We start from the raw sequence: 45732 nt of genomic DNA, 5'->3' as shown, positions 1-45732 counted from the left end.
CCCTACCGCTCCTCGGCCGAACGAACCCAGGCCGTCGCAGCCTGGACCGACGCCTACAACCTCGATCGCCCACACTCCGGCATCGCAGGCCTCACACCCTGGCAGCGTGTGAACAACCTTCTTGGAAACGACATCTAGGCGTCGGCCAGCGCCCGCTTGCCGACCATCCGCTCCAGGCGGCCGTTGATGATCTCTTCGGCCTCGCGGACGATGCGGTGGATGAGCTCGGCGCAGGTGGGAATGTCGTGGATCAGGCCCTGGACCTGGCCCGCCGACCAGATGCCGTGGTTCTGGTCGCCGTCCTCGAAGACCACGCGGCCGCGCACGCCGGCCACCAGCTCGCGCACCTGCTCGAAGGTCGCGCCTTCCTTTTCCATGGCCACCACCTGGTCGGAGACGTCGTTCTTCGCCACGCGGCTGGTGTTGCGCATGGTGCGGAAGATCAGGTTGGTGGCGCGCTCGTCGTTATCGACGATCTGCTGCTTGATCTGCTCGTGGATCGGGCTCTCGACGGTGGCCATGAAGCGGGTGCCCATGTTGATGCCGTCGGCGCCCAGGGCCAGCGCCGCCACCAGGCCGCGCGCGTCGCCGAAGCCGCCGGAGGCGATCATCGGGATCTTCACCTTGTCGGCCGCCGCCGGGATCAGGATCAGCCCGCCCACGTCGTCCTCGCCCGGATGGCCGGCGCATTCCAGGCCGTCGATGGAGATGCCGTCGACACCCATCCGCTCGGCCGAGAGCGCGTGGCGCACCGAGGTGCACTTATGCAGCACCTTGATGCCGTGTTTCCTGAACTCGTCGACGTGTTCCTGCGGCTTGTTGCCGGCGGTCTCGACGATCTTCACCCCGGCCTCGATGATCGCCTGGCGGTATTCGGCGTAGGGCGGGGGCTTGATGGCCGGCAGGATGGTCAGGTTCACGCCGAACGGCTTGTCGGTCAGGCTCCGGCAGCGGGCGATCTCCTCGGTCAGCTTCTCCGGCGTCGGCTGGGTGAGCGCGGTGATGAAGCCCAGGCCCCCGCCGTTGGCGACCGCGGCCACCAGCTCGGCGCGGCCGACCCACTGCATGCCGCCCTGCACCACGGGATGCTCGATCCCGAAGGTCTCGGTGAACCGCGTCTTGAGCGCCATGGATCGCCCCTCCAAACAGTTGTTTGGACAACACTCAACCCGCAGACGCGACGTCAGGCAATAGGCGTCGAGACCCGGGGTTCAGCGGCGCTTGGGCTGGAACAGCTCGACGAGGTTGCCGGAGGGGTCCAGCACCAGGGCCTGGTCGCCGCCGACGCCTGTGATCAGGTCGCCGCGGAAGCGCCGGCCCGCGGCCTTCAGGCGCGCCATCGAAGCCGGCAGGTCGTCCACCACCAGCTGCAGGCGGTTCCAGCCGCCGGGGGTCGGCGCCATGCCGTCCACGCTCTGGCCCCCGCCACCGGCGGCGCTCGGCGAGCTCAGGTAGAGAGAGACCCCGTCGCGGGAGAGCGCCGCGAAGCTCGGGGCCGGATGCATGTCCAGCTGAAAGCCGAGGTCGTCGCGGTAGAAGCCGATCGCCGCCTCCACGTCATCGACGATATAGCGAAACGCGATCCCGACCATGTGGCGTCTCCCGAGTGGCGGGCTACTGCAGGCCCGCCCGGCCGATGGCGTAGAAGCGCTGGGCGCGTTGCTTGCGCAGTTCGTCCGGCGTCAGGCCGTCCAGCGCCGCCAGCTCCTCCTCCACCGCGTCGCCGACCGCCTTCATGGCCGCTTCCGGGTCGGAGTGGGCGCCGCCGGGCGGTTCGGGAATGATCCGGTCGACGATCTTCATCGCCAGCAGGTCCTGGGCGGTGATCTTCATCGCCTTGGCCGCCTCTTCGGGCGTGCGCGCGCCGCGCCAGAGGATGGAGTTGCAGCCCTCCGGCGGGATCACCGAATAGACCGCGTGCTCGAGGATCAGCACGCGCGAGCCGCAGGCGATGCCCAGCGCCCCGCCCGAGCCGCCCTCGCCGGTGACGATGGCCACCATGGGCACGCCCAGCAGCAGGCTCATCTCGGTCGACCGCGCGATCGCCTCGGCCACCCCGCGCTCCTCCGAGGCGATGCCCGGATAGGCCGCGGTGGTGTCGACGAAGCTCACCACCGGCAGCTTGAACCGCTCGGCCAGCTCCATGAGCCGGATCGCCTTGCGGTAGCCCTCGGGCCGGGCGTAGCCGAAGTTGTGCTTCACGCGGGTGACGGTGTCGCGGCCCTTCTCGTTGCCCATGACCACCACCGGACGGCCCCGGAAGTGGCCCAGGCCGCCCATGATCGCCTGGTCGTCGGCGAAGGTGCGATCGCCCTTCAGCTCCACGAACTCGTCGATCAGGCCGGCCGCATAGTCCACGAAGTGCGGCCGGTCGGGATGGCGGGCCACCTGCACCTTCTGCCAGGCGTCGAGATGGGAATAGGCCTCGCGGCGCATGTCCTGGGCGCGGGCGCGCAGGGCCTCGATCTCGGCGTCGAAATTCCCCTGGCCCGAGGTTTCCGACAGCTTGGACAGTTCCTCGATCTTGGTCTCGATGTCGGCGATCGGCCGCTCGAATTCGAGGTAGTGCGCGGCCATCCGAAACCTGAGTCCTCTGCCGTGGAAGCGGAGCCGGAAACTAGGCGGGATGGCGCCGCGTCACAAGAGCGCGGGCCCGAGGGCCACGGTTCCCATCATCAACCGCGGCCGTGGCAACCGTCGGCGCCCTGAGGGGTTCCACCCGCCGGGATGCGCAGCCTTAAGGCGCCGACACCGCCTTGCGCGTCCGAGGAGAAACCGGAGACCCGAGATGACCACTTACCTCAAGACCGCCGCGAAGGTCGGCATGGCCTCGGTCCTGGCGCTGTCCACAGCGCTTTCGACCGCCCCCGCCTTCGCCCAGCAGCCGCAGTACCCGCCGCAGGACTACCAGCGCGACCCGCAGAACGGGCCGCCGCCCGGGCCGTCCTACCAGCCGGCCCCTGGGTACCAGCAGCAACAGCAGCAGTACCAACAGGACCAGCAGAACTATCAGGCGCGCAAGGACGCCTACGACGCGCGGAAAGACGCCTATGACGCGCGGCGCGACGCCTATGAGGTGAGCCGCGCCGACTACCAGGCCGCCCGTCGCGCCTATGACCACCGCCGCGCCGCCTGGGAACGCGCCCGCGCCGACTATGACGCCCGCTACGGCTACGGCGCCTACATCCGCGTCTACGGCCCGGCGCCGGTTTGGGACGTCGCCCGCTATGGCCCCTATGACGGGCCGGTCTATGCCGACCGCTACGGCCGCGCGAGCGCCTATGTCGCCCCGCCGCCGGTCGCCGTGGCCTGCCGCAACGACCACTCCGGCGCCACCGCCGGCGCGATCCTTGGCGCGATCGCCGGCGCGGCGCTCGGCTCGAACCTGTCGGCGGCCGGCCGGCACACCGAGAACTCCGTCCTGGGCGGCGTGATCGGCGGCGGCGTCGGCGCGGCCATCGGCAATGCGCATGACAAGTACAAGTGCGACAGCCGCGGCCCCTATTTCTCGTACAACGACACCATCGCCTATCGCGAGGACCCGGGGTTCCGCAGCGGCCGCTACGACTATGCCTACTACGAGCGGATGCACTGCCGTCTGGCGGCGGCGCCGGTGGACCGCGACGGCCGCGACTATCGCTATGTGCGCGTCTGCCCCGACGCCGACGGCCGCTACCGGGTCACCGGCTAGAGCTGCAGCCTAAGCCTCCTTGGCGCGCGTGCGCGTGGCCTAAGCCTCCTTGGCGCGCTTGCGCGTGGCCTAAGCCTCCTTGGCGCGCTTGCGCGCCAGGGGGTGCTTGCTGGCCACCACCTCGGCCAGCCGGTCGGAGGCGACGTGGGTGTAGATCTGCGTCGTGCCGATGTCGGCGTGGCCGAGCAGGGTCTGCACGACCCGCAGGTCCGCGCCGCCTTCCAGCAGGTGGGTGGCGAAGGCGTGGCGCAACACGTGCGGACTGACGCGGGCCGGGTCGATGCCCGCGTCGGCGGCGGCCTCGTCCAGAAGCTGGGCGAAGCGGCGCGGCGTCAGCCGCCCGCCCTTGCCGCGTGACGGGAAGAGCCAGGGGTTGGCCCCCAAGCCTGTTTTTGGGTCGCCCTTGGGCAGGAAACCCGGGCGGACTTCCAGATAGGCCTTCACCGCCGCGCGGGCGGCGGCGTTCAGCGGCGCGAGGCGCTCCTTGCCGCCCTTGCCCTTGACGATGAGATAGGCCGGGTCGCGCGCCAGGGCCGCCAGGGTCAGGCTGGTGAGCTCGGAGATGCGCAGGCCCGAGGCGTAGGCCAGCTCCACCATGCAGGCCAGCCGCAAGCCCCCCGCGCCATCTGCCCCGTCCTGCCCGTCGCGGGCGGCGGCGGCGGCGATCAGCCGGTCGACCTCGGCGCGGCTCAGCACCTTCGGCAGCGACCGGCCCTTCTTCGGCGCCTCCACGCGGCGCGAGGGATCGTCGGCCCGCCAGCCTTCGCCCAGCACGAAGCGGTAGAACTGGCGCACGGCGGCCCGGCGCCGCGAGGCGGTGGCGGGGGAAAGGCCGCGCACGCCGAGATCGGTGAAATAGGCCTCGATGTCGCCGGCCGCGGCGCTGGAAAGGTCGCCGCCGCGCCCGGCCAGGAAGCCCGCGGCGTCGGCGAGGTCGCGGGCGTAGGCGGTGAGCGTGTTCCTGGCCGCCGCGCGCTCGACCGACATCATCTCCAGGAAGGCCTCGGCCCAGGCCGGGCCCCGATGACCGTCCCCGGGCCCGCTCATTTCAGGCTCAGCAGCCCTTCGAGGGCGAAGGCGCGGGCTTCCGGCTCCAGTCCGACCAGGTGCAGGGCGCGCACGATGCGGATGCGGTCGCCGATGGCCGGACCGGCCGGGCCGGCGTCGGCGCAGGCCCACAGCGCGAGCAGCGCCGCCTCGCCCGCCAGCTTGCGGTCGGCGGCGGCGTCGAGGGCGATATTGCGGCCCACCGGGGCGCGGCCTTCCGGCACGGCCCAGTCCTCCAGCTGGTCGCTGGCGTTGGCGGCGGAAAGGTCGCCCAGGGCCATGATCAGCAGCGCCGCCGAGGCCGCGCGGTTCGGCGCCTTGGGCGTATTGGCGATGCCGTTCATCACCGACATGAACGCCCCGTAGGTCACCGGCTTGCCGTCGACGATCTGCTGGACCGCCGGGGCGATGTCGGGACCGAAGGCGGCGGGATCGAAGGTCGGCGGCTCGGGATCGCCCTTGGAGAGGGCCGCGGCCACCTCCGGCGCGGGCTTGCCGGCGTCGACGTCGAGGCCGAGGCTGCGGGAGAGCGCCAGGTCCAGGCCGTTGCGCAGGCTGGCCGCGCCGGGGTTGCCGACGCCGGAGATCTTGGCGCTCATCAGCCGGCCGAAGACCGGGTCGCGCGCCTGGGTCTGGGCGAGGTCGAAGGTGAGCTGGGCCTGGTCGGTGTGGCCGGCGAGCGCCTGGCAATAGGTGCGCAGGCGCAGCCAGTAGACATCGTCGCGGCCGGACCCCAGGCCCTGGGCCACGGTGCAGGCGCGCGCGTCGTCGCCGGCCAGCAGCGCGCTTTCCGCCGCCGCGTGGGCGAGGTCGGCGTTGCGGTCGATGCCCGGGGCGCGCGAGAGGATGGCGGCGGCCGCGCGCGGATCGCCTTGGACGAGCAGCGCCTCGGCGCGGGCGGCGACCACGCCGGGGTCGTCGCCGATCCCGGCCGGGCCGGGCGCGCCGGTGGCCAGCACGCGCCGGGCCAGCGCCGCGCCGGCCGGCGACAGCGTCTTGGTCGCCAGCAGCGGCAGCACGGCCTTGACCGTCTTGGCCGAGGCGCCGCGCCACAGCGTCGCCGGCAGGCCGGTGTCGCGCCCCGGGGTGGTGAAGGCGTCGGGGGCGGCCAGCGTCGTCACCTCCACGCCCGGCGGCCGCGGCGCGGTCTGGGCGGGCGGCGGCGGGGCCGGCGGCGTCTCGGAGGGCGCGGTGGCGATCGGCGGCGGCGGTTGGGCGGCGTCCTGCGCGCGGCCGGCGCCCGCCGACGCCAGGGCCAGGGCCAGGGCCAGGATCGGGGCGACCACCATCAGGGCGAGGCGCAGGGAGCGACGCAAGATCTGAGTCATCGGGCCGATCATAGCGAGCGCGCGAAGTTGGCGCGAGGGCGCGCCCTCGTGTAGACCCCCCGTGGTCATCTGAGGCCGTCCATGGACCGCTATGCACCGCTGCGCCGCCGCACCATCGCCCTCGTCGGCCTGATGGGCGTGGGAAAGTCGAGCGTGGGCAAGCGCCTGGCCGGCGCGCTCAACCTGCCGTTCCGCGACACCGACGCCGAGGTGGAGGCCGCGGCCGGCCGCTCGATCTCCGACATCTTCGCCGACCTGGGCGAGTCCGCTTTCCGCGAGGGCGAGCGCCGGGTGATCGCGCGCCTGCTGGACCAGGAGCCGCATGTGCTGGCCACCGGCGGCGGCGCCTTCATGAACGAGCAGACCCGCGCCTTGATCAAGTCGCAGGCGATCTCGGTGTGGCTGAAGGCCGACCTGGACGTGCTGGCCCGGCGCGTGTCGCGCAAGGACACCCGCCCGCTGCTGGTCGGCAAGGACCCGCTAGAGGTGCTGCAGGTCCAGGCCGCCGCCCGCTACCCCGCCTATGGCGAGGCCGACGTGGTGGTGGAGACCGGCGACGCGGCCCATCAGGTCACCGTCGAACAGGTGCTCGCCGCGCTCAGCGCCCACTTGGCCCAATCCGCATCCCCCGTCCCGGCGCCGGGAGTTCCGAGCCCATGAGCCGAGCGATTCTGGTGGGGCTGGGCCCGCGCAGCTATCAGGTGCGGGTGGGCAGCGGCCTGATCGACGCGGCCGGCGAGGCCATCGCGCCCCTGATGAAGCGCCGCCGCACCGCCATCGTCAGCGACGAGACCGTCTGGGGCCTGCATGGCGCGCGGCTGATGGGCGCGCTGACCCGGGCCGGGATCGCCGCCACGCCGATCGTCGTGCCGCCGGGCGAGCAGACCAAGAGCTTCGAGGGCCTGGCCGAGATCACCGACCGGCTGCTGGCGCTGGAGCTCGACCGCGGCGACGTGATCGTGGCGTTCGGCGGCGGCGTGGTGGGCGACCTCGCCGGCTTCGCCGCGGCGATCTACAAGCGCGGCATCGACTTCGTGCAGATCCCCACGACCCTGCTGGCCCAGGTGGATTCCTCAGTGGGCGGCAAGACAGCCATAGACACCCCGCGCGGCAAGAACCTGGTGGGCGCCTTCCATCAGCCCCGGCTGGTGCTGGCCGACCTCGATGTGTTGTCGAGCCTGCCCGAGCGCGAGATGCGCTGCGGCTACGCCGAGGTGATCAAATATGGCCTGCTGGGCGACTTCGGCTTCTTCGAGTGGCTGGAGGCCAACGGCGCCGCGGTGCTGGCGCGCGAGCCGCAGGCCCTGGCCCACGCGGTGGCGCGTTGCGTGGCGATGAAAGCCGAGATCGTCGAGCAGGACGAGACCGAGCAGGGCCGCCGCGCGCTGCTCAACCTCGGCCATACCTTCGGCCACGCCCTGGAGGCCGAGACCGGCTACGGCACGGCCCTGCTGCACGGCGAGGGCGTGGCGGCCGGCATGGGGCTGGCCTTCCGCTTCTCCGCCGCCCAGGGCCTGTGCGAGGCGCAGGAGGCGGCGCGCGCGTCCGCCGCCATCGCCGCGGCCGGCCTGCCCACCCGGCTCGCCGAGATCAGCGCCGAGCCGTTCGCCGCCGAGCGGCTGGTTCGCCACATGGCCCAGGACAAGAAGGCGCAGGCCGGGCGGCTGACCTTCATCCTGGCGCGCCGGCTGGGCGAGGCCTTCGTGGCGAAGGACGTCGACGCCGAGGCCGTCGCCGCCTTCCTGAAGAGCGAGGGAGCCGTCTGATGGCCGCGCTGATGGCGCTGGCGCCCATCGTGTTCGGCCTGTTGGCCGCCTCGGCGCTGTTCTCCGCCGCCGAGACGGCGATGACCGGCGCCAGCCGCGCGCGCATGCACCAGCTGGAGCGCGACGGCGACCGCGCCGCGCACCGCGTCAACCGCCTGCTGGGCGACCGCGAGATGATGATCGGCGCGGTCCTGCTGGGAAACAACATCTTCAACATCCTGGCCACCGAGCTGGCGAGTTCGGTGTTCGCCAAGGTGATCCCCGGCGCCTGGGGCGTGGCGGCCGCCACGGCGGTGATGACGGTGCTGATCCTGGTCTTCGCCGAGATCCTGCCCAAGACGCTGGCGATCCTGCGCTCCGACGACATCGCCCGCCTGCTGGCCTTCCCCACCTATCTGGTGGTGCGGCTGTTCGGGCCGATCATCTTCGGCGTGCAGTACGTGATCCGCGGCACGCTGAAGCTGTTCGGGGTGCACCTGGGCATGGAGATGGACGTGCTGGCCGCCCACGAGGAGATCCGCGGCGCCGTCGAATACCACCACGCCGAGGGCCTGGTGGAGAGCCACGACCGCTGGATGCTGGGCGGGGTGCTGGACCTGGCCGAGATGGACGTCGGCGAGGTGATGGTCCACCGCAACGCCATCGCCACCATCGACGCCGACCAGACCCCGGCCCAGATCGTCGACGACATCCTGCAGAGCGGCCACAGCCGCGTGCCGCTCTATCGCGACGAGCCGGAGAACATCGTGGGCGTGCTGCACAACAAGGACCTGCTGGCCGCCATCGCCGAGGCGGGCGGGCGGATCGAGGCGGTGGACATGGCCGCCATCATCCGCGAGCCCTGGTTCATCCCCGAGACCACCAGCCTGAAGGATCAGCTCGCCGCCTTCCTGAAGCGGCGCATCCACTTCGCCCTGGTGGTGGACGAGTACGGCGCCCTGCAGGGCCTGGTGACCCTGGAGGACATCCTCGAGGAGATCGTGGGCGAGATCGAGGACGAGCACGACGTCGCCATGGCCGGGCTGCGCCCCGCCGACGACGGCTCGGTGCTGGTGGACGGATCTCTGACGATCCGAGACCTGAACCGCGCGATGAACTGGGACCTGCCGGACGACGAGGCGGTGACGGTGGCCGGCCTGTTGATCCACGAAGCGCGGCGGATTCCCGAGTCCGGCCAGAGCTTCCATTTCCATCACCACCGGATCTCGGTCTTGGAGCGCAAGGCCAACCGGATAACCCGCCTGCAGATCTGGCCGCGCGACGAACGCCAGGACGACTAGGCCTTAGCGCATGTGGTTTGCCAGGAGCGCGATACGCGTCATGATGGCGCCCGTGCAATTGGGGGACGAAGTGCGCGGCGGCGGCGTCCCCGCATCGCTGCGAGCGGGCGCCGGGAGATCTTCCGAATGAGCGAGCTAGCCGATCTGAAGGGCCTGCGCGTCCTGGTGGTCGAGGACGAGATGATGGTCTCGATGCTGATCGAGGACATGCTGAGCGATCTCGGCTGCACCGTGGTGGGCCCCGCCTCGCGCCTGGACGAGGCGATCGACCTGGTGAAGAGCTCGACCATCGACTGCGCGGTGCTGGACGTGAACCTGGGCGGCCAGCCGATCTTCCCGGTGGCCGACCTGCTGCGCGAGAAGGGCGCCCCTTTCGCCTTCGCCACCGGCTATGGGGATGCGGGCCTGCGCGAGGCGGACCGGGGCACGCCGGTCCTGCAGAAGCCCTTCCGCGAAGGCGACCTGGCCCGCGTGCTGGGCGAACTGCGCGCCAGGGTCGGTTAGAGACGGTCGGCTAGAGGGGGTCGGCTAGAGGTAGCTGAGCGCCGAACTCCAGCTTGTCGCCAGCAGGGTCAGCGCCCCCGCCAGCGTGGCCAATGGCAGTATCAGTTTCACGTCCCGTCTCCTGAAATCTCGAAAGCCTCGCTTTCAAGACACCCGAGATAGGTACGATCCGACACGGCGTTAGACGCGGGCGGCGAAGAACTGTCGTTCCCTTCTGGAACAAGTCCCCGAAAACCAGGAGACCAAGGACGGGTTCCGACCCATTGCCGTCCTTTGAGGAGTCCGCCTAAGGTCGCTCCGGGGCTGGCCCGTTCGGAATCCGCAGGGGAATCGGGTCGATGGAAGCGTTGGCGGACGAACGCCCCAAGCTGGTCTGGTTGATGGGCTTCACCAACGCGACCTACGGCTTCGCCTACGCCGTTGTCCTGGTCACCATCCCCCAGTTGCTGGCGGCGCGCGGGGTGGCTGAGCCTGTGATCGCCGGCCTCACCGGCCTGGCGACCGCGATGGCGCTGGCCACGTTTGCAATCGCCCCGATTCTCGACACGCTGGTGAGTCGCCGCACATGGACGGTCGCACTGGCCCTCGGGTCGGCGGCGCTGACCTTCCTCGTGCTGGCGATGCCGAAGGCGAGCTCGATGCTCGCCCCGGTCCTGGCCATCGATGCGCTGGTCATCAGCCTCTACAACGCCGCGATCGGCGGGTGGCTGGGCGCGGGTCTGCCCAAGAGCTGCGATGCGACGATCGGGACCTGGTTCGCCATCGGCAACTCGTTCGGATTCGGGTTGGGAGCGGTCTCCCAGTACTGGCTCATGACGCACCTGCCGACGACGTTCGGCGCCGCGGCGATCGCCGGTCTCGCCTTGGCGCCGCTGGCCATCATCCGGTTCTTTCCAGCCGCCGACGCCGGCCGCAAGGCGGTGCGCGAAAGCTTCAAGAGGCTCGCCGTCGACGTCGCGCAGCTGGCGCGCCGGCCCCAGGTCCTGCGCATCATCCTGATGTTCGCCCTGCCATGCGCCGCCTTCACCCTGACCAACGCCTTCGGCGGGATCGGCCGGGATTTCCACGCCTCGGACAGCCTGGTCGACGTGGCCAATGGCGTCGGCGCGACCCTCATCGGCCTTGTCGCTTCGCTCGCCGCGCGCCAGTTGCTGCGGCGCGCGCCCGCGCCGCTGGCCTATCTGGGGGTCGGCAGCCTCGGCGCCGCCTTCACCCTGTCGTTGCTCGCGCTGCCGCGCACGCCGGCCACCTATCTCCTGGCGGTGATCGGCGAGAACGCGGCGCAGAGCGTCGCCCAGGTCTCGCAGAATGCGATCATCTTCCGGTCCATCCAGGAGGGGAGTCCGCTCGCCTCCAGCCAGTTCGGCCTGCTGGGCACGGCCGCGGTGCTGCCCTACGCCTACATGCAGATGCTCGACGGCTACGGCTACAAGCTCGCCGGTGACGTCTCCGGATCGTTCCTGATGGACGCGCTGGTCAGCCTCACCGCCTGTGCGCTGCTGGCCCTGCCGGTGCTGGGCTGGCTGCGCGCCGGCCGGCTGGAAACGGCGGCCGTTCCGGAGAAGCTGGCGGTCTAGCGGGCCGAGGTCCCCTTCCGACATTGCGGACATCCGGGCCGTCGAACCGCGGTCGGACCCTAGAACGCGCGTTTGGCGGGCGGCGTCCTAAGCTTGCACTGGCCGCGAACATCCATGCCGGCTCCGGACGTATTCTTGACTGCGACCGAGAGATCAACTCGGTTGAAGGTGTAGGTTGTGAGGAGTTGATTTCTGAATACGACCCGGTCTGGCGTAAACGCCGCCCGAAACGTAGGAGTATAGGTCCCTGGACCGGTATAGGTGATCGTCCCCGCCTGTTCATTGAGCGTGTAGTCTTCTTCTTCAGGCATATCCGGGCTCGAAAACAAACAGACCAGATAGACGGGCGCCGCCAGTACGGCAGTCGGCGCCGCGATGAACGCCATCGACGAGGCCAGAACGGCGAAGCTTGCGAGTTTCATATCCCCCTCCGATCGTGGGCGCGGAGCGCCGAGCTTATCCGGCATTTCCCAGGCGGACAGCCTGCCGCCGACTGAGCGTTACAAACGACGAGGTCGCCGGCCCCGCAGCAAGGCGACTCCCCGCCAATCGCCGACCTCCATCGGGTCCGCCGATCGAGGCCCGCTATCCCCCCGCCGCGATGATCCCCGCCAGCAGCTTGTCGGGGGTGATCGGGTAGTCGCGCACGCGCACGCCACAGGCGTTGTAGATGGCGTTGGCCACCGCGGCGCCGGCGCCGGAGATGCCGAGTTCGCCGACGCCCTTGATGCCCATGGGATTGGCCTTGTCGTCCACCTCGTCGAGCATGATGGCGTCGAGTTCGCCGATGTCGGCCTGCACCGGCACCAGGTAGCTCGCCAGGTCCTGGTTGATCAGCGAGCCGTAGCGCGGGTCCGGCGCATTGCCCTCGGTGAGCGCCGAGCCCACGCCCCAGATCATCCCGCCGGTGAGCTGACTGCGCGCGGTCTTCCAGTTGAGGATGCGGCCGGCGGCGAAGACGCCCAGCATGCGCCGGGTGCGGACCTCCCCGGTCACCGGGTCGACGCCGACCTCCACATAGTGGGCGCCGTAGGTGTGCGAGCTCCACTGGCTGGCGTCGGCGGCCGGGCGCACCTCGCCATCGGCGGTGAGGCCGTCGGGGCGGTTGCGGCCGATCAGGTCGGCCAGCCGCTCGGAGCGGTTGCCGATGGCGACGACGCCGTCCTGGAAGACCACGGCCCCAGCCGGCCCGCCATAGAGCGGCGAGGCCGGATCGTTCGCCGCCAGCTCGGCGATCGCCGTCCTGAGGTTCATGCCCGCGTCCAGCGCCGCCGACCCCGCGGTCGCCGCGCCGAACTGGCCGCCGGAGCCCGGCGCGGGCGGCAGCTCGGAATCGCCGATCTCCACGCGCACGTCGGCCAGCGGCACGCCCAGGGTCTCGGCGGCGATCTGGGCCAGCACGGTGTAGGTGCCGGTGCCGATGTCGGTCATCCCCTGGCGCACGGTGACCACGCCCTGCGCGTCCACCGTGAAGCTGGCCTTGGCGGGCAACAGGAAGTTGCCGCGGATCGCCGCGGCCGTGCCCATCCCCACCAGCCAGCGGCCGTCGCGCTCCCGGCCGGGAATCGGGTTGCGCCGGTCCCAGCCGAACATCTGGGCGCCTTCGCGGAAACAGCGGACGAGCTGGCGGATGGAGAACGGCTTGCCGGTCTCCGGATCGCTCTGCGGCTCGTTCAGGATGCGCAGCTCAACGGGATCCATGCCGAGCTTTTCCGCCAGCTCGTCCATGGCCACTTCCAGGCTGAGCGTGCCGGAGGCCTCGCCGGGGGCGCGCATGGCGCTGGCCACCGGCAGGTCCAGCCGCACCAGGCGATGGCCGGTCAGGCGGTTGGGCGCCGCATAGAGGCTGCGGGCGAAGTTCGACGCGTGCTCGGTGAAATTGCCGCGCCGGTCGCAGTGGGTGGTGGTCATCAGCGACAGGGCGGTGAGCCGCCCGTCCGGGGTCGCGCCCAGGCGCACGCGGATCTCGGTGGCCGGGCGGTGGACGGTGCCGTGCATCATCTGCTGGCGGGAGAAGGCGATCTTCACCGGCCGGCCCAGTTCCCGGGCGGCCAGCGAGGCCAGCACCAGGTCCTCGTAGAAGGAGCCCTTGCCGCCGAAGCCGCCGCCGACGTAGCGGGTGAGCAGGCGCACCTGCTTGTGCGGCATCATCAGGGTCTCAGCCAGCGAGTTCTGGGCGAAGCGCACCATCTGCACCGAGGTGTGGACGGTCAGCTGCTCGCCCTCCCACCAGGCCGTGGTGGCGCAGGGCTCCATCTGGCAGTGGTTCTGCAGCGGCGTCTTCCAGACGTCGTCGACGGTGACCGGGGCGGCGGCGAAGGCGGCCTCGAAGTCGCCGATCTCGACGTCGGACTCGCCGGGCGGCTGGACCGCTTCGGCGTGGTGCTGGGCGAGGACCACCGCCTTGGGGTCCTCGGCGTATGACAGCCGCACCAGGGCCGCGGCGGCCTGGGCGTTCTCCAGGGTGTCGGCGACCACCACCGCCACCTGCTGGCCGAAGTAGTGGACCTGGTCGCTTTCCAGCGCCGGCCGCGGCGACGGCGTGAAGAAGTCGTAGCGCGCCGGGCGCGGCCCCTGGGCCGGGGCGTTGCGGTGGGTCCAGACCAGCAGGACCCCGGGGGCGGCCTCGGCGGCGGCGGTGTCGACAGCGGTGATCCGGCCCTTGGCGATCGGCGCGGAGACCATGACGCCATAGGCCGGCGGCGACGGCGGGGTGACCTCGTAGGCGTAGGGCGCGGTCCCGGTGACCTTCAGCGGCCCCTCGTAGCGGTCCACCGGCTTGCCGATGACGCCGCCGCGGTTCTCCTTGACCGGATTGGGCGTGTTCTCCCAGTCGATGACCGAACTCATGGCCGCTCTCCCCGGGCCTGGGCGATGGCGGCGGGGACCAGCCGAGCCACAAGGTCGATCTTGAAGCCGTTGCGGCCGCGGTCGTGGGCGCCGGCCAGTTCGGCGGCGATGGCTTCGGCGGGCGAGGCGCCAGCGGCGAGCGCGGCCTCGGCCGCAGCGGCGCGCCAGGGCTTGGGCGCCACGGCGCCCAGGGCGATGCGGCCGTCGGCGACGGCGACGCTGGCCAGGCCCGCGGCATAGGAGGCGCGATCGCGGACCTTGCGGTAGGCCTGTCCGCCAGCCGGCGGCGGCGGCAGGACGACGGCGGTGATCAGCTCGCCGGGGGCCAGCGCGGTCTCGACCTGCGGCGTCTCGCCGGGCAGGCGGTGAAGTTCATCGAGTTCAAGGCGGCGTCTATCACCTTGATTGGAAAGAGTTTCCACCGTCGCGCCCAGAGCCGAGAGCGCCACCGCCATGTCGGACGGATGGGTGGCGATGCAGGCCTCGCTGGCGCCGAAGATGGCGGCGTTGCGGTTCAGCCCCTCCAGCGCCCCGCAGCCGGAGCCGGGCGCGCGCTTATTGCAGGGCTTGGCGGTGTCGTAGAAGTAGGCGCAGCGGGTGCGCTGCAGCAGGTTGCCGCCGACGCTGGCCTTGTTGCGCAGCTGCGGCGAGCCGCCGGCGACGATGGCCTGGGTCAGCACCGGATAGCGCGAGCGGACCGCGGCATGGGCGGCGACGGCGCTGTTGCTGGCCATGGCCCCGATGCGCAAGCCCCCCTCGGCGGTCTCCTCGATGGCGGCCAGCGGCAGGCGGCCGACGTCGATCAGGTGCGCGGGCGTCTCGATCTCCAGCTTCATCAGGTCCAGCAGGTTGGTGCCGCCGGCGATGAAGCGCGCGTTCGGACGGTCGGCGGCGGCCTTCACCGCGGCCTCGGCGCTCGCGGCGCGCTCGTAGGTGAACGGCCTCATGCCAGGTCTCCGGCGGCGGAGCGGATCGCCGCCACGATCTGCGGATAGGCCGAGCAGCGGCAGATGTTGCCGCTCATGCGCTCGCGCAGTTCGTCGTCGGTGAGCCGCACCCGGCCGGTCAGGTCGGCGGTCTCCTGGCTGGGCCAGTTCTCGGCCACCTCGGCCAGCATGCCGAGCGCCGAGCAGATCTGGCCGGGCGTGCAGTAGCCGCACTGGAAGGCGTCCTCGGTGAGGAAGGCCTGCTGGATGGGCGCGAGGCGATCGGGCGCGCCGACGCCTTCGATGGTGGTGACATCATCGCCGTCGTGCATCACCGCCAGCGACAGGCACGAGTTGATCCTGACCCCGTTCACCAGCACCGTGCAGGCGCCGCACTGGCCGTGGTCGCAGCCCTTCTTGGCGCCGGTCAGGCGCAGGGCCTCGCGCAGCGCGTCGAGCAGGGTGGTGCGCGGATCGAGATCCAGCGCGCGCGGCTCGCCGTTGACGGTGATGGTGGTCTTCACCCGACCTGCCTTTCCTCCGCCGCCCACTCTAAACGGAGGCAGCCTACGGATATTGCCCCTAAGCTTCGCCCGGCGCCAAGGCTTTCACCGAAAGGGCATGCACCGGCCCGGCCAGCTCCTCGGAAAGCGCCCGGTAGACCATCCGCTGGCGGGCGACCTTGCCCTGGCCCGCGAAGGCAGCCGCCTCGATGGTCACGTTGAAGTGGCTCTCGCCGCCCGGCCGCGCGCCCGCATGGCCGGCGTGGCGGGCGGAATCGTCCTCGACCTCGAGCCGGATGGGCGCGAAGGCGTCGGTGAGCTTTGTTTGGATGGCGTCGAATATGGCGCCCATCGGCCGCATCTTCAATTCTTGAAAGGGATTATCTCGCCTCCATACTTGGCCCATGGCCGCTGCGTTTCAATACAAGCCGCGTTTTGTGGATATCCGGGTGCGCCCGCCCTCGGAGGAGGAGGATGCGCGCGCCCAGGACGTGCATGCGCTGAAGCCCGGCGAGCGGGCCTGCGACCATCCCGGGTGCCGCCGCGCGGCCACCGCGCGGGCGCCGAAATCGCGCGACATGCTGAACGAGCACTACTGGTTCTGCCAGCCGCACGCGGCCGAGTACAACCGCAACTGGAACTTCTTCGCCGGCCTGAGCGAGGGCGAAATCCGCCGGCGCCAGCAGGACGAGCTGTTCACCGGCGGGCGGCCCACCTGGGAGATGAAGGCCGGACGGATGAGCCGCGAGGCCGCCGCCTTCTCCGCCAAGTTCCGCAAGGGCGACGGCTATCGCGACCCCTACAACCTGTTCGGCAAGAACGCCGGCAAGCCGGTCGCCGAACCGGAGGACCGCCGCCTCGGCAAGATCGAACGCAACGCGCTCGCCGATCTGGACCTGGACGCCAACGCCGAGGGCCCGGCGATCCGCGCCCGCTACACCGAACTGGTGCGCCGCCTGCACCCGGACGCCAACGGCGGCGACCGGGCCGGCGAAAACCGCCTGCAGCGGGTGATCAAGGCCTACCAGGCGCTGCGCAAGGCCGGCATGGTGTAGGGTGGCGAAAACGCGGGAGGCGATGGCGATGAGGAACGCGATCCTGGCCGGCTTGACCGCCTCCCTGCTGAGCGCCGGCGCGGCCTGGGCGAGCGCGCCCGCCCAATCGCCGACGCCGTCGGCCAATGCTCCGCCCACCGCCGAAGCGGGCACGACCGTGGAGGGCCTGACGGTCATCGCGCCGAAGGCCGAGCAGGAGAAGCTGCCGACGCTGGTCGAACACTTCGTCCAGGCCCATAGCGCCGAGAGCCGGATCGGCCAGCTCTCGCGCTGGGGCGGGCCCGTGTGCCCGCAGACCAGCGGCCTGCCGCCCGCCTTCGACGCCTATGTCTCGGCGCGGGTGAAGCTGGTGGCCGCCGGCGTGGGCGCGCCGGTCGACAAGCACCCGAACCGCAACTTCCCCTGCAAGGCCAACCTGCTGATCGTCTTCACCACCGAGCCGCAGAAGCTGATGGACGACGTGCGCCGCCATCACCCCAAGATGCTGGGCTTCCACTATGCCGCCCAGGCCGAGCGGCTGGCGCGCATGGAGCACCCCTTCCAGGCCTGGTACATGACCGGAACCAAGACCGAGGGCGGCCTGCCGGAGCCCGACGACGAGTTCCGCCCGACCCCCGGCGGCACGGCCGGCAGCCGGCTTTCCGTGCGGCTGGAAAGCCAGATCATGGCGGTGCTGGTGGTGGTCGACGCCAGCAAGATCGTCGGCCATCAGATCGGGGCGATCTCCGACGACGTAGCGATGCTCGCCCTGGCGCACGGGACCGCGCCCAAGGGCTGCAGCGAGCTGCCGACAATCGTCGATTTCCTGAACCCGGACTGCCCGGCCGGCCCCGATCCTGCGGGGCTGTCGACCTATGACGTCGCCTATCTGAAGGGCCTCTATTCCACCAATCCGGAACTGTTCGCCCACGCCCAGCAGAGCGAGATCGGCAGCCACATCCTGCACGAGGTCAAGGCGACGGCGCCCTAGGGCCGCGGACCATCGACATTGCGAGGCGGATCCGTCCTATCAGTAGCGGCGGTAGTGGTAGTCCCAGGGGCCGGGGCGCCAGCCCGGGCGCCAGTAGGACTCGTGGGTCCAGTACCAGTAGCGGTAGGGCCGATAGACCCAGACGCCGCCCTCGAAGGCCCAGGGATTGTACCAGGCCGGGCCGACATAGACCGCCGGGCCGCCGTAGTAGAAGGCCGGCGCGCCGGCGCGGATGTAGTAGCCGGGCGGGCAGGCGCCCGACTGCTCGGCGGCGTTGCGGCCGATGGCGGCGCCGGCGGTGGCGCCCAGGGCGCCACCGATGATCGAGCCGCCGGTCTTGGAGTGGCGGCCGGAAACGTTGGAGCCCACCACCGCGCCCAGGATGCCGCCGATGATGGCGCCGGCGGCGGAGTTGTTGGCCCGCTTGTCCATGCAGTACTGCGCGGCCCAGCGGGAATAGCGGTCGGCGTAGTCGCGGTCGGCGCGCTGGGCGCGGTCGTCGTAGACGGCCCCGGACTGCTCATAGCCGGGCGGCGGCGGGGCGTACTGGCCGGGCGGCGGCGCGGCGCCGTAGGGCGAGCCGACCGGCGGGCCGCCATAGGGCTGCTGATAGCCGGCGGGCGGCGTCTGGTAGCCGGGCGGCGGCGGCTGATAGCCCGAGGGCGGCGGCTGCCCCTGGTAGTATCCGGACGGCGGCGGCGGCGGTTGCGCGGCGGCGGCCGTGGCTTCGAGCGCCAGCCCGAACGCCAACGTCCCGGCGACGAGCTTCGCGCCGACTTGCGATGGCTTCATCTCGATCTCCTCAACGGTCAGCCGTCCGCTCGACTCAGGGAGCGATAGCTAAGCCTGATTTGGGGCCAAGATGTGGAATTGCCAGAGGCGATTGTTGCAGGCCGCCTTGCGATTCCGGTCGCTCCTCAGGGCGCCATGCGCGCAGCGGTGAGCTCGGCCCGGGCGGCCTCCAGCTCCGCGCGGAATCGGGGCTTGGTCATCAGCTCGGCCACCAGGGCCACGCCCAGCACGTGGCCGGCCTCGATGTCTCGCCGTAGTGCGCCTCGCAGATCAGCCGGCTTTCCGCGTAGTCCGCCGCCCGCGCCTGGACCGCCTGGGCCTTGGGCGGCATCAGGTTCGACAGCACTGCGGCGGCCGAATAGCCCATGGTGGCGTGGCCGCTGGGATAGGCGGTCTTGCCGTCCTTGCCGTGCTTGCAGGGGTTCAGCGACGGGTCGGCGGTGATCGGGCGGGTGCGCGCGAAATAGGTCTTGAAGCGATCCACCGCGACGCTGTCCTCGTGGCGCAGGTCCTCGAAGAGCGCCGCCGTGGCCGGCAGGCGGGTCAGGTCGAACGCCGGGCCCAACGGAGCGGCGATCGAGGTCACGTCCTCGAAGGCGTCGTCGTGCCTGGCCAGGGCGAAGCGCTCCGGCGTGCGGGCGGCCTCCAGGCGATGCAGCTCGGCGAGCTCGGCCTTGGTCTCAGGCGAGCCGTCGGCCGGCGGCGGCGGCAGCAGCTGGGCCGGGTCGAGCTCGCCGGGCGTCAGGAACTTGGAGACCGCCGGCGGCTTGGCGGCCTTGGCTTGCGCCGCAGGTGGGACGGGCGCGGCGACTGAGGGGGCGATCGCCGCGCCCGCGGCCGTCAGGGCCAGGAGAAAGCCCGCGACGGACGTCCGCATCAGAAGTTCACCTTCAGCGAGATCTGATAGTTCCGCTCCGGCTGGAAGTAGTACTGGTCGAAGGGCACGGTCTTCCCGGGCTTGATATTGGTGACCTTCTGGCTGTCGAAGAGGTTGTAGACGGCGCCCTCGATCCGATAGCGGTCGAACCGGTAGACCAGGGTCAGGTCGGTGGAGTGGTAGCCGGGGATCTTGTAGGCGGCCGGCTCGCCCTCCGCGCCCCACTGGACGCCGGTGTACTTGTCGGCGATCGAGGCGGTCCAGTGCTCGTCCTGATAGTAGGCGCCCAGGACGGCGGTGGATTCCGGCGCGCCGGCGATCTGCTTGCCGCCCACGATGGTGACCGGCGTCCCGTCGATGGTCGTCGAGGCGCCCTCGGCCTTTGCCGAATTGATCGAGCCGTTTGCGAAGACGAAGACATTGGGGTTCACCTGGACGGTGACCACGCCTTCCACGCCCTTATAGATCGCCCCGCCGAGATTGAAGTTGACCGTCTCCAGGCCCGCCACGGGGTCGGTGACCGTCACCGTCTGCAGCTTGTTCTTGAAGTCGATGTAGTAGACGTCGGCGTCCAGGGTGACGCGGTCGCCGTGGTAGACCGTGCCCAGCTGGTAGTTGGTCGAGGTCTGCGGGTTCAGGTCGCTGAGGTTCGGGCTGGCCACCTGGGTGACGCTGATGTCCGGCACCAGAAAGCCGGTGGCGTACTGGGCGTAGGCCGACCAGTTCGGCTGGATCTTGTAGTTCGCCGTGAAGAAATAGAGCGTCTGGGTGAAGTCCTTCTTCCCGTGGAAGGGCTGGCGCGACTTCTGGTTCACATCCGCGTCCACGTGGATGTCTTCGTTCATGTACTTGATGCCGGGCGTCAGGGTGAGTTGGTCGGTCACCTTCCACTCGAAGTCGACGAACGGCTCGTACTGACGCCAGCCGGAATTCTGGTTGTACTCGAGGAACTGCGGCACGCCCGGCAGCACCTTCTGGCGGAAGTCGGGCACCCGCACGCCCTCAAGCAGGCTCAAGGTGGCGTCGTAGTCGAAGCGGGCGCGCGGGCCGGTGTCGGCGGTCTCCAGCCAGACGCCGGCCTTGATCGTGCCGAACGGCAGCGTCTGGTCCAGGTGCAGGATGTCGCCGTAGATCGTGTAGACGTTGAGCTTGGTGTAGCCGGGGACGTCGCCGTTCGCGACCGCCTTGCCGCCGGGCGTGAGGGTGGTTGCGAGGCCGTTCTTGTTGGCGATGTCGGTGGGCGACAGCGTCGGGTCGAGCGACGATTCCGTGTCGTTCTTATAGTAGTAGGAATAGAGGGTGTTATCGAGCTTCAGGCTCGAGGTGATGTCGCCGTCCAGCTTCGCGTAATTGAACCAGGTGTGCTTGGTGACGAAGTTGTACTTGTAGTAGGTCGGGTCCGCCGGATTGTTGTCGAGGGCGAAGTTCTTCCCGAACAGCGCCACCTGGGTGAGCGTCGCGCCGGCGTTGTCGTTCACATGGACGCGGGTCTGGTTCCAGGTCGCCAGCACCGTCAGCTGCCAGCTGTCGACCAGCGGGATCACGCCGCGGACCAGCTCGTTGTCGGCGCGCGCGTCGTTGTGGCTCAGGTAGCCCTGGGTCCCCAACTGCTGGAAGTTGAACAGGAAGCGCGAACCGTTCAGCTGGTCGAGGTCGCCAGTGTTGAGCTTGGTGACCCCCATCCAGGTGTCCCAGGAACCGTAGGTCAGCGACTGCGAACCACCGCGTACGTGGTCGACCTCGGGCGAGAACAGGTTGATCGAGCCGCCGAAGCTGGCGACGCCCATCTGGCTGGCCGAACCCGGGCCGCGGTCGACCACCACCGCGCCGATGGTCGAGGACGGGAAGAAGGACGTGGAGTGGTGCGTCGGGCCGTTGGCGTCGCCCCACGGGATGCCGTCGTAGGTGATGTTGTACTGGCCGTCCTGGAACCCGCGCAGGGTGGACTTCGCCTCGCCCAGGCCCGGGCCGTTGTTCGAGGTTCCGGAGACGCTGGGCGAGAGGTTGACGATCTGGGTGTAGTCGGCGGTGGCCGGGATGAACTGGTCGATCGCCTTGCGGTCGATGATGGTCTGCGGCTCGATGGCCTGCAGCGAGGCCTTGGCCGGCGCCGTGGCCTGGCCGGAGTTCGACTGCTCGCCGATCACCACCAGCTCCTCGACCTGGCGGCCGTAGTCCGGCTTCTCGGGGTCGATGTGCACCGGACCGGACGCGGCGTCAGCGCCAGCGCCGGCTTCGGCGGCGAAGGCGGGCGCGGCGATCGCCAGGACGAGGCCGAGCGCCCCGGACGCCAGGGCCGAACCGCAGAGGAGCCGCGACAACCGCGCGGCGGATTGACTGCTGTGCATGAATATCCCCCAAATTTCGTGGGGGAGACGCCGTCAACAGCCCGCAAGTCACAAGTTAAACAAACGTCTCAAATATTTGACAGTTCTATGACGTCACAACCAGCGATTTGATTTTCTTCAGCATTCGATCGACTGTCACATAAGCGACATCAATATTGAGATATCTCAACCTGACGTGATCTTGCCAGGCTGAAGGCGCCCCGCGATGCTGCCGCTTCCGTCCCTGCCCGGACCCGCCCTGTTGCGCGTGCTGATCATCGAGGACGACGTCGAGGCCGCCGGGCACATGGCCGGCGACCTGGCCGCCTGCGGGATCGCCACCGAAATCATCCACGACGGGGCGCGGGCGCTGGAGCCCGGCCAGGGCGACGGGCCGTTCGACGTGCTGATCGTCGATCGCATGCTGCCCGGCCGCGATGGCCTGTCGCTGCTGAAGGCCCTGCGGGCTCGCGGCGTGGAGACGCCGGCCCTGTTCCTGACGGCCATGGGCGCGGTGGCCGACCGGGTCGCGGGGCTGCAGGGCGGCGGCGATGACTATGTGGTCAAGCCGATCGACGCCGAGGAGCTGGCGGCCCGGGTGCAGGCGCTGGCCCGGCGGCGGAGCCGGCCCGGCACGCCGGAGACCACGACGCTGGCCTGCGCCGACCTGGAGCTGGACCGCCTGCAGCGCAAGGTCCGCCGCGGCGGCCAGACGATCGCCCTGCTGCCCCTGGAATACCGGCTGCTGGAGGTCCTGCTGCTGAGCCGCGGTCAGCCGGTGACCCGCAAGATGCTGCTGGAACAGGTCTGGGGCTTCCGCTTCGACCCGCGCACCAACATCGTCGAAACCCACATCAGCCGCCTGCGGGCCAAGCTGGGCGAGGCCGGCGGCGCCCCCCTGATCCACACCATCCGCGGGGCGGGCTATGTCATCCAGGACGCCTGAAGCGGCCGCGCGGCCGGCCCCGGCGGGAGCCTTGCGCCGGGCCTGGCGGCGGACCAGCGTGCGGGTGCTGACCTTGCAGGCGGTGGCCCTGGTGCTGGCCTTCGCGGTGGCCGGCGCGCTCGCCAGCCTCTCGATCCGCCAGATCAGCGAGCGGGCCTATCGCGCCGACGTCCGGGGCGAAGTCGCCTCGCTGAACGACGAGTGGCGGCACAAGGGGGTGGGCCACCTGCCCTTCACCGTCGCCAAGCGCTCGCGGCTCTGGCACGGCTTCGAGTACGGCCTCGCCGGCCCCGGCGGCGCCTATCTGGCGGGGGACGCCCGGCTGGCCGGACTGACCCGCCAGGGCTGGACGAGAGAGGCGGCGGCCACCGGCCTGGCGCTGGCCTACACCGAGCCCCTGCCGGGCGGCGGCTGGCTGACCGTGGGGCGCGACCTCTCCGCCGAGCAGCGGCAGATGCGCGACCTGGCCGCCCTGCTGGCGCTCTGCGGGGCGGCGGGCGTGGCGATCTGCCTGGCCACGGCCTACCTCACCACCCGCTGGACCTGGCGGCGGCTGGACGAACTGTCGGCGACGGCGGCGCTGGTGGCGGCGGGACGGCTGGACGTGCGCGCGCCGGTGCAGCGCGCCGCCGCTCCCGACGAGATCGACGACTTGAGCCTGGCGCTGAACGCCATGCTGGACCGCATCAGCCGGCTGGTCGGCCAGCTGCGCCGGGTGACCACCGACGTCGCCCACGACATGCGCCGGCCGATGACGCGCCTGCGCCAGAAGCTCGAGCGGCTGGCGCGCGCCGCCCAGGCGACGCCGCTGCTGGCCGAGGAGGTGCGCCGCCTGGATGCCGAGTTCATGGAAATCCTGCACACTTTCGACGCCCTGCTGCAGCTCGCCGAGATCGAGGGCGCCGCCGCGCCGGACGCGTTGATCGACCTCACCGAAGTGGCCGGGCGCGTGGCCGAGGCGCTGCGGCCCGACATCGAGGACTCCGGCCGCCGGCTGGAGGCGCGGATGGAAAGGGCCACGGTGCGCGGCGACACCGACCTGGTGGCCCAGGCGCTGGCCAACCTACTGGAGAACGCGCTGCGCCACACCCCGGCCGGCGCGCGCATCGAGCTCACGGTGGAGGAGAACGGCGGGGCGCCGAAGCTGGTGGTGCGTGACGATGGCCCGGGCATCGCGCCCGACCTGCGCGACTTGGCGCTGGCGCCGCTGGGCCGGCTGGAGGCCAGCCGCAGCACGCCGGGCTCGGGGCTGGGCCTGGCGATCGCTTCGTCGGTCGCCACCTGGCACGGGGCGCGGCTGGAGCTGGCCGACGCCGGTCCGGGGCTTCAGGTCTCGATCGCCTTCCCGGCGGCGCGGCGCTAATTCCTATTCTTCCGTCATGGCCGGGCTTGTCCCGGCCACCCCTGAACACCGCCGATTGCAAGCAAGGCGACGGCATCGGGGACCGCTCTATCCTGCGTCGCCAGCGCGTATGGGTGGCCGGGACAAGCCCGGCCATGACCTTGTGTATTCGAGCTAGGCGGGCTCCGCGGCCTTCGCCTCGGCGGGCGTGAGTTCGGTGTCGATGCTGGCCTGCATGAAGGGCGGGTAGCGCGGGCCGGAAACGGTGCTGGCGTTCACCGCGGTGTCGATGCGCTCGACCAGGCCGGGCGGCAGGACGAGGTCGGCGGCGGCGGCGTTTTCGGCCATGTGCCCGGGGCTCGTCGTGCCGGGGATGGAGACGATGGTCGGGTCCTTGGCCATCAGCCACGCCAGGCAGAGCTGGGCCGAGGTGCAAGGGACCTCGGCGGCGAGCGCCTCGAAGGCGGCCAGCAGCTTCAGGTTGGCGGCCAGCGCCTCGCCCTGGAAGCGCGGCATGGCGCTGCGCATGTCGCCGGCCTGGAACTTGGCCGGATCGCTCGCCCCGCCGGCCAGGAAGCCGCGGCCGACGGGCGAGAAGGCCACCAGGGTGGCCCCGGTCTCGCGGCAGGCGTCGATCAGGGCGATCTCGGGATTGCGGGTCCAGGGCGAATATTCGTTCTGCACCGCGGCGATCGGGTGGACGGCGTGGGCCTTGCGCAGGGTCGGGCCGGAGACTTCCGAGAGGCCGATGGCGCGGATCTTCCCCTCGGCGACCAGGTCGGCCAGCGCGCCCACGCTCTCCTCGATCGGCCGGCGCTTGTCCCAGCGGTGCAGGTAGTAGAGGTCGATGACCTCGGTCCTGAGGCGGCGAAGGCTGCGCTCACAGGTGTCCCTGAGGTTGGCGGGGCTGCCGTCGATGCCGCGCTGGTCGCCGATGGTGATGCCGCACTTGGACGCCAGCACGATCCGGTCGCGATTCGGCCCCAGCACCTCGCCCACCAGGGTCTCGTTATGGCCCAGGCCGTAGACCGCGGCGGTGTCGAAGAAGGTGTAGCCGGCGTCCAGCGCGCCCTTGAGCACCTGTTCGGCGCGCTCGCGCGGCGCGGCCGGGCCGTAGCCGTGGGAAAGGCTCATGCAGCCCAGGCCGATGGCGGAGACTTCGAACGGGCCGACGCGGCGCTTTTCCATGGGCTGCTCCTTGGGGGTCGCCGCGCAAAAGCCGCATCGGGCGCCCCGGCGTCAAGCGCCGCCTAGACTGCGCCCGCGAGCCTGGCCTCCAGAGCCGCCAGGTCGTCTGCGAACCAGACCGTCCGCCCACGGTTGGACTCGCGGACGAAGTCGCGCAGCGGGCCGCTGGCGGCCTGGGCCTGCGCGGTGTCGCCGAGAATCGCGACCTGGAAGCGGTAGTTCACCAGCTTCTGCAGCACCTCGCCCGCCACGCCGGAAGACAGGCGCAGGAAGTCCGGGCCGAGGCGCGAAAGCGGGATCGCCACCAGCGCCACGCCGCCCGCGCCGAACAGCTCGCCGATCAGGACGGTGAGGTTGGCGTATTCGGCCAGGCACGGCCCCTCGTCCGGGCAGAGCAAGACCTTCACGCCGGCGATGTCGCGGATCATGGCCGGAGCGCCTAGGTGAGGGTCTCGACCATGCGCAGCATGGAGGCGACGTCGCCGGGGGCGCCGATCAGCACCACCTTGACGTGGTCGCGGTCGGGATCGTGGACCACGTCGATGCTCATCGGATCGGGATGGGCCGTCTGGCCCATGCGGGCGCTGGGCAGCACGCGGGCCAGCCGCTGGGCGGCCTCCGGCGACATGCCCGGCAGGTCGACGATGGCGGTGACCCGCGCGCCGGCCGGCCGCTCCTTCGGGACGACGCCCGCGAAGGCGTCGAAGTCCGAGCGCAGGATGCGGTAGGACTTGCCCAGCTTGACCGCGCGCAGCCGGCCTTCGCGGATGAACCGCAGCACGGTCTTGGGGTGCAGCTTCAGCCGTTCGGCGAACTGCTCGACGGTGTAGACTTCTTCCGACATGGGGAGTCGGGCCTCAGCGAAATGTTCCTGAATATTCCCTATCACTCCCTATCAAGGAGTCAATTGCGTTGAATAGAGCCTTATTGGGAACAATCGCGGCCGGCGCCCTGATGGCGTGCGCCGCCGCCCGCGCCGCCGATGCGCCGAGCCGCTACCTGCTGGAGCCGGCGGCGGTCTGGACGGCCGGCGACGCCGCGCCCCACGCCGGCTGGGTCGTCGCGGTGGATGGCGAGAAGATCGTGGCCGTGGGGCCGAAGGCCGAGGTCAAGGCCCCGGGCGGCGCCCAGGTGATCGCCCTGCCCGGCCTGACACTGACGCCCGGACTGATCGAGCTGCACTCGCACCTGCTGCTGCACGCCTATGGCGAGGTGGTGTGGGACGACCAGGTGCTGAAGGAGGCGCCGACCTATCGGGTGTTGCGCGCCGGGCGCGACGCGACCCGCACCCTGATGAGCGGCTTCACCACCGAGCGCGACCTGGGCACCGAGGGCGCCGCCGACGCCGACGTGCAGCTGAAGCGCGCGATCAACGAGGGGATCATCGCCGGCCCGCGCCTGTTCGTCGCCACCCGCGCCATCGTCGCCACCGGATCCTATGGCCCGAAGAAGGGCTGGCGCGCCGACATCGACCTGCCGCAGGGCGCCCAGGAGGTCAGCGGCGAAGCGCAGATCATGGCCGCGGTGCGCGAGCAGTCGGCGATGGGGGCCGACTGGATCAAACTCTACGGCGACTACCGCACCGGGCCGAACGGCGAGACCAAGCCGACGCTGACCGAGCAGGAGATGGCCGCGGCCGTGAAGATCGCCCACGCCTCGGGCCGCCCGGTCGCCGTCCACGCGGCCAGCGACGCGGGGATCATGAACGCGGTGAACGCCGGGGTGGACACCATCGAGCACGGCTATGGGGCCACCGAGGCCACCTTCAGGCTGATGAAGGACAAGGGGATCGCCTACATCCCGACGCTGACCGCGCCGGAGGCGACCTCGATCTACTTCCAGCACTATGTGCCCGGGAAGAGCCCGCCCACGGCCGGCATGACCGCGGCGGCCGAGGCCTTCAAGCGGGCGCTGGCGTCCGGCGTGACCATCGGGTCCGGCTCCGACGTCGGGGTCTTCCCGCACGGCGAGAGCTGGCGCGAGATCGCCTGGATGGTGAAGGACGGCATGACGCCGGTCCAGGCGCTGACCGCGGCCACCGCCACCAACGCCAGGATCCTCGGCCGCGCGAACGCGCTGGGCGAGGTGAAGCCGGGGGCCCTGGCCGACCTCGCCGCCTTCGCCGGCGACCCGACCAGGGACATCGCCGTCCTGAAGGACGTCCGCTTCGTGATGAGGGGCGGCAAGGTCTACCGCCAACCCTGACGAGCCCCAGAAACCGCCAACGACACAGCCGAGGAAACCCCAACGATGAGCGTCGAACACAGTCCGCACCCGAGGATCGCCGAGCGCGAGAAGGCCGGGCCGCACACCACCAAGGGCGAGCAGGCCAGTCTGAACGGCAAGATCGCCATCGTGATCACCAACCTGGTCGGCACCATGTGGTGCGCCTACGCCTTCGCGATCCTGGCGTTCATCAGCCTGCCGGCGGCGATCCAGGGCGGCACGGCGACCCTGATCGGCTGGATCGCCCAGACCTTCCTGCAGCTGGTCTTGCTGTCGGTGATCATGGTCGGCCAGAAGGTCGCGGCCGCGGCGTCGGACAAACAGGCCCTGCAGACCTATAAGGACGCCGAGGCCCTGCTGAAGATCCAGGACGAGCTGCACCGGCTGATCAAGGTCAACAACGACCTGACGTCGCAGATCCATGCGGCGACCTGCACGGGGGGAACGGCGGCGGCCGCGGCGCCCGCGAAGAAGGCCCCTGCGAAGCGAGCTCCGGCGAAGAAGAGGTAGCCAAGCGTGTCATCCCGGTTTCGCCGCAGGCGAAGGCCGGGATACATGGACTCCGTACTCCAAGATTTGGCGCGGCCCCGCCGCGCGCCATTCCGCACCTCAGAGTCGATAGGTCCCGGATATGTCGCTTCGCGCCATTCCGGGATGACAGTCGCTATTGCGGTCTTTCCCCCTTCACGGTCGTGCGGTGCATCAGCCGCAGGTGGCCGTCGTAGCCGCCTTCGGCGAAGTGCATGGTGCAGCGGTTGTCCCACATCAGCAGCATCTGCTCGCGCCATTTGTGGCGGTAGATGAAATCGTCCTTGGTCAGGTGGGCGAACAGGAAGGCCAGGATCGCCTTGGCCTCCTCGTGGGTCATGCCCTCGATGCCGACGGTGTAAACCGGCGAGACGTAGAGCGCCTTCCGGCCCGTGACCGGATGGGTGCGGACCAAGGGGTGGGTGAGCGAGCCGTCCGCCTCGGCCGAGACGATGATCTCCATGGTCCGCTTCTCAGTGTCCTTCGAGAAGACGCCCTTGGTGCCGTAGGACTGCTTGGCCGAATGCACCGCGCGCAGGGGCGCGAGCATTGCCTGCATCACCGGCGAAAGCGCCTCATAGGCGCGGACCGCGTCGACGAACAGGGTGTCGCCGCCCACCGGCGGGACGACCTTGGAATGCAGGATGGTGGCGGCTGGGGGCGCGTCCTGGAAGCTCCAGTCGGAGTGCCAGCCGGCTCCGAAGTTCAGCGACTTCTCGTCCGGCTCGCGGCGCAGCTCCAGCACATTGGGGTGGCCGGCCATGGGCTTGATGTAGGGGTCGTGGCCGAAGCCGCCCATCTGTTCGGTGAAGGCCTCCTGGGCCTCCAGGCTGAGGCGCTGGTCGGGGAAGGCGACGACGCCATGGCGCGCCCAGGCGGCCTTGACCTCGGCCAGGATGGACGCCGGCACGGGCCGGGTCAGGTCGACGCCGGTGATCTCCGCGCCGAAGCCGGTGGGCTGCGGCGTAACCGCGATGGTCCGGTAGTCGGCGTCCGCTGTCTGGAGCATGGGCTGTTCCTCCGCGCCGGGCCCTTGCAGCTGGGCTGTCGCGCCCCCTTATGAAACACCCGTTTGCGTCTCTTCCGGCAAGCCTGTAATCGAACCGCGCCATGACCGCCTTCGACACCCAAGACGACAAGCTTCTCACCATGGTCCCGGACCATCAGGTGAGCGCGCGCGAGACCTTCGACGTGGATTTCGACTTCAAGGCCCCGGCCTTCAAGGAACGCGATCCGCACGTCCCGGACTTCGACGAGAACTACAAGTTCGACCCGGAGACCACGCGCGCCATCCTGGCCGGCTTCGCCCACGACCGCCGCGTGATGGTCCAGGGCTACCACGGCACCGGCAAGTCGACGCACATCGAGCAGGTGGCCGCGCGGCTGAACTGGCCGCTGGTGCGCGTGAACCTCGACAGCCACGTCAGCCGCATCGACCTGGTCGGCAAGGACGCCATCGTGCTGAAGGACGGCAAGCAGGTCACCGAATTCCGCGAAGGCATGCTGCCCTGGGCGATCCAGCGGCCGATCGCCCTGGTATTCGACGAATACGACGCCGGCCGCCCGGACGTGATGTTCGTGATCCAGCGGGTGCTGGAGGCGCAAGGGAAGCTCACCCTGCTCGACCAGAACCGGGTGATCCGCCCGAACCCCTGGTTCCGGCTGTTCTCGACCACCAACACCATCGGCCTGGGCGACACGACGGGGCTCTATCACGGCACCCAGCAGATCAACCAAGGCCAGATGGACCGCTGGTCGATCGTCACCACGCTGAACTACCTGGCCCACGACGTGGAGGCCGAGATCGTGCTGGCCAAGGCGCCGACCTACAACACCGCCGACGGCAAGCGCACCATCAACGCCATGGTCCGCGTGGCCGACATGACCCGCAACGCCTTCATGAACGGCGATATCTCCACGGTGATGAGCCCGCGCACGGTGATCACCTGGGCCCAGAACGCCGAGATCTTCGGCGGCGACATCGCGCTCGGCTTCCGGATGACCTTCCTGAACAAGTGCGACGAGCTGGAGCGCGGCACCGTGGCCGAGTTCTTCCAGCGCGCCTTCGGCCAGGACCTGCCGGAAAGCACGGCGCGGGTGCGGGTGGCCTAACGCCGAGTGTCATCCCGGAAAGCGCCAGCGCTTGTCCGGGATCCATGCACACTCCCCGCCCAGGCAAGCCCCAACGCAGACGCCAGTGGGTCCCGGTCTTTCGCTGACGCGAAAACCGGGATGACTCCTGGCGAGTGTCCCGCCATTCTGCGGTCAACGCTGACCAACGAAATGCGGGGGAAACCGATGACCAGGATGATGCTGGGCGCTCTGGGTGTGAGCGCGATGGCCTTGATGCTGAGCGCGGGGGCCGCGAGCGCCCAGACGGCGGCCTATCCGAAGAACGACTACGCCAAGCCCGAGACCTGGCTCTGCCGGCCGGACAAGACGGCGAAGAACTATTGCAACGTCGACCTGTCGACGACGGTGGTGAAGGCCGACGGCAGCGAGACCACCGAGCCGTTCAAGGCCGACCCCAAGGCGCCGATCGACTGCTTCTACGTCTATCCTACGGTCTCCAACGACCCGGGCGTGCTCAGCGACATGAACGAGGGGCCGGAAGAGATCAACGTCGTCAAGGCGCAGTTCGCCAGGCTGGGGGCCAAGTGCCGGCTCTATGCCCCGCTCTATCGCCAGTTCACGCTCACCGCCCTGCGCGCGCGCCAGTCGGGCAAGCCGCTGCCGCCCGGGCCGGCGGCCGGCACGACCTCCTATGACGACGTGTCCGACGCCTGGAACTACTATCTGGCCCACGACAACCATGGCCGTGGCGTGGTTCTGGTCGGTCACAGCCAGGGCTCGGGCGTGCTGACCCAGCTGATCGCCAAGGAGATCGACGGCAAGCCGGTGGAGAAGAAGCTGGTCTCCGCCATCCTGATGGGCACCCGCCTGCCGATCGACGAGGGCAAGGAGACGGGCCTGTTCAAGGACATCCCGCTCTGCAAGTCGCCCACCCAGACGCAGTGCGTGATCGCCTACGCCAGCTTCCGCGACACCATCCCGCCGCCGCCCAACAGCCTGTTCGGCAAGGCGCCGAAGGCGGGCCAGATCGCCGGCTGCGCCAATCCCGCCGCGCTGGGCGGCGGCAAGGCGGACCTGCATTCCTACCTTTCCAACGGCACGCAGATCGTCAATTCCGGCGGCCAGACCAGCTGGGTGAAAGACAAGCCGAACCCCAAGACGCCCTTCGTCTCAGTGCCCGGCCTGCTCAGCGCCGAGTGCGTGCAGAAGAACGGCTTCTCCTACCTGGAAGTCCACGTGAACGCCGTGCCGTCCGACCCGCGCACCGACACCATCGCCGGCGACGTGGTGCAGAACGGCCAGGTCAACGCCGCCTGGGGCCTGCACCTGATCGACGCCAACCTGGAAATGGGCAACATCGTCGACGTGGTGGGCGCCGAGGCCAAGGCCTACGCGGCGAAGAAGTAGCGGCCTTCTCCCCTGGCGGGAGAAGGGCTTAGCCGAACAGGCCCCTGGGCGGCGGGGGTGGCGGCGGGGGCGTCCAGGAGCCCTTGGCGATCTTGCCGCCCTTGGCCTTCACCGCCAGGCCGATGATGGCGTCGGTGATGTTGGGCTCGTAGCCCTCGGTGTGGCCCTTCTGCAGCTTGACGAAGTCGGCCACGACGCGGCCGTCCTTGCAGCGCGGGAACACGTAGGCGAGCGCGCGGCCGGACTTCGGATAGTGGCCCCAGCCGTCGGTGCCGGGGTCCTGGCGGGTGGAATCCCAGACGTAGCCGGGCTTGGGGTCGATGATGTCGGGCAGCTGCTCGCGCGGGGCGCAGCCGAACTTGTCGGCGAGCGGCGAGGTCGCCGCCGGGATCGATTCATACTCGCCGTTGGAGAAGATGAAGCTGTAGTCGCAGGCGCCGCCCGGCGGTCCGGGCGGGGCCGGCGGGAAGGCGCGCCGCGGCGCCGGCGGCGGCGGCGGGCCGCCGGTCTTGTAGACGGGCACGCCGCCTGCCCCGAAGCCGCGGTTCGCCGGGGTCACCGGTCCCACGCGGCCGCCCGACAGGCTGATGCGCACGTCGACCTTGTCCTTGAAATAGTCGGTGCAGATGATCCGGTTGGAGGTGAGCCCGCCCTGGCTGTGGCCGGCCAGGATGAAGTGCTCGACGTTCTCCTTGCCCACCGCGCCCACCACCAAGTCGACCAGGTTGTGCAGGTATTCGTCGTCCGCCTCGGACCAGACGCGGGTGGGCGAGTTGGGCGTGATGATCACCAGCCGGTACTTGTCCTTCACGTCCATGGCCGGGAAGTAGTTGCGCTGCCAATTGCCGTAGGACCCGGCGCCGTGGAGGCTGAGCAGGACATTGACCTTCTCGCCCGGGTGATAGTCCTTCGGGCAGTCGAGGAAGAACGGCCGGCGGCTCTTCATCTCCACGCTCGTGCCCTCCTGCGTCACCTGGGCGCTCGGGCAATCGGTGTCGGGGCAATGCCAGACCGGCGGGGCGTTGCAGTCGATCCCCAGCAGGGTGTGGGCCGGCGCAGCCTGGGCGCAGGCGGCCCCGGCGGCGAGCGCGGTCAGGCCGGCCGCCGCCAGGCCGATGGTCCGGATTGTCGTCAAGAGTCGCCGCATCGCTGGAAGCCCCTCCCAAGGCCGTTTGCCGCCGCCTCGTTCGCGGGCGGCTGACCCCACGGAACCTAGCAGTGATAGGGGGCTTGGCAAGGGCGATGGGCGGCGAGCCACCCAGGGTCGTTGTGGTCTAGCTTTCGCGGTTTTGGCGTGCCAACCTTGACCTGCAGGTAAAGCTTTAGCTGGCCTCTGGGAGGGGGAAGGCATGGCGCACGTTCAGCTATTCGACGGCTACAGTACGGACGCGTTTCCGGAACAGGAGCTGATCGGGTCGCGGGCTTCCGAGCTCAATTCGGAGGGCGAGATCCTGAGCTGGGGGAACGGCTTCCTTCTGGAAGTCCAGGGCTCCGGCCTGATCTACCAGGCCCCGGCCCTGATCATCGGCGGAACCGTCACCAGCATCGACGCGGTCACGGAGTTCGGCCGCTTCAGCATCACCGGCGCCCAGGCCGACGGCTTCACGATCGGTAACGCCTTCACCCAGAACGACGGCAACATCGCCACCGCGGCCCTGCTGAAGGGCGATGACGTGATCGAAGTCGTCGACGACGTCCACTCGCCCGCCGTGCCCAACGCCGACCACACCTACCTGGCGCGCGGCTTCGACGGCAACGACCTGATGAAGGGCGGCGGGAGCAGCGACAGCCTGTTCGGCGGCAACGGCGACGACACCATCCAGGCCAACACCGGCGACGGCAACCTCCTGCGCGGCGAGGACGGGGACGACAGCATCGTCGGCGCCGCCGGCTTCGACGACATCAACGGCAACAAGGGCGACGACACCATCGACGGCGGCTCGGGCGGCGGCGACTGGCTGGTGGGCGGCCAGGGCGACGACCTGATCACCGGCCACCATAGCGGCAACATCCTGTTCGGGAACCTCGGCAACGACACCCTGCACGGCGGCGACGGGGGCGAGGTGGTGCGCGGCGGCCAGGGCGACGATGTGATCGTCGGCGGCGCCGGGGCGGATTTCATCTCCGGCGACCGCGGGAACGACACCGAAAGCGGCGGGGCCGGCGCCGACATCTTCCACGGCAGCCAGGACGCCGGCGTCGACCGGGTGCTGGACTTCAACCAGGCCGAGGGCGACCGCGTGCAGCTCGACCCGGGCACGACTTTCACGCTCAGGCAGGTCGGCGCCGACACCGTCGTCGACATGGGCGGCGGCAACCAGATGATCCTGGTGGGGGTCAACCTCTCCACCCTGAAGGACGGCTGGATCTTCGAAGCCTAGGCCCGAGCCCAGGAGGCTCGAGGCCCAAAGGAAAAGGGCGCGGGGCCCAAGGCCGCCGCGCCCTCCGCTCTCCATCGCGCCCTTGGTCTGGCGGCGGCGCGCCCGCCGTCGTCTAGCCGCCGCTGATCTTGCGGCCCGCGAAGACCCCGAGCGCCAGGAAGACCACGAAGCCCACCAGGAACAGGAAGAACAGGATCTTGGCCACGTCGGCGGCCGCGCCGGCGATGCCGCCGAAGCCCAGGGCGCCGGCGATCAGGGCCACCACGGCGAAAATCAAGGCCCACCTCAGCATGTCAGTCTCTCCTAGACGCCTCGCGCCTGCGAAGCTTGCCAGAAGCAAACGCGGCTGTGGCGGACGGTGTTCCCCGCCCTCCCCTTCCCGCCGCTTTGCGGGGGAGGTGACCTGTTCTAAGACGACCGCGATGGCCAAGAACCCGGAAAGTCCACTGGAGCCCTTCAAGCGCGCGCTGGTCAATGCGACGCGCTCGCTGGCCGAGTCGCCGGACCTGGAGATCGTCTATTCCGGCGAGGGGCCGCAGCTTTCCGGCAACCGCGCGGTGCTGCCGCATCCGCCGCGCGACCTGACCGAGGTGGACGCCGCCCGCATCCGCGGCCTGGCCGACCAGATGGCGCTGCGCATCGCCCACCATGACACCGCCGCCCACGCCAAGACCCGGCCGGCCTCGGTGCTGGGCCAGCCGATCTATGACGGCATCGAGCAGGCCCGGCTGGAGGCGATCGGCGCCAATGCCTTGGGCGGGGTTCGAGAAAACCTCAAAGCCGTCCACGAGCAGGCCTGGGCCAAGCGGGCCTTCAACCAGATGGAGGCGCTGGCCAATCCGCCCTATGCCGACATCGTCAGCCTGATGGTCCGCGAGCGGCTGACCGGCGAAAAGCCGCCGGCGATGGCGCGGCCGCTGGTCGACCTGTTCCGCGAGGACGTCGAGGCCAAGGCCGGCCCCGACCTCGACCGGCTTTCCGAGGCCGTCCAGGACCAGAAGGCTTACGCCCGGATCGCGCGCGCCATCATCCGCGACCTGAAGATGGGCGACGACCTGTCCGACGCGCCGGAACAGTCGGACGACGAAAGCTCCGGCGAAGAGGGCGACCCGGACGCCAGCGACGACAACGACGAGGGCGACGGCGAGGGCCAGTCGCCGCAGCAGGCGTCGATGGACGAGAACGAGGCGACTCATCGCGAGAGCGAGGACGCCGACAGCCAGATGATGCAGTCGGAGGAGGACCCCGACGCCGAGGACACCGACGAGCCGCCGGACATGGGCGAGGGCGAGCAGCCGGCGCGCCCCGACCTGAAGGGCGAGGGCAAGGTCGTCACCTACAAGGTGTTCACCACCGCCCACGACGAGGTCGTGGCCGCCGAGGAGCTATGCGACGCCGAGGAGCTGACGCGGCTGCGCGCCTATCTCGACCAGCAGCTGGCCAGCCTGTCGAACGTGGTGAGCCGGCTCGCCAACCGTCTGCAGCGCAAGCTGCTAGCGCAGCAGAACCGCTCCTGGTCCTTCGACCTGGAGGAAGGCATCCTGGACGTGGCGCGGCTGACACGGGTGATCGTCGACCCCACCGCGCCGCTGTCGTTCAAGGAGGAGAAGGACACCGAGTTCCGTGACACCGTGGTCTCGATCCTGATCGACAACTCCGGCTCCATGCGCGGCCGCCCGATCATGGTGGCCGCGGTCTGCGCCGACATCCTAGCCAGGACCCTGGAGCGCTGCGGGGTGAAGACCGAGATCCTGGGGTTCACGACGCGGGCCTGGAAGGGTGGGTCGTCCCGCGAGGACTGGCTGAAGGCCGGCAAGCCGCCACAGCCCGGCCGGCTGAACGACCTGCGCCACATCATCTACAAGGCCGCCGACGCGCCCTGGCGGCGCGCGCGGCGCAACCTCGGCCTGATGATGCGCGAGGGCCTCTTGAAGGAGAACATCGACGGCGAGGCCCTGATGTGGGCGCACCAGCGGCTGATCGGCCGCCCGGAAGCGCGGCGCATCCTGATGGTGATCTCCGACGGGGCGCCGGTGGACGATTCCACCCTGTCGGTGAACTCCGGCCACTACCTGGAGCGCCACCTGCGCGAGGTGATCGCCGAGATCGAGGGCAAGAGCCCGGTGCAGCTGATCGCCATCGGCATCGGCCACGACGTGACCCGCTACTACCGCCGCGCGGTGACCATCGTCGATGTGGAGCAGTTGGCCGGCGCCATCACCGACCAGCTCGCCGAGCTGTTCGAAGAAGAGCCGCGCCGGCTGACCCGGCGCAACGCCGGCCTGCTGGAGCCGCCGCCCAGCACCCAGGGCCCCTCCGGGGCCCCCCGGCGCTCGACCTTCAAGGAAGTGCGCAGGGCCGTCGCCTAGCGGCGCGAATTTCAAAAAACGAGCGATTTCCAGGGAGGTATTCGATGAAGACCGACGTCACCATCCCCACGCCCGACGGCGACTCGCGCGCCTTCGTCTTCACCCCCGACGCCGGCGCCGGGCCCTGGCCCACGGCGATCCTCTACATGGACGCACCGGCGATCCGGCCGGCGATGTTCGAGATGGGCGAGCGGCTGGCGCAGGCCGGCTACTACGTCCTGCTGCCCGACGTCTTCTGGCGCGCCGGCCCCTACCCGCCGCTGGACATCGTCAAGGCCCGGGGCGGCGACCCCGAGCAGGTGGCCCTGTTCCAGAAGCTGCGCGCCTCCACCGACGCCTCGCGCCAGATGGCCGACACCAAGGTCTACCTCGACTGGCTGTCGACGCAGCCGCAGGCCCGGGCCGACCGGGTGGGCGTCACCGGCTACTGCATGGGCGGCGGCATCGCGCTTCGCGCGGCCGGGACCTTCCCCGATCGGATCGCGGTGGCCGCCTCGTTCCATGGCGGCAACCTGGCCACCGACGAGGACAACTCGATCCACAAGCTCGCGCCCAAGATGAAGGCCAGGATCCTGGTGGCCGGCGCCGACGAGGACCGCAGCTTCGACGAGGCCCAGTGCGAACGGCTGGACGCGGCCCTGAAGGACGCCCGCCTCGACGCCAAGGTCTCGATCTGGAAGGGCATGAAGCACGGCTGGGTGCCCACCGACATGCCGGTTCACGACGCCGCCGGCGCCGAGCGGCACTGGACCGAACTCGTCGCGCTGTTCGACGAAGTACTGAAGGACTAGGCGGGCAAAAGAAAAGGGCCGCTGTTTCCAGCGGCCCCTTTCCGGAACGACACGGGTGTCAGCCTATCAGGCGGCGGCCTGCTCGGCGAGCTTGGCCTTGACCTGGCGCTTGATCTTCAGCGCGCGGGCCGAGAGGTCGTCGTCGCTGGCCTTCAGCAGGAAGGCGTCCAGGCCGCCCTTGAAGTCGAGGGTGCGCAGGGCCGCGTTGGTGACGCGCAGCCGGAAGGTCTGGCCGAGGGCTTCGGACTGAAGCGAGGCGGGCGACAGGGCCGGCAGGAAGCGGCGCTTGGTCTTGATGTTCGAGTGGCTCACATTGTGGCCGACCATCGGGCCGACACCGGTGAGTTCGCAGCGACGCGACATGGGGCGGATACCTTCGCGAAAACGGGATCGCCGCGGGCCGGGCCCGCGCGAGAGCGGGCGATATAGAGGAAGGCCGCCCTCCACGTCAAGGTAAGGCGGCTCTATACAGAGCCTCTGCGTCAAAGGGGGAGGCGCGAGACTTGACCCGGCTTGCTCTGGTGATGATCGCCCGCGACGAGGCGCGCGCCATCGCGCGGGCCCTGTTGAGCGCGCGGCCGCATGTGGAGCGGATGATCGTGCTGGACACCGGCTCGGCCGACGCCACGCGGGCGATCGCCGCCGAGGCCGGCGCGGAGGTCTTCGACGCCGCCTGGACGGACGACTTCGCCGCCGCCCGCAACGCCGCCCTGGAGCGCTCCGACGCCCAATGGAACCTGATCCTCGACGCCGACGAGTGGATCGCCGACGGGGCCGAGGCGCTGGGGCCGCAGGCGCTCGCCGCCGATGAGGGCGGCTTCCTGGGCGAGGTCAGGATCGAGAGCCGCATGGACCAGCCCGGCGTCGAGGGCGCGGGCCAGGCCTGGATCGCCCGGGTCCTGCCGCGCGGCGTGCGCTACGCAGGCCGCATACACGAGCAGCCGATGAGCGACCTGCCGCGCCACAGGCTGGCGCTCACCCTCGGCCACGACGGCTATACGTCCGAAGCCCTGGCGCGGAAGGGCGCGCGCAACGAGGCCTTGCTGACGGCCGAGCTGCAGGCAGCCCCGCAGGACGCCTACCTCTGGTTCCAACTCGCCAAGGAACACCAGGCCCGTGGCCGCGCGCCCGAGGCGGCCCAGGCCTTCACCCAGGCCCTGCGCCTGGCGCCGCCCGACGCGCCCTTCCGCCACGCCCTGGTGGTGCGCGCCCTGATCGCGCTGAAGGCCGACGACCGGCTCGCCCAGGCGCTGGTGCTGGCCGACGCCGAGGTGGCCGGTTTCCTGGATTCGCCGGACTTCTATTTCGTGATCGGCGATCTTTATCTGGAGGCCGCGAGCCGCGAGCCGGACCGCGCGCTCAGCGACTTCCTGCCGGTCGTGGAGCTGGCCTGGAAGCGCTGCCTGGAGATCGGCGAGCGGCCCGACCTGGACGGCGCCGTGGCCGGCCGCGGCGGCTACATGGCCGCGCACAACCTGGCGGTCTTCTACGAGACCCTGGGCCGGGCGGAACAGGCCGCGGAGCACCGCATGCTGGCGGAGCGGCTGCGGGACGGCGCCTGACCGCCGGCGGGCCTCGAGCGGTGCGGCCGCCATCAAATGATCTTCCGGTTGCGCATCGCAACTCCTACCCGCCATAGTGGAGCTTCGGGGGAAACATCCATGCGGCGAGTGACTCAGTACGAGCTTCGGTATGCGTTGAGTCATGGACAGCGGATCGACGGCAGCAAATTCGTTCTGCGCCAACGATCGAAGCCCAAGAATAGGCCCCAACAAACTTCGAGCCCGTTCATAAGCGCCGGGATTCTCGCACCCTTCGAGCAGGCGGCGTTCCAGGTGGAGGAGCCGCATGGGCATCCCGCCCACCTGTGCCTCTACGATTTCGAGACCCTGAGCCTCGCCGCGCGCGCCGTGCTGGCCCATACGCCATGCCGCGGCATTGGCCTGGCTGAGGGCGACCCGGGTGACCTGTTCCCCGTGGTGGACACGGGCGATCTCCTGGCGGTGATCAGCGAGGCGGTGGGCTATCTCGACCTGACCGGACCGTTCGGCGAGCAGCGGCCGCCTCGACCCGGCGACAAAGACATCTCGGAGGCCGCGCAGCTGCGGACCGCCCTGCGCGCCGGGCTGCAGATCGTCGGCTGCCGCATCAGCGACCTTGACGGCGCCTGCCCGAACCTCGGGCTCGCCAACCTGCGCATTCCGTTTTCGCTGCGGTTCGTCGGCTGCGTGATCGACAGCCCGATCGTGGCCAACCATTGCGAGCTGCAGACCCTGGACCTGTCCGGCTCGGCGGTGGCCGGCCTCGACGCGGCCTCGCTCTACGCACGCGGGAACGTGCGCCTGCGGCGGACGACGATGATCTCGCCGGCGAACTTCGGCGGCGCCCGGGTCGGCGGGGTCTTCGACGCTACCGACAGCGTCATGCAGCCCCGCGGCAACCCCCCGCGCGACGAGGCCTTCGCCGCCGAGCGCGGCATGCTGAACCTCGGCCTCGCGAACTTCGAGAACGACGTCTACCTGAACCGGGCGCGCATCTGGGGCGGCCTGAACCTGCGCGGCGCGGTGATCGCACGCTCTTTGTTCCTGAACCGCGCCCTGATCCGCAGCCCGGTGGCCATCCTTGAGCGGCTGGGTTGCGAGGTGCTGACGCCCTTGCTCGAGAAGACGGGCCGACAATTGAAAGGCCTCGAGGGGCTCGACATCGACAAGTCCATGAGCGCGATCGAGGAGCTGATCGAGGACAACGCCAAGCTGGTGGAATACCTCCATCCCGGACCCGAAACGCCCGCACTCAAGCTGCGGCGCAAGGCCGAGACCATAGGGCGAACCGACTTCGAGGACGGGGCGTCCGGGAAGCGGGGCAAAACCCGGTTCCAGCCCGCCCTGCGCCAGTTGCTCAGCGATTCCATGCGGGCGCGCACCTCGGCCATCCGCGCCGACAGCCTGGCGGTCGAGGGCAACATATTCGCCCGCAATCTGAAGACCATGGGCCGCATCCGGCTGAAGTACGCGCGCATCGGGGCCGGGCTGCATCTCGAAGGCGCGCGGCTGCGGTCGGTGGCGGCCATCGGCCGCGTGCTCGACACCTTCCCTTGGATCGCGAAGGAGGAGGACCCCAAGGTCCACGAGGCCCTCCTGCGCTATCACAACCTGCGGATCTCAGCGCGGACGACGGCGAAGGGCCATGACCCGCAGAAGGACGACGACTTCGCGCTCGACCTTCAGGAAGCGACCTTCGGCGGCAGCGTGATGCTGAGCAGCCATGCCGACACCGACAAGGCCGAGGCGCCCTCGCAGGGCGCCCAGCGGAGGATGGAAAATGGCGGCAAGCCGCACCGGCGCCCGACGCGGATCGACGGCGTGATCGCGGCCGACCGGGTCCGTATCAGAGGCGACCTGGTTCTGGTGCAAGCGGAATTCGTCTTTCCGCCCAAGCGGTCCTACAACGACAGCTGGAAGGACAAGGCCCTCGACTTCCCGCCGGCGAAAGGCGCGACCGAAGCCGATATCGCGGCCTGGGAAGCCACGGCGAAGCGCATCGCCATGGACTGGGGCGAGCGGCTCAGGCGGGAACACGACGAGAAGATCGACCTGGATTTCGGCGGCCGCACGCCGACCTCACTTCGGCTGTCCAATGCCGAGATCGAGGGCGACCTGGACCTTCGCGAAAGCGACAATCTCTTCGGCCTGGATTTCGAGAACGGCAAGCTGAGCGGAAGCCTGATCTTCGCCAACAAGATCGGCAAGGGCGGCGGGAGGCCGGTCGGCGACGCCGCAGAGCCGGAGCCGCATGCGTCGCCGGCGCCAGAGCTGCAGCCCGCCGGCCAGGAAGCCCCAGAGGCCGGGACGACGGTCCCGCCGGACAAGGCCGCGCAGAGCCGGAGCATCATGGAGTGCGAGCGCCGGGCGCTCCGCGTGACCGAATCCATCATCCTGCGCAACAGCCAGATCGGCGGCGACGCCATCGTGGTTTTCTCGCCCACGTACGGGCCGAAGATCAAAGCCGAATTCACCAGGATCGAGGGTCGGCTGGACATCTATCCGCAGTTCGGCGCCGGTCCGGAAGACCTGGACCGCAACAGCTTCCGCATGGATTTCGAAACCTTCGAGCGCGCCAACTTCGAAGCGCGCAAACTGCGTTGGGAGGAACGGCTGAAGCTGCGCAAGGCCAACGCCCGCGCCATCGACCGGCCGACGACCCCTTACATCGACCTTCGCAACGCCCGGGCCGAAGCCTTCTGTCATCCGCCCCCGGCCTGGCCCAGGCAGGGCGGCTTGAGCCTCGAGGGCTTCAACTATGCGCGCTCGCACCCCGCGGGCCCCCTCGCGCCGCATCCCTTCCCAGACGGCCCGTCGCTGGTCGAGAACCGGCTGCGGCAACGTGACGAGATCGAACAGACCTATCGCGTCATCATCGAGCGACCGGCCCGGTTGATCGTGTTCTGGATGATCGTCCTGCTGGTCGCCGGCCTGTTCTGGGTCCCTAAGGATTCGCTGCCGGAAGCGATCCGGGGCGTGTGGGTCGTGCTGTTCCACTCAGGCTGGTGGAATTTTGGCGCCGTGGCCGCCCTGCTGGTGCTGTGGTTCGTCCTGCGGGCGTCATCCGAAGGCTACCCCTCGCCGCGGCGCTCCAAGCCGATGGCGATCCCGTACCTGGCGCGCCAGATGTACGACACCAACCGCTACCGGACACCCGGCCGAATCTACTGGTCGGTGGATCCCTATGTGCGAGCGGCGTCGGCCCTTCGCGAAGAGGGGCGCGCGATCTCCGCCAACGCGGTCGAAGCCGCACGGCTGCGCCATCGGACCGAGATGTTGTCCTGGCGCCACCACTTCCTGACCAAGCTTGGCATGCTGGGCGTGGGCTGGCTGGCGAACTACGGCTTCGACGTCGCCCGAACCGTGTTCGTCATGGCCTTCGTGGTCCTGGCAGCCTCGATGACGGCGCGCGCGGCGCACGACTGCGGCCGCCTCGTCTACCAGTCGGAGCGCCCGACCACCGAAACGAGCGGCGTCGAACCGGGCAGTCCGACCCCCTGGGTCATTCCCGCCCGAGGCTCTGATCCCGACCCTGAGCCGCGGTTCGTATCCCTCTGGTACGGGGCGAGCGTGGTGGTGCCTTTCCTGGCGTTGGACGACTACAAGGCCTGGAAGGTCGCCGTGCCGTCGTCGCCGCCACCGGGATGCGAGGCATGGCCGCGCGCGCTGACCACAAGCTGGAAACCCTTCTTCGCTATGCTCGGCCTGTTACTGACGACCATCATCGCGGTCGCCGTCAGTACGCGTGTCCAGAGCGCCTTCAACCGGGTTCAGGAGTAGCCGTCAGGCCGGACAAGCTTAACCGTCTTGTGGCCGGGAAGCTTTGCTATACAATATGTTGCGGTGAACAAATCCCGAATCGGCGGAGGTCGCTGATTCGGTCATGATTCGTTTCGCCCGTGTTCCCGTGTCTCTCTAAACCCTGTTCGGCGTCAGCCGCGCCGAGTCGACGCGATGGCGTCAGCCCTCGCCCGCGCTGGGCGCGGCCGGTTTCCGCGCCCAGCGGGGGCTGGCCACCAGGCCGCCGAGGATCAGCAGGGCGCCGATGGGAATGGTCGCCGACAGGATCCAGGGATCGAAGCGCGAGGCGCCCTTGGCGGCGCCCGCCCCGACCACCTGGACCGTATACCAGTCGATCATCAGGACGCCGGTCGTCCAGTTGATCTTCAGGCTGCAGACGCCCACGAAGGACAGCACGACCCAGATCCACTTGTGGCGCAGGCCCGGCGTGGCCGCGACCTTGATCACCGAGATCAGCATCAAGAGCGGGACCAGCACGGCGTAGGCCAGGAAGCCCAGCTGCAGCGGAGGCTTGCCGGCCAGGGTGAAACGGTTGGCGGCCAGCTGCTTGTCGGTGGCGGCGCGCACCTGCACGCCGGCGATCTGCCAGTCCCGCGCCCCGGCCAGGCGCGAGAGCGTCACCTGCAGCAGGGCGGTGCGGCCCGGGTAGTCGTACTGGATGGCGATCGCCTCCGAGGCGCCCCGGTTCTTGATCTCGGCGACCTGCGAGGCCACCACCCGCGAGCCGGTCGGCTCGCCTGGCGGGATGAGTGCGCGCAGGCGCAGGATCTGGGCGAGCGCCGGCGGCGTACGCAGCTGGGCCGGCAGGCGTCCGAGCAGCGACTCGTCATGGCCAAGCCGCAAGTCGTCGTAGAGCGCGCGCGCCGTGGTCTCCGCCGCCGGATCCGGCTTGGCGAGCTGGCAGCCGACCGCCGTCAACAACAGCAAGATGACCAGAGCGGCCCGACGCATCGCCCGTCCCCCGAATTCCCAGCGCCCCATAGAACCCTGTTGGAGGCGTAAGGAGAAGCCGCTAGTTGCGCCGACGGACATTCGCGAGGGCGGCGTGATCGGCATCCTGTGCGCCACGGCGGAAGAACTGGCGGCGCTGCAGGCCCGGCTTTCGCTGGGCCTGGAGCCCACGACCCATGGCCCGACCCACGTCTGGACCGGCGCCCACCATGGCGAAGGATTGGTCCTGGCGCAGGCCGGTATCGGCAAGGTCAACGCCGCGGCCGCCGCCACCCTGCTGTTGAGCGCCTTCGACGCGAAGACCCTGATCTTCTGCGGCGTGGCGGGCGGGCTGGACCCGGCGCTGCCGGTGGGCGCCCTGCTGCTGGCCGACGCGCTGGCGATCCACGACTACGGCGTCATGGCCGGCGGGCGGCTGACCTCGACTGCGTCGGGCGTGATCCCACTGGGCGCGCCGGCGCTGGAGCGGCCGCAGCCGGTCCCGGCGCAGGTCGTAGCCGTGCTGACGCGGCTGGCCGCGCGGATCGGGCCGCGGGCGGAGCATCCGGTCCGCCTGGGCGGCGTGATCACCGCCGACTACTTCCTGAACTGCGCCGCGACGAGGGCCGACCTCTTCGCACGCTTCGCGGCCCAGGCCATCGACATGGAATCCGGCGCGGTGGCCCAGGTGGCCGCCGCCTGGGCCACGCCGCTCTATGTGATCCGCACGCTTTCGGACCTGGCCGGCGAGGAAAGCCACCTGACCTATCCGCAGATGGCGCAGATGGCGGCCGACAATGCGGCGCTGGCGGTGGTGGAGCTGCTGGCGCTGCTCGCGGAGATGGACGCCGGCCGTTTCGCGCCCTAAATGTCTCCGTCCCTTGAGTTCCTCGGGACGATCCCCGCCATGACCGACGCTTCCAAGATCGCGGACGACCTGCGCGCCCTGCTGGCCCGCGCGCATGCCCCCTATTCCGGCGTGCAGGTGGCCTGCGCGGTGGAGGGCGCCGACGGCAGCGTCCACCTGGGCGTCAATGTGGAGAACGCCGCCTATCCGCAGGGCTGGTGCGCCGAGGCCAGCGCCATCGGCGCGGCGGTCAGCGCCGGGACGGCCGAATTCGCCCGCGTCTATGTGGCCTCGTCCCTGCCCGGCCATGTCTGGCCCTGCGGCGGCTGCCGCCAGAAGATCTTCGAGCTGGCGCGGGGCGGCTGCGAGGTGGTGAGCCTGGCCCCGGACGGGACCCCGGAGCGCCGCACGATCGAGGCGCTGCTGCCGCTCGCCTTCCGCCTCGACCCGGCGACGGTGCGTCGCGGATAGGACCGCTTGTCCGACTCTCCCGCGCACCCCAAATTCAGCTCATGAGCGACCGGCCGACCGGGAAAGCTCCGCCAAGACTGGCGGCCGTGCTGGGTCCCACCAACACCGGCAAGACCCACCTGGCGGTGGAGCGCATGCTGGGCCACGCCTCCGGCATGATCGGCCTGCCGCTGCGCCTGCTGGCCCGCGAGATCTACGACCGGATCGTGGGGCTGCGCGGGGCCCGCGCCGTGGCCCTGATCACTGGCGAGGAGAAGATCGTCCCGCCCAGGCCGCACTATTTCGTCTGCACCGTCGAGGCCATGCCGCTCAGCCGCGAGGTCGAGTTCATGGCGGTGGACGAGATCCAGCTCTGCGCCGACCCGGAGCGCGGCCACGTCTTCACCCACCGCCTGCTGCATGCGCGCGGCACGGCCGAGACCCTGCTGCTGGGCGCCGGGACCATGGCCCCTCTGGTGCGCCGGCTTTTGCCGCACGCCGAGATCATCACCCGCGAGCGGTTCTCGAACCTCACCTATGCCGGCCCGAAGAAGCTGACCCGCCTGCCCAGGCGCAGCGCCGTGGTCGCCTTCAGCGCCGACCAAGTCTACGCCATCGCCGAGCTGATCCGCCGCCAGCGCGGCGGCGCGGCCGTGGTGATGGGCGCGCTCAGCCCGCGCACCCGCAACGCCCAGGTGGCGCTCTACCAGTCCGGCGAGGTCGACTTCCTGGTGGCCACCGACGCGATCGGCATGGGCCTGAACATGGACGTCGACCATGTGGCTTTCGCGGGCCTGCGGAAATTCGACGGCAAGCGCACGCGCTTCCTCTATCCGCAGGAGATCGGCCAGATCGCCGGGCGCGCCGGGCGCTACCAGAAAGACGGCACCTTCGGCGTCACCGGCGAGGCCGAGGAGATGGACGAGGACCTGGTGGCCGCGGTGCAGGAGCATCGCTTCGAGCCGGTGGCCGGCGCCGAGTGGCGCAATTCCAAGCTCGACTTCGCCGGCCTGCCGAACCTGATGAAGTCCCTGGCGCAGCTTCCGCAGCGCGAGGGCCTGAAGCTGGCCGGCGAGGCGTTGGACGAGACCACCCTGCGCAGGTTGGCCCAGGACCCGGAGGTCGAAGGCCGCGCCAAGGGCCGCGCCGCCATCGAAATCCTCTGGGAGTGCTGCCAGACGCCGGACTTCCGCAAGCTGGCGCTCGACGAGCACATGGGCCTGGCCAAGGAATTCTTCCTGCACCTGACCACCGGCCCCCACTCGACAAATAGGGGCCGGATTCCCGAGGACTGGATCGCCAAGCAGTACGGCCAGCTCGACCGCACCGACGGCGAGATCGACACCCTGGCGGCGCGGCTGTCGAGCGTCCGCACGCTGGCCTATGTCGCCAACCGGCCCGACTGGCTGGCCGACCCCA

44 protein-coding genes are annotated in these 45732 nt (G+C 70.0%); 23 read left to right on the top strand and 21 right to left on the bottom strand.

All coding sequences use genetic code 11. From position 1 onward, the window contains the following. The coding region (locus VGL85_RS20525) for an integrase core domain-containing protein (protein ID WP_331590662.1) at window positions 1–138 on the top strand (138 nt) is incomplete at its 5' end. Here the strand turns inward: VGL85_RS20525 and VGL85_RS20520 are convergent. From VGL85_RS20520 to VGL85_RS20510, 3 genes are all read right to left on the bottom strand, one after another. Then, entirely contained in the window at window positions 135–1130 is a 996-nt protein-coding gene (locus VGL85_RS20520) for a nitronate monooxygenase family protein (RefSeq protein WP_331590888.1), read from the bottom strand. The two genes, VGL85_RS20525 and VGL85_RS20520, sit on opposite strands and share 4 nt — an antisense overlap. Window positions 1131–1211: 81 nt before the next feature. Then, entirely contained in the window at window positions 1212–1592 is a 381-nt protein-coding gene (locus tag VGL85_RS20515) for a VOC family protein (RefSeq protein ID WP_331590887.1), read from the bottom strand. A gap of 22 nt (window positions 1593–1614) precedes the next feature. Then, window positions 1615–2577 carry an acetyl-CoA carboxylase carboxyltransferase subunit alpha gene (locus VGL85_RS20510; protein ID WP_331590886.1) on the bottom strand — a complete coding sequence of 321 codons (963 nt, stop codon included), beginning with the start codon at window positions 2575–2577 and terminating at the stop codon, window positions 1615–1617. A 211-nt stretch (window positions 2578–2788) separates the two neighbouring features. Between VGL85_RS20510 and VGL85_RS20505 the strand changes: the two genes are divergently transcribed. After that, window positions 2789–3691: a hypothetical protein gene (locus VGL85_RS20505; RefSeq protein ID WP_331590885.1), complete on the top strand. Its 903-nt coding sequence runs from the start codon at window positions 2789–2791 to the stop codon at window positions 3689–3691. Between the two features lie 69 nt (window positions 3692–3760). On the opposite strand, the gene VGL85_RS20500 is transcribed toward VGL85_RS20505, so the two are convergent. Next, window positions 3761–4738: a tyrosine recombinase gene (locus VGL85_RS20500; protein WP_331590884.1), complete on the bottom strand. Its 978-nt coding sequence runs from the start codon at window positions 4736–4738 to the stop codon at window positions 3761–3763. After that, window positions 4735–6066: a hypothetical protein gene (locus tag VGL85_RS20495; protein ID WP_331590883.1), complete on the bottom strand. Its 1332-nt coding sequence runs from the start codon at window positions 6064–6066 to the stop codon at window positions 4735–4737. The genes VGL85_RS20500 and VGL85_RS20495 overlap by 4 nt, the downstream gene beginning before the upstream one ends. An 81-nt stretch (window positions 6067–6147) precedes the next feature. Between VGL85_RS20495 and VGL85_RS20490 the strand changes: the two genes are divergently transcribed. The 5 genes from VGL85_RS20490 (at window position 6148) to VGL85_RS20470 (ending at window position 11193) form a co-directional block, all read left to right on the top strand. Further along, a complete protein-coding gene (locus tag VGL85_RS20490) occupies window positions 6148–6726 on the top strand; it encodes a shikimate kinase (protein ID WP_331590881.1) in 579 nt (192 codons plus the stop codon). Then, complete coding sequence (gene aroB, locus VGL85_RS20485) at window positions 6723–7832, top strand: 3-dehydroquinate synthase (RefSeq protein WP_331590880.1); 1110 nt, start codon at window positions 6723–6725, stop codon at window positions 7830–7832. The genes VGL85_RS20490 and aroB overlap by 4 nt, the downstream gene beginning before the upstream one ends. Further along, window positions 7832–9112 carry an HlyC/CorC family transporter gene (locus VGL85_RS20480; RefSeq protein WP_414695313.1) on the top strand — a complete coding sequence of 427 codons (1281 nt, stop codon included), beginning with the start codon at window positions 7832–7834 and terminating at the stop codon, window positions 9110–9112. Before aroB ends, VGL85_RS20480 begins: the two co-directional genes overlap by 1 nt. A 126-nt stretch (window positions 9113–9238) precedes the next feature. Beyond that, on the top strand, window positions 9239–9616 hold the full coding sequence (locus VGL85_RS20475; protein ID WP_331590878.1) for a response regulator: 378 nt from the start codon (window positions 9239–9241) through the stop codon (window positions 9614–9616). A 338-nt stretch (window positions 9617–9954) separates the two neighbouring features. Continuing rightward, complete coding sequence (locus VGL85_RS20470) at window positions 9955–11193, top strand: MFS transporter (protein ID WP_331590877.1); 1239 nt, start codon at window positions 9955–9957, stop codon at window positions 11191–11193. A 59-nt stretch (window positions 11194–11252) separates the two neighbouring features. On the opposite strand, the gene VGL85_RS20465 is transcribed toward VGL85_RS20470, so the two are convergent. The 5 genes from VGL85_RS20465 to VGL85_RS20445 form a co-directional block, all read right to left on the bottom strand. Next, window positions 11253–11615, bottom strand: coding sequence for a hypothetical protein (locus VGL85_RS20465; protein WP_331590876.1), 363 nt, complete (start codon window positions 11613–11615; stop codon window positions 11253–11255). 163 nt (window positions 11616–11778) lie between these two features. Continuing rightward, window positions 11779–14043 carry a xanthine dehydrogenase family protein molybdopterin-binding subunit gene (locus tag VGL85_RS20460; RefSeq protein WP_331590875.1) on the bottom strand — a complete coding sequence of 755 codons (2265 nt, stop codon included), beginning with the start codon at window positions 14041–14043 and terminating at the stop codon, window positions 11779–11781. Next, window positions 14040–14990, bottom strand: a complete 951-nt coding sequence (locus tag VGL85_RS20455; protein ID WP_331590874.1) for a xanthine dehydrogenase family protein subunit M — start codon at window positions 14988–14990, stop codon at window positions 14040–14042. The genes VGL85_RS20460 and VGL85_RS20455 overlap by 4 nt, the downstream gene beginning before the upstream one ends. After that, entirely contained in the window at window positions 14987–15493 is a 507-nt protein-coding gene (locus VGL85_RS20450) for a 2Fe-2S iron-sulfur cluster-binding protein (protein ID WP_331590873.1), read from the bottom strand. The genes VGL85_RS20455 and VGL85_RS20450 overlap by 4 nt, the downstream gene beginning before the upstream one ends. 58 nt (window positions 15494–15551) lie before the next feature. Then, complete coding sequence (locus tag VGL85_RS20445) at window positions 15552–15824, bottom strand: BolA family protein (protein ID WP_331590872.1); 273 nt, start codon at window positions 15822–15824, stop codon at window positions 15552–15554. 52 nt (window positions 15825–15876) lie between these two features. On the opposite strand from VGL85_RS20445, the gene VGL85_RS20440 reads away from it, so the two are divergent. Together VGL85_RS20440 and VGL85_RS20435 are read left to right on the top strand one after the other, a co-directional pair. Next, window positions 15877–16527 (top strand): J domain-containing protein, encoded by a 651-nt coding sequence (locus VGL85_RS20440; RefSeq protein WP_331590871.1) that lies wholly within the window; start codon window positions 15877–15879, stop codon window positions 16525–16527. A gap of 28 nt (window positions 16528–16555) precedes the next feature. Then, window positions 16556–17497, top strand: coding sequence for a hypothetical protein (locus tag VGL85_RS20435; protein WP_331590870.1), 942 nt, complete (start codon window positions 16556–16558; stop codon window positions 17495–17497). A 39-nt stretch (window positions 17498–17536) separates the two neighbouring features. Here VGL85_RS20435 and VGL85_RS20430 read toward each other — a convergent pair whose 3' ends face one another. From VGL85_RS20430 to VGL85_RS20420, 3 genes are all read right to left on the bottom strand, one after another. Continuing rightward, window positions 17537–18289 carry a glycine zipper domain-containing protein gene (locus VGL85_RS20430; protein WP_331590869.1) on the bottom strand — a complete coding sequence of 251 codons (753 nt, stop codon included), beginning with the start codon at window positions 18287–18289 and terminating at the stop codon, window positions 17537–17539. Between the two features lie 199 nt (window positions 18290–18488). Then, window positions 18489–19166: an acid phosphatase gene (locus VGL85_RS20425; protein WP_331590868.1), complete on the bottom strand. Its 678-nt coding sequence runs from the start codon at window positions 19164–19166 to the stop codon at window positions 18489–18491. Next, window positions 19166–21514, bottom strand: coding sequence for a TonB-dependent receptor (locus VGL85_RS20420; RefSeq protein WP_331590867.1), 2349 nt, complete (start codon window positions 21512–21514; stop codon window positions 19166–19168). Before VGL85_RS20420 ends, VGL85_RS20425 begins: the two co-directional genes overlap by 1 nt. 205 nt (window positions 21515–21719) lie before the next feature. Between VGL85_RS20420 and VGL85_RS20415 the strand changes: the two genes are divergently transcribed. Then, window positions 21720–22439: a response regulator transcription factor gene (locus tag VGL85_RS20415; RefSeq protein ID WP_331590866.1), complete on the top strand. Its 720-nt coding sequence runs from the start codon at window positions 21720–21722 to the stop codon at window positions 22437–22439. Window positions 22440–22470: 31 nt separating this feature from the next. Then, window positions 22471–23802 (top strand): HAMP domain-containing sensor histidine kinase, encoded by a 1332-nt coding sequence (locus VGL85_RS20410; protein ID WP_331590865.1) that lies wholly within the window; start codon window positions 22471–22473, stop codon window positions 23800–23802. Window positions 23803–23955: 153 nt separating this feature from the next. Here VGL85_RS20410 and VGL85_RS20405 read toward each other — a convergent pair whose 3' ends face one another. The 3 genes from VGL85_RS20405 to VGL85_RS20395 form a co-directional block, all read right to left on the bottom strand. Beyond that, window positions 23956–24969, bottom strand: a complete 1014-nt coding sequence (locus VGL85_RS20405; RefSeq protein WP_331590864.1) for an aldo/keto reductase — start codon at window positions 24967–24969, stop codon at window positions 23956–23958. A 62-nt stretch (window positions 24970–25031) separates the two neighbouring features. Beyond that, window positions 25032–25397 carry a DUF4180 domain-containing protein gene (locus tag VGL85_RS20400; RefSeq protein WP_331590863.1) on the bottom strand — a complete coding sequence of 122 codons (366 nt, stop codon included), beginning with the start codon at window positions 25395–25397 and terminating at the stop codon, window positions 25032–25034. Between the two features lie 11 nt (window positions 25398–25408). Next, window positions 25409–25813: a helix-turn-helix domain-containing protein gene (locus VGL85_RS20395; protein WP_331590862.1), complete on the bottom strand. Its 405-nt coding sequence runs from the start codon at window positions 25811–25813 to the stop codon at window positions 25409–25411. Window positions 25814–25896: 83 nt separating this feature from the next. On the opposite strand from VGL85_RS20395, the gene VGL85_RS20390 reads away from it, so the two are divergent. Continuing rightward, window positions 25897–27174: an amidohydrolase family protein gene (locus VGL85_RS20390; RefSeq protein ID WP_331590861.1), complete on the top strand. Its 1278-nt coding sequence runs from the start codon at window positions 25897–25899 to the stop codon at window positions 27172–27174. Window positions 27175–27219: 45 nt separating this feature from the next. Continuing rightward, window positions 27220–27705: a hypothetical protein gene (locus VGL85_RS20385; protein WP_331590860.1), complete on the top strand. Its 486-nt coding sequence runs from the start codon at window positions 27220–27222 to the stop codon at window positions 27703–27705. A gap of 154 nt (window positions 27706–27859) precedes the next feature. Here the strand turns inward: VGL85_RS20385 and VGL85_RS20380 are convergent, their stop codons facing one another. Then, complete coding sequence (locus VGL85_RS20380; RefSeq protein ID WP_331590859.1) at window positions 27860–28732, bottom strand: TauD/TfdA family dioxygenase; 873 nt, start codon at window positions 28730–28732, stop codon at window positions 27860–27862. Window positions 28733–28833: 101 nt separating this feature from the next. On the opposite strand from VGL85_RS20380, the gene cobS reads away from it, so the two are divergent. After that, window positions 28834–29835 (top strand): cobaltochelatase subunit CobS, encoded by a 1002-nt coding sequence (gene cobS, locus VGL85_RS20375; protein WP_331590858.1) that lies wholly within the window; start codon window positions 28834–28836, stop codon window positions 29833–29835. A 186-nt stretch (window positions 29836–30021) separates the two neighbouring features. Then, window positions 30022–31203: a DUF3089 domain-containing protein gene (locus tag VGL85_RS20370; protein ID WP_331590857.1), complete on the top strand. Its 1182-nt coding sequence runs from the start codon at window positions 30022–30024 to the stop codon at window positions 31201–31203. Window positions 31204–31231: 28 nt separating this feature from the next. Here the strand turns inward: VGL85_RS20370 and VGL85_RS20365 are convergent, their stop codons facing one another. After that, window positions 31232–32350 (bottom strand): alpha/beta hydrolase, encoded by a 1119-nt coding sequence (locus VGL85_RS20365; RefSeq protein WP_331590856.1) that lies wholly within the window; start codon window positions 32348–32350, stop codon window positions 31232–31234. Window positions 32351–32552: 202 nt separating this feature from the next. Between VGL85_RS20365 and VGL85_RS20360 the strand changes: the two genes are divergently transcribed. Then, on the top strand, window positions 32553–33584 hold the full coding sequence (locus VGL85_RS20360) for a calcium-binding protein (RefSeq protein ID WP_331590855.1): 1032 nt from the start codon (window positions 32553–32555) through the stop codon (window positions 33582–33584). A gap of 112 nt (window positions 33585–33696) precedes the next feature. Here VGL85_RS20360 and VGL85_RS20355 read toward each other — a convergent pair whose 3' ends face one another. Then, the gene (locus tag VGL85_RS20355) at window positions 33697–33876 is read right to left on the bottom strand and encodes a DUF1328 domain-containing protein (RefSeq protein ID WP_331590854.1); all 180 of its coding nucleotides are present in this window, start codon (window positions 33874–33876) and stop codon (window positions 33697–33699) included. Window positions 33877–34006: 130 nt separating this feature from the next. Between VGL85_RS20355 and cobT the strand changes: the two genes are divergently transcribed. Together cobT and VGL85_RS20345 are read left to right on the top strand one after the other, a co-directional pair. Next, window positions 34007–35953 carry a cobaltochelatase subunit CobT gene (cobT, locus tag VGL85_RS20350; RefSeq protein ID WP_331590853.1) on the top strand — a complete coding sequence of 649 codons (1947 nt, stop codon included), beginning with the start codon at window positions 34007–34009 and terminating at the stop codon, window positions 35951–35953. A gap of 44 nt (window positions 35954–35997) precedes the next feature. After that, window positions 35998–36744 carry a dienelactone hydrolase family protein gene (locus VGL85_RS20345; RefSeq protein WP_331590852.1) on the top strand — a complete coding sequence of 249 codons (747 nt, stop codon included), beginning with the start codon at window positions 35998–36000 and terminating at the stop codon, window positions 36742–36744. A gap of 66 nt (window positions 36745–36810) precedes the next feature. Here VGL85_RS20345 and rpmB read toward each other — a convergent pair whose 3' ends face one another. Continuing rightward, complete coding sequence (rpmB, locus tag VGL85_RS20340; protein WP_331590850.1) at window positions 36811–37107, bottom strand: 50S ribosomal protein L28; 297 nt, start codon at window positions 37105–37107, stop codon at window positions 36811–36813. Window positions 37108–37247: 140 nt separating this feature from the next. Between rpmB and VGL85_RS20335 the strand changes: the two genes are divergently transcribed. Together VGL85_RS20335 and VGL85_RS20330 are read left to right on the top strand one after the other, a co-directional pair. After that, the gene (locus VGL85_RS20335) at window positions 37248–38306 is read left to right on the top strand and encodes a glycosyltransferase (RefSeq protein ID WP_331590848.1); all 1059 of its coding nucleotides are present in this window, start codon (window positions 37248–37250) and stop codon (window positions 38304–38306) included. A gap of 273 nt (window positions 38307–38579) precedes the next feature. Further along, entirely contained in the window at window positions 38580–42065 is a 3486-nt protein-coding gene (locus tag VGL85_RS20330; RefSeq protein ID WP_331590847.1) for a hypothetical protein, read from the top strand. Between the two features lie 180 nt (window positions 42066–42245). Here VGL85_RS20330 and VGL85_RS20325 read toward each other — a convergent pair whose 3' ends face one another. Then, window positions 42246–43037: a hypothetical protein gene (locus VGL85_RS20325; protein WP_331590846.1), complete on the bottom strand. Its 792-nt coding sequence runs from the start codon at window positions 43035–43037 to the stop codon at window positions 42246–42248. A 94-nt stretch (window positions 43038–43131) separates the two neighbouring features. Between VGL85_RS20325 and mtnN the strand changes: the two genes are divergently transcribed. From mtnN to VGL85_RS20310, 3 genes are all read left to right on the top strand, one after another. Next, window positions 43132–43884, top strand: a complete 753-nt coding sequence (mtnN, locus tag VGL85_RS20320) for a 5'-methylthioadenosine/S-adenosylhomocysteine nucleosidase (RefSeq protein ID WP_331590845.1) — start codon at window positions 43132–43134, stop codon at window positions 43882–43884. A 39-nt stretch (window positions 43885–43923) separates the two neighbouring features. Further along, the gene (gene cdd / locus VGL85_RS20315) at window positions 43924–44334 is read left to right on the top strand and encodes a cytidine deaminase (protein WP_331590844.1); all 411 of its coding nucleotides are present in this window, start codon (window positions 43924–43926) and stop codon (window positions 44332–44334) included. Between the two features lie 41 nt (window positions 44335–44375). Beyond that, window positions 44376–45732 (top strand): helicase-related protein (locus VGL85_RS20310; protein ID WP_331590843.1); only part of this gene is annotated, 1357 nt, incomplete at its 3' end.

Source organism: Phenylobacterium sp. (assembly GCF_036501465.1).
Taxonomy (GTDB): Bacteria; Pseudomonadota; Alphaproteobacteria; order Caulobacterales; family Caulobacteraceae; genus Phenylobacterium.
Note: the sequence above shows the minus strand (reverse complement) of the source record. Positions and strands in the feature narration are given on the sequence as shown.

Excerpts from the sequence above, each read along its gene's own strand:
- VGL85_RS20520 (WP_331590888.1), bottom strand. The coding sequence starts at position 1,130 with ATGGCGCTCAAGACGCGGTTCACCGAGACCTTCGGGATCGAGCATCCC.
- VGL85_RS20515 (WP_331590887.1), bottom strand. The coding sequence starts at position 1,592 with ATGGTCGGGATCGCGTTTCGCTATATCGTCGATGACGTGGAGGCGGCG.
- VGL85_RS20510 (WP_331590886.1), bottom strand. The coding sequence starts at position 2,577 with ATGGCCGCGCACTACCTCGAATTCGAGCGGCCGATCGCCGACATCGAG.
- VGL85_RS20505 (WP_331590885.1), top strand. The coding sequence starts at position 2,789 with ATGACCACTTACCTCAAGACCGCCGCGAAGGTCGGCATGGCCTCGGTC.
- VGL85_RS20500 (WP_331590884.1), bottom strand. The coding sequence starts at position 4,738 with ATGAGCGGGCCCGGGGACGGTCATCGGGGCCCGGCCTGGGCCGAGGCC.
- VGL85_RS20495 (WP_331590883.1), bottom strand. The coding sequence starts at position 6,066 with ATGACTCAGATCTTGCGTCGCTCCCTGCGCCTCGCCCTGATGGTGGTC.
- VGL85_RS20490 (WP_331590881.1), top strand. The coding sequence starts at position 6,148 with ATGGACCGCTATGCACCGCTGCGCCGCCGCACCATCGCCCTCGTCGGC.
- aroB (WP_331590880.1), top strand. The coding sequence starts at position 6,723 with ATGAGCCGAGCGATTCTGGTGGGGCTGGGCCCGCGCAGCTATCAGGTG.
- VGL85_RS20480 (WP_414695313.1), top strand. The coding sequence starts at position 7,832 with ATGGCCGCGCTGATGGCGCTGGCGCCCATCGTGTTCGGCCTGTTGGCC.
- VGL85_RS20475 (WP_331590878.1), top strand. The coding sequence starts at position 9,239 with ATGAGCGAGCTAGCCGATCTGAAGGGCCTGCGCGTCCTGGTGGTCGAG.
- VGL85_RS20470 (WP_331590877.1), top strand. The coding sequence starts at position 9,955 with ATGGAAGCGTTGGCGGACGAACGCCCCAAGCTGGTCTGGTTGATGGGC.
- VGL85_RS20465 (WP_331590876.1), bottom strand. The coding sequence starts at position 11,615 with ATGAAACTCGCAAGCTTCGCCGTTCTGGCCTCGTCGATGGCGTTCATC.
- VGL85_RS20460 (WP_331590875.1), bottom strand. The coding sequence starts at position 14,043 with ATGAGTTCGGTCATCGACTGGGAGAACACGCCCAATCCGGTCAAGGAG.
- VGL85_RS20455 (WP_331590874.1), bottom strand. The coding sequence starts at position 14,990 with ATGAGGCCGTTCACCTACGAGCGCGCCGCGAGCGCCGAGGCCGCGGTG.
- VGL85_RS20445 (WP_331590872.1), bottom strand. The coding sequence starts at position 15,824 with ATGGGCGCCATATTCGACGCCATCCAAACAAAGCTCACCGACGCCTTC.
- VGL85_RS20440 (WP_331590871.1), top strand. The coding sequence starts at position 15,877 with ATGGCCGCTGCGTTTCAATACAAGCCGCGTTTTGTGGATATCCGGGTG.
- VGL85_RS20435 (WP_331590870.1), top strand. The coding sequence starts at position 16,556 with ATGAGGAACGCGATCCTGGCCGGCTTGACCGCCTCCCTGCTGAGCGCC.
- VGL85_RS20430 (WP_331590869.1), bottom strand. The coding sequence starts at position 18,289 with ATGAAGCCATCGCAAGTCGGCGCGAAGCTCGTCGCCGGGACGTTGGCG.
- VGL85_RS20425 (WP_331590868.1), bottom strand. The coding sequence starts at position 19,166 with ATGCGGACGTCCGTCGCGGGCTTTCTCCTGGCCCTGACGGCCGCGGGC.
- VGL85_RS20420 (WP_331590867.1), bottom strand. The coding sequence starts at position 21,514 with ATGCACAGCAGTCAATCCGCCGCGCGGTTGTCGCGGCTCCTCTGCGGT.
- VGL85_RS20415 (WP_331590866.1), top strand. The coding sequence starts at position 21,720 with ATGCTGCCGCTTCCGTCCCTGCCCGGACCCGCCCTGTTGCGCGTGCTG.
- VGL85_RS20405 (WP_331590864.1), bottom strand. The coding sequence starts at position 24,969 with ATGGAAAAGCGCCGCGTCGGCCCGTTCGAAGTCTCCGCCATCGGCCTG.
- VGL85_RS20400 (WP_331590863.1), bottom strand. The coding sequence starts at position 25,397 with ATGATCCGCGACATCGCCGGCGTGAAGGTCTTGCTCTGCCCGGACGAG.
- VGL85_RS20395 (WP_331590862.1), bottom strand. The coding sequence starts at position 25,813 with ATGTCGGAAGAAGTCTACACCGTCGAGCAGTTCGCCGAACGGCTGAAG.
- VGL85_RS20385 (WP_331590860.1), top strand. The coding sequence starts at position 27,220 with ATGAGCGTCGAACACAGTCCGCACCCGAGGATCGCCGAGCGCGAGAAG.
- VGL85_RS20380 (WP_331590859.1), bottom strand. The coding sequence starts at position 28,732 with ATGCTCCAGACAGCGGACGCCGACTACCGGACCATCGCGGTTACGCCG.
- cobS (WP_331590858.1), top strand. The coding sequence starts at position 28,834 with ATGACCGCCTTCGACACCCAAGACGACAAGCTTCTCACCATGGTCCCG.
- VGL85_RS20370 (WP_331590857.1), top strand. The coding sequence starts at position 30,022 with ATGACCAGGATGATGCTGGGCGCTCTGGGTGTGAGCGCGATGGCCTTG.
- VGL85_RS20365 (WP_331590856.1), bottom strand. The coding sequence starts at position 32,350 with ATGCGGCGACTCTTGACGACAATCCGGACCATCGGCCTGGCGGCGGCC.
- VGL85_RS20360 (WP_331590855.1), top strand. The coding sequence starts at position 32,553 with ATGGCGCACGTTCAGCTATTCGACGGCTACAGTACGGACGCGTTTCCG.
- VGL85_RS20355 (WP_331590854.1), bottom strand. The coding sequence starts at position 33,876 with ATGCTGAGGTGGGCCTTGATTTTCGCCGTGGTGGCCCTGATCGCCGGC.
- cobT (WP_331590853.1), top strand. The coding sequence starts at position 34,007 with ATGGCCAAGAACCCGGAAAGTCCACTGGAGCCCTTCAAGCGCGCGCTG.
- VGL85_RS20345 (WP_331590852.1), top strand. The coding sequence starts at position 35,998 with ATGAAGACCGACGTCACCATCCCCACGCCCGACGGCGACTCGCGCGCC.
- rpmB (WP_331590850.1), bottom strand. The coding sequence starts at position 37,107 with ATGTCGCGTCGCTGCGAACTCACCGGTGTCGGCCCGATGGTCGGCCAC.
- VGL85_RS20325 (WP_331590846.1), bottom strand. The coding sequence starts at position 43,037 with ATGCGTCGGGCCGCTCTGGTCATCTTGCTGTTGTTGACGGCGGTCGGC.
- cdd (WP_331590844.1), top strand. The coding sequence starts at position 43,924 with ATGACCGACGCTTCCAAGATCGCGGACGACCTGCGCGCCCTGCTGGCC.